Origin of the sequence: Acinetobacter sp. WA-87, from assembly GCF_039938935.1 — a bacterium.
Classification (GTDB): domain Bacteria; phylum Pseudomonadota; class Gammaproteobacteria; order Pseudomonadales; family Moraxellaceae; genus Acinetobacter; species Acinetobacter seifertii.
Window position 1 is genome coordinate 1 of record NZ_JBDUVF010000005.1, and the last position, 57,671, is coordinate 57,671.

54 protein-coding genes and 1 tRNA gene (1 of these 55 running past the window's edge) are annotated in these 57,671 nt (G+C 38.1%); 25 read left to right on the forward strand and 30 right to left on the reverse strand.

Translation table 11 applies throughout. The features are described 5' to 3' along the window. Window positions 1–265: 265 nt before the first annotated feature. Entirely contained in the window at window positions 266–1,639 is a 1,374-nt protein-coding gene (locus ABFY81_RS14205) for a dihydrolipoyl dehydrogenase (protein WP_347914017.1), read from the reverse strand. 147 nt (window positions 1,640–1,786) lie between these two features. Between ABFY81_RS14205 and ABFY81_RS14210 the strand changes: the two genes are divergently transcribed. Continuing rightward, window positions 1,787–3,268, forward strand: a complete 1,482-nt coding sequence (locus tag ABFY81_RS14210) for an Ig-like domain-containing protein (RefSeq protein WP_347914018.1) — start codon at window positions 1,787–1,789, stop codon at window positions 3,266–3,268. A gap of 291 nt (window positions 3,269–3,559) precedes the next feature. Here the strand turns inward: ABFY81_RS14210 and ABFY81_RS14215 are convergent, their stop codons facing one another. Further along, window positions 3,560–3,895, reverse strand: coding sequence for a TIGR01244 family sulfur transferase (locus ABFY81_RS14215; protein ID WP_049063451.1), 336 nt, complete (start codon window positions 3,893–3,895; stop codon window positions 3,560–3,562). A gap of 192 nt (window positions 3,896–4,087) precedes the next feature. Between ABFY81_RS14215 and ABFY81_RS14220 the strand changes: the two genes are divergently transcribed. Genes ABFY81_RS14220 through ABFY81_RS14230 form a run of 3 tightly spaced genes read left to right on the forward strand, consistent with a single transcriptional unit; the run spans window position 4,088 to window position 5,840 of the window. Continuing rightward, window positions 4,088–4,984 carry an alpha/beta hydrolase gene (locus ABFY81_RS14220; protein WP_039253040.1) on the forward strand — a complete coding sequence of 299 codons (897 nt, stop codon included), beginning with the start codon at window positions 4,088–4,090 and terminating at the stop codon, window positions 4,982–4,984. Further along, a complete protein-coding gene (gene trxC / locus ABFY81_RS14225) occupies window positions 4,985–5,422 on the forward strand; it encodes a thioredoxin TrxC (protein WP_002051446.1) in 438 nt (145 codons plus the stop codon). It abuts the gene before it with no gap. Between the two features lies 1 nt (window position 5,423). After that, window positions 5,424–5,840 (forward strand): acyl-CoA thioesterase, encoded by a 417-nt coding sequence (locus ABFY81_RS14230; protein WP_002051216.1) that lies wholly within the window; start codon window positions 5,424–5,426, stop codon window positions 5,838–5,840. Between the two features lie 49 nt (window positions 5,841–5,889). On the opposite strand, the gene ABFY81_RS14235 is transcribed toward ABFY81_RS14230, so the two are convergent. From ABFY81_RS14235 to ABFY81_RS14245, 3 genes are all read right to left on the reverse strand, one after another. Then, window positions 5,890–6,396 carry an ester cyclase gene (locus tag ABFY81_RS14235; protein ID WP_004705646.1) on the reverse strand — a complete coding sequence of 169 codons (507 nt, stop codon included), beginning with the start codon at window positions 6,394–6,396 and terminating at the stop codon, window positions 5,890–5,892. A gap of 75 nt (window positions 6,397–6,471) precedes the next feature. Beyond that, on the reverse strand, window positions 6,472–6,966 hold the full coding sequence (locus ABFY81_RS14240) for a DUF4442 domain-containing protein (protein WP_019457453.1): 495 nt from the start codon (window positions 6,964–6,966) through the stop codon (window positions 6,472–6,474). Between the two features lie 35 nt (window positions 6,967–7,001). Further along, complete coding sequence (locus ABFY81_RS14245; RefSeq protein ID WP_002051423.1) at window positions 7,002–7,490, reverse strand: YajQ family cyclic di-GMP-binding protein; 489 nt, start codon at window positions 7,488–7,490, stop codon at window positions 7,002–7,004. A gap of 91 nt (window positions 7,491–7,581) precedes the next feature. Here ABFY81_RS14245 and ABFY81_RS14250 point away from each other — a divergent pair, with 91 nt between their 5' ends. Next, a complete protein-coding gene (locus ABFY81_RS14250; protein WP_191016529.1) occupies window positions 7,582–7,896 on the forward strand; it encodes a rhodanese-like domain-containing protein in 315 nt (104 codons plus the stop codon). Window positions 7,897–7,947: 51 nt separating this feature from the next. On the opposite strand, the gene mnmC is transcribed toward ABFY81_RS14250, so the two are convergent. Genes mnmC through ABFY81_RS14270 form a run of 4 tightly spaced genes read right to left on the reverse strand, consistent with a single transcriptional unit; the run spans window position 7,948 to window position 11,278 of the window. Then, window positions 7,948–9,819: an FAD-dependent 5-carboxymethylaminomethyl-2-thiouridine(34) oxidoreductase MnmC gene (gene mnmC / locus ABFY81_RS14255; protein WP_347914019.1), complete on the reverse strand. Its 1,872-nt coding sequence runs from the start codon at window positions 9,817–9,819 to the stop codon at window positions 7,948–7,950. A gap of 23 nt (window positions 9,820–9,842) precedes the next feature. Next, complete coding sequence (locus ABFY81_RS14260; protein WP_347914020.1) at window positions 9,843–10,322, reverse strand: hypothetical protein; 480 nt, start codon at window positions 10,320–10,322, stop codon at window positions 9,843–9,845. A gap of 4 nt (window positions 10,323–10,326) precedes the next feature. Beyond that, a complete protein-coding gene (locus ABFY81_RS14265) occupies window positions 10,327–10,629 on the reverse strand; it encodes a YciI family protein (RefSeq protein ID WP_002051453.1) in 303 nt (100 codons plus the stop codon). Window positions 10,630–10,663: 34 nt separating this feature from the next. Further along, on the reverse strand, window positions 10,664–11,278 hold the full coding sequence (locus tag ABFY81_RS14270) for a septation protein IspZ (RefSeq protein ID WP_004705653.1): 615 nt from the start codon (window positions 11,276–11,278) through the stop codon (window positions 10,664–10,666). Between the two features lie 44 nt (window positions 11,279–11,322). Here ABFY81_RS14270 and ABFY81_RS14275 point away from each other — a divergent pair, with 44 nt between their 5' ends. Continuing rightward, the gene (locus ABFY81_RS14275) at window positions 11,323–12,174 is read left to right on the forward strand and encodes a PHP domain-containing protein (protein WP_107972480.1); all 852 of its coding nucleotides are present in this window, start codon (window positions 11,323–11,325) and stop codon (window positions 12,172–12,174) included. A gap of 7 nt (window positions 12,175–12,181) precedes the next feature. On the opposite strand, the gene ABFY81_RS14280 is transcribed toward ABFY81_RS14275, so the two are convergent. After that, window positions 12,182–13,093, reverse strand: a complete 912-nt coding sequence (locus ABFY81_RS14280; RefSeq protein WP_100290914.1) for a bestrophin family protein — start codon at window positions 13,091–13,093, stop codon at window positions 12,182–12,184. Between the two features lie 62 nt (window positions 13,094–13,155). Then, on the reverse strand, window positions 13,156–13,875 hold the full coding sequence (gene radC, locus ABFY81_RS14285) for a DNA repair protein RadC (RefSeq protein WP_081400323.1): 720 nt from the start codon (window positions 13,873–13,875) through the stop codon (window positions 13,156–13,158). A gap of 100 nt (window positions 13,876–13,975) precedes the next feature. Between radC and coaBC the strand changes: the two genes are divergently transcribed. Continuing rightward, window positions 13,976–15,229: a bifunctional phosphopantothenoylcysteine decarboxylase/phosphopantothenate--cysteine ligase CoaBC gene (gene coaBC, locus ABFY81_RS14290; RefSeq protein ID WP_347914021.1), complete on the forward strand. Its 1,254-nt coding sequence runs from the start codon at window positions 13,976–13,978 to the stop codon at window positions 15,227–15,229. Between the two features lie 63 nt (window positions 15,230–15,292). Here the strand turns inward: coaBC and secF are convergent, their stop codons facing one another. The 7 genes from secF to queA form a co-directional block, all read right to left on the reverse strand. Beyond that, window positions 15,293–16,258 (reverse strand): protein translocase subunit SecF, encoded by a 966-nt coding sequence (gene secF / locus ABFY81_RS14295; protein ID WP_077162371.1) that lies wholly within the window; start codon window positions 16,256–16,258, stop codon window positions 15,293–15,295. Between the two features lie 8 nt (window positions 16,259–16,266). Then, window positions 16,267–18,168 (reverse strand): protein translocase subunit SecD, encoded by a 1,902-nt coding sequence (secD, locus tag ABFY81_RS14300; RefSeq protein ID WP_087606366.1) that lies wholly within the window; start codon window positions 18,166–18,168, stop codon window positions 16,267–16,269. 51 nt (window positions 18,169–18,219) lie between these two features. Next, window positions 18,220–18,549 carry a preprotein translocase subunit YajC gene (gene yajC / locus ABFY81_RS14305; RefSeq protein ID WP_000051669.1) on the reverse strand — a complete coding sequence of 110 codons (330 nt, stop codon included), beginning with the start codon at window positions 18,547–18,549 and terminating at the stop codon, window positions 18,220–18,222. Between the two features lie 98 nt (window positions 18,550–18,647). Beyond that, the gene (gene tgt / locus ABFY81_RS14310) at window positions 18,648–19,781 is read right to left on the reverse strand and encodes a tRNA guanosine(34) transglycosylase Tgt (RefSeq protein ID WP_004705660.1); all 1,134 of its coding nucleotides are present in this window, start codon (window positions 19,779–19,781) and stop codon (window positions 18,648–18,650) included. 243 nt (window positions 19,782–20,024) lie between these two features. Beyond that, window positions 20,025–20,594, reverse strand: a complete 570-nt coding sequence (locus ABFY81_RS14315) for a LemA family protein (RefSeq protein ID WP_086497531.1) — start codon at window positions 20,592–20,594, stop codon at window positions 20,025–20,027. 86 nt (window positions 20,595–20,680) lie between these two features. After that, the gene (locus tag ABFY81_RS14320; protein ID WP_347914022.1) at window positions 20,681–21,709 is read right to left on the reverse strand and encodes a hypothetical protein; all 1,029 of its coding nucleotides are present in this window, start codon (window positions 21,707–21,709) and stop codon (window positions 20,681–20,683) included. Between the two features lie 230 nt (window positions 21,710–21,939). After that, complete coding sequence (gene queA, locus ABFY81_RS14325) at window positions 21,940–22,977, reverse strand: tRNA preQ1(34) S-adenosylmethionine ribosyltransferase-isomerase QueA (protein WP_347914023.1); 1,038 nt, start codon at window positions 22,975–22,977, stop codon at window positions 21,940–21,942. Between the two features lie 182 nt (window positions 22,978–23,159). Here queA and ABFY81_RS14330 point away from each other — a divergent pair. From ABFY81_RS14330 to ABFY81_RS14355, 6 genes are all read left to right on the forward strand, one after another. After that, window positions 23,160–23,246 (forward strand) — tRNA-Leu (locus ABFY81_RS14330). A 328-nt stretch (window positions 23,247–23,574) separates the two neighbouring features. Next, the gene (locus ABFY81_RS14335) at window positions 23,575–24,591 is read left to right on the forward strand and encodes a DUF2939 domain-containing protein (protein ID WP_347914024.1); all 1,017 of its coding nucleotides are present in this window, start codon (window positions 23,575–23,577) and stop codon (window positions 24,589–24,591) included. A 322-nt stretch (window positions 24,592–24,913) separates the two neighbouring features. Then, a complete protein-coding gene (locus ABFY81_RS14340; RefSeq protein ID WP_216984529.1) occupies window positions 24,914–26,185 on the forward strand; it encodes a HAMP domain-containing sensor histidine kinase in 1,272 nt (423 codons plus the stop codon). Window positions 26,186–26,252: 67 nt separating this feature from the next. Next, a complete protein-coding gene (gene glnE / locus ABFY81_RS14345) occupies window positions 26,253–29,003 on the forward strand; it encodes a bifunctional [glutamate--ammonia ligase]-adenylyl-L-tyrosine phosphorylase/[glutamate--ammonia-ligase] adenylyltransferase (RefSeq protein ID WP_347914025.1) in 2,751 nt (916 codons plus the stop codon). Window positions 29,004–29,027: 24 nt separating this feature from the next. Next, complete coding sequence (locus tag ABFY81_RS14350; RefSeq protein ID WP_004705670.1) at window positions 29,028–29,954, forward strand: branched-chain amino acid transaminase; 927 nt, start codon at window positions 29,028–29,030, stop codon at window positions 29,952–29,954. A gap of 67 nt (window positions 29,955–30,021) precedes the next feature. Next, window positions 30,022–30,906: an ELM1/GtrOC1 family putative glycosyltransferase gene (locus tag ABFY81_RS14355; protein ID WP_347914026.1), complete on the forward strand. Its 885-nt coding sequence runs from the start codon at window positions 30,022–30,024 to the stop codon at window positions 30,904–30,906. On the opposite strand, the gene ABFY81_RS14360 is transcribed toward ABFY81_RS14355, so the two are convergent. Then, on the reverse strand, window positions 30,891–32,465 hold the full coding sequence (locus ABFY81_RS14360; protein ID WP_347914027.1) for a sulfatase-like hydrolase/transferase: 1,575 nt from the start codon (window positions 32,463–32,465) through the stop codon (window positions 30,891–30,893). The genes ABFY81_RS14355 and ABFY81_RS14360 overlap by 16 nt on opposite strands. Before the next feature lie 125 nt (window positions 32,466–32,590). On the opposite strand from ABFY81_RS14360, the gene ABFY81_RS14365 reads away from it, so the two are divergent. From ABFY81_RS14365 to ABFY81_RS14380, 4 genes are read left to right on the forward strand one after another with little or no spacing between them, the layout of a single operon-like run. Continuing rightward, complete coding sequence (locus tag ABFY81_RS14365; RefSeq protein WP_068936704.1) at window positions 32,591–33,619, forward strand: glycosyltransferase; 1,029 nt, start codon at window positions 32,591–32,593, stop codon at window positions 33,617–33,619. Continuing rightward, a complete protein-coding gene (locus tag ABFY81_RS14370; protein ID WP_347914028.1) occupies window positions 33,616–34,371 on the forward strand; it encodes a polysaccharide deacetylase family protein in 756 nt (251 codons plus the stop codon). Before ABFY81_RS14365 ends, ABFY81_RS14370 begins: the two co-directional genes overlap by 4 nt. Beyond that, a complete protein-coding gene (locus tag ABFY81_RS14375) occupies window positions 34,368–35,132 on the forward strand; it encodes a glycosyltransferase family 2 protein (protein ID WP_347914029.1) in 765 nt (254 codons plus the stop codon). Before ABFY81_RS14370 ends, ABFY81_RS14375 begins: the two co-directional genes overlap by 4 nt. An 11-nt stretch (window positions 35,133–35,143) precedes the next feature. Continuing rightward, complete coding sequence (locus ABFY81_RS14380; protein ID WP_347914030.1) at window positions 35,144–36,157, forward strand: glycosyltransferase; 1,014 nt, start codon at window positions 35,144–35,146, stop codon at window positions 36,155–36,157. Here the strand turns inward: ABFY81_RS14380 and ABFY81_RS14385 are convergent. Beyond that, window positions 36,154–37,044: a hypothetical protein gene (locus ABFY81_RS14385; protein ID WP_174724064.1), complete on the reverse strand. Its 891-nt coding sequence runs from the start codon at window positions 37,042–37,044 to the stop codon at window positions 36,154–36,156. The genes ABFY81_RS14380 and ABFY81_RS14385 overlap by 4 nt on opposite strands. A gap of 68 nt (window positions 37,045–37,112) precedes the next feature. Here ABFY81_RS14385 and ABFY81_RS14390 point away from each other — a divergent pair, with 68 nt between their 5' ends. Beyond that, window positions 37,113–37,868, forward strand: a complete 756-nt coding sequence (locus ABFY81_RS14390) for a glycosyltransferase family 25 protein (RefSeq protein ID WP_019457480.1) — start codon at window positions 37,113–37,115, stop codon at window positions 37,866–37,868. An 8-nt stretch (window positions 37,869–37,876) separates the two neighbouring features. Further along, a complete protein-coding gene (locus tag ABFY81_RS14395) occupies window positions 37,877–38,827 on the forward strand; it encodes a lipooligosaccharide outer core biosynthesis glycosyltransferase GtrOC6 (protein WP_347914031.1) in 951 nt (316 codons plus the stop codon). A gap of 38 nt (window positions 38,828–38,865) precedes the next feature. On the opposite strand, the gene ABFY81_RS14400 is transcribed toward ABFY81_RS14395, so the two are convergent. Further along, window positions 38,866–39,084, reverse strand: a complete 219-nt coding sequence (locus ABFY81_RS14400; RefSeq protein ID WP_019457482.1) for a hypothetical protein — start codon at window positions 39,082–39,084, stop codon at window positions 38,866–38,868. Window positions 39,085–39,287: 203 nt separating this feature from the next. On the opposite strand from ABFY81_RS14400, the gene ABFY81_RS14405 reads away from it, so the two are divergent. Beyond that, entirely contained in the window at window positions 39,288–40,316 is a 1,029-nt protein-coding gene (locus tag ABFY81_RS14405) for a stealth conserved region 3 domain-containing protein (protein ID WP_347914032.1), read from the forward strand. Between the two features lie 55 nt (window positions 40,317–40,371). Here ABFY81_RS14405 and aspS read toward each other — a convergent pair whose 3' ends face one another. Both aspS and ABFY81_RS14415 read right to left on the reverse strand, forming a co-directional pair. Further along, window positions 40,372–42,156, reverse strand: coding sequence for an aspartate--tRNA ligase (gene aspS / locus ABFY81_RS14410; RefSeq protein ID WP_004705679.1), 1,785 nt, complete (start codon window positions 42,154–42,156; stop codon window positions 40,372–40,374). 170 nt (window positions 42,157–42,326) lie between these two features. Further along, window positions 42,327–43,091 carry a DUF4184 family protein gene (locus tag ABFY81_RS14415; RefSeq protein ID WP_347914033.1) on the reverse strand — a complete coding sequence of 255 codons (765 nt, stop codon included), beginning with the start codon at window positions 43,089–43,091 and terminating at the stop codon, window positions 42,327–42,329. A 124-nt stretch (window positions 43,092–43,215) separates the two neighbouring features. Here ABFY81_RS14415 and znuD point away from each other — a divergent pair, with 124 nt between their 5' ends. Together znuD and ABFY81_RS14425 are read left to right on the forward strand one after the other, a co-directional pair. Then, on the forward strand, window positions 43,216–45,216 hold the full coding sequence (gene znuD, locus ABFY81_RS14420) for a zinc piracy TonB-dependent receptor ZnuD (protein ID WP_347914034.1): 2,001 nt from the start codon (window positions 43,216–43,218) through the stop codon (window positions 45,214–45,216). A 74-nt stretch (window positions 45,217–45,290) separates the two neighbouring features. Beyond that, window positions 45,291–46,754, forward strand: a complete 1,464-nt coding sequence (locus ABFY81_RS14425; protein ID WP_347914035.1) for a phospholipase D family protein — start codon at window positions 45,291–45,293, stop codon at window positions 46,752–46,754. 272 nt (window positions 46,755–47,026) lie between these two features. On the opposite strand, the gene ABFY81_RS14430 is transcribed toward ABFY81_RS14425, so the two are convergent. Next, complete coding sequence (locus ABFY81_RS14430) at window positions 47,027–47,473, reverse strand: hypothetical protein (RefSeq protein WP_004705683.1); 447 nt, start codon at window positions 47,471–47,473, stop codon at window positions 47,027–47,029. A 163-nt stretch (window positions 47,474–47,636) separates the two neighbouring features. Between ABFY81_RS14430 and ABFY81_RS14435 the strand changes: the two genes are divergently transcribed. Beyond that, window positions 47,637–47,999 (forward strand): RcnB family protein, encoded by a 363-nt coding sequence (locus ABFY81_RS14435; RefSeq protein WP_019457489.1) that lies wholly within the window; start codon window positions 47,637–47,639, stop codon window positions 47,997–47,999. A gap of 47 nt (window positions 48,000–48,046) precedes the next feature. Here the strand turns inward: ABFY81_RS14435 and ABFY81_RS14440 are convergent, their stop codons facing one another. The 4 genes from ABFY81_RS14440 to ABFY81_RS14455 form a co-directional block, all read right to left on the reverse strand. Beyond that, window positions 48,047–48,529 carry a phosphate-starvation-inducible PsiE family protein gene (locus ABFY81_RS14440; RefSeq protein ID WP_004705685.1) on the reverse strand — a complete coding sequence of 161 codons (483 nt, stop codon included), beginning with the start codon at window positions 48,527–48,529 and terminating at the stop codon, window positions 48,047–48,049. Between the two features lie 120 nt (window positions 48,530–48,649). Further along, complete coding sequence (locus ABFY81_RS14445) at window positions 48,650–50,431, reverse strand: acyl-CoA dehydrogenase C-terminal domain-containing protein (protein ID WP_347914036.1); 1,782 nt, start codon at window positions 50,429–50,431, stop codon at window positions 48,650–48,652. A 167-nt stretch (window positions 50,432–50,598) separates the two neighbouring features. Beyond that, window positions 50,599–52,401 (reverse strand): acyl-CoA dehydrogenase C-terminal domain-containing protein, encoded by a 1,803-nt coding sequence (locus tag ABFY81_RS14450; protein WP_347914037.1) that lies wholly within the window; start codon window positions 52,399–52,401, stop codon window positions 50,599–50,601. 292 nt (window positions 52,402–52,693) lie between these two features. Next, window positions 52,694–53,071, reverse strand: a complete 378-nt coding sequence (locus ABFY81_RS14455) for a hypothetical protein (RefSeq protein WP_347914038.1) — start codon at window positions 53,069–53,071, stop codon at window positions 52,694–52,696. Between the two features lie 132 nt (window positions 53,072–53,203). On the opposite strand from ABFY81_RS14455, the gene baeS reads away from it, so the two are divergent. Next, window positions 53,204–54,865 (forward strand): sensor histidine kinase efflux regulator BaeS, encoded by a 1,662-nt coding sequence (gene baeS, locus ABFY81_RS14460; protein ID WP_049063284.1) that lies wholly within the window; start codon window positions 53,204–53,206, stop codon window positions 54,863–54,865. A 19-nt stretch (window positions 54,866–54,884) separates the two neighbouring features. Beyond that, window positions 54,885–55,571 carry a response regulator gene (locus tag ABFY81_RS14465; protein WP_019457495.1) on the forward strand — a complete coding sequence of 229 codons (687 nt, stop codon included), beginning with the start codon at window positions 54,885–54,887 and terminating at the stop codon, window positions 55,569–55,571. A 70-nt stretch (window positions 55,572–55,641) separates the two neighbouring features. On the opposite strand, the gene ABFY81_RS14470 is transcribed toward ABFY81_RS14465, so the two are convergent. Together ABFY81_RS14470 and ABFY81_RS14475 are read right to left on the reverse strand one after the other, a co-directional pair. Continuing rightward, window positions 55,642–56,223, reverse strand: coding sequence for a L,D-transpeptidase family protein (locus ABFY81_RS14470; protein ID WP_347914039.1), 582 nt, complete (start codon window positions 56,221–56,223; stop codon window positions 55,642–55,644). Between the two features lie 64 nt (window positions 56,224–56,287). Next, window positions 56,288–57,671 carry the 3' portion of a protein adenylyltransferase SelO family protein gene (locus ABFY81_RS14475; RefSeq protein ID WP_347914040.1) on the reverse strand. Its footprint extends 59 nt past the window's final position, so the window shows 1,384 of its 1,443 coding nt (coding positions 60–1,443); the start codon falls outside the window, past its right edge; its stop codon occupies window positions 56,288–56,290.

Below are 57,671 nucleotides of genomic sequence, written 5' to 3' on the forward strand. Positions count from 1 at the left end.
CAGAAGTGAAACCTCTTAGCGCTGATGGTAGTGTGGGGTTACCCATGTGAGAGTAAGTCATCGCCAGCTCATTATTCCAAACACCCCGGTCTCGAAAGAAACCGGGGTGTTGCTTATTGCGCGGAATAAAAGTGGAAAGTTAATTACTGATCTTTCAGATATTCAATTTAATTCAATTTATAAAGAAATTACTGATTTTATTCAAATGTTTAATGAGAAATGAATAAGAGCTAACTTTAAAATTAAGAAAGCTCTTCTAAAAGTATTATTTTAACTGTCTACGTGCATGTTTTAGAGCAGTGCGGAGACCTTCTTCTAAAGTAGGGTGATAGAAAGGCTTCTCTAGAATATCATTTAAAGTTAATCCTTCACCAATAATCCAGCTTAACAAATGCGCCATATGTTCTGTTGCTTCTGTAAATAATTCAGCACCAAGAAGTTTTTGGCTTTCTCTTTCTATATAAACCTCAATAGCACCTCTATTTTTTCCAAGAACTATAGCTCTTCCTTGTCTTTCATAAGAAACTTCGCCCGTAACAAACCCTACTCCATTATCTTTTAGCTGTTTATAACTTTGCCCTACAATTGCCATTTCTGGATGACTGAACACTATTCCTAATGGAGTGAGTGTCTTAACTGGATTAACTTGTGGGTAATTCAAACAGTTATAAACTATTTTTCTACCTTCATGGGCTGCTTCATGTTGTAGTGGCGTTGAAGTATAAGCATCCCCAGCAATGAAAATTGAATAACTATCCAACTGCTTTGTTTTTGCATTTATAGGCAATAATTTAATGTCTTTAAAAGATTTATCAATATTCTCTAATTGTAAGGTCTCTAGTAAGCTTGAACGGCCTGTTGCAGATAACACATACTCAGCTTGAATAGATTTTTCTTTTTCATCAATTTTATAATTTAATATAACGCCATTAGAACCTGACTTAACTTCAGTAGGTAAGGTCTCAAATAAAAAATTTAACTCTTTATTTAACTCTTGTTGAGCAAGTTGCTGTAACTTAGAGCTAGTAAATATTCCAATTCTTTTACTACGAGCAAATATAGTTGTTTCTACACCCAAGCGATGCATGGCTTGGGCAATCTCTAGGGCAATTACTCCACTTCCAATAACGGCAATAGATTTAGGTAGAGTGTCTAATTCAAATATTTGGTCTGTGGTAATAAGGCGATCACCTAATTTTTGTTTCCATGATTGATCATAATTAGGAGTGGAACCAACTGCCAAGATAAAGCTTTTTGATTGATATTGTTTACCATTCACTTCAATAGTTTTCGAATCAACAAAACGTGCTTTACCTGAAATTTTATGTTCAGTTGGCCATTGCTCTACATCTTTAAGGGTCGCCTTCGTAAAGCGATCACGTAAGGTTCTTACATGTTCCATAACCTGATCAGTATTAATATCCACTAAAGCATTCAACCCAACTTGTTGAGCATTTTGTATGTCATACATACGATTTGCTGTAGAGATGAGAACTTTACTTGGCATACACCCTACACGTGCGCAAGTGGTATCCCATGGTCCATCATTTATAATTAAAATATTATTGGTATGTTTAACGGCTTCTTTATATGCGCTAATACCAGCAGTACCTGCGCCAATGATAATGATATCGAACATTATAAATCCTAATATCTATAAGTTTTTCATTTAATAAGATACATAATAAAACACAATGTAATTTATGTTTACAGAGTGTGGTGAATATGATTACACTAATAATATAAATAATTAAAAAATCTTATACCTTTAGGAAAGATTGGGGAAATGAAAAGTATGTATAAAAAACAACTTACCTTGAAGTTGTCGGCTATTGCTGTATCAATTATGTTAGCAAGTTGTGGCGGGGGAGGTGGCGATGGTTATTACCAGAGTGGTTCATCAAATAGTAGTAATTCCTCATCTGGAAGTAATAATTCTGGATCTCAACAAGCGACTGCTACAGCATTAAAGATAGAGCTAGATAAATTATCAGTTGCGGCGACGAATGATACTTTAACGGTTACTGTTAGAGCTTTAGATATAAATAAAGGTGGCGTTGCTGGTACTAAAGTTAGTTTGGCATTAGTTGATCCAACAAATAATGTATCTATAGAAGGAGTATCAACTCAAACTACAGATGCTGCAGGTAATGCTGTATACATTATAAAAACACCAAAAACATCGAGCTCAATAAATGATTTGGTAAAAAATGGTTTTAAATTAATTGCGTCTACAAATAATGGTACGCTTACTCAAGAACAGACTGTGACAGTCACAGGGAGTAATAGTACTGCTGAAGCTGATACTACGAGTATTGTATTGTTTGATGCTACAAAAACTTCTTTAAATGTTAGAGGTGATCAAACAACAGTTACATTAACAGCTGTAGATGCAAATGGGGCAACTTTAGCAAATCAAGCAATTACGCTTAAAGTTAAAGATTCGGTCTTAAATGGTGTTAAATTTACACCAAATGCAACTCAAACTGATGCAAATGGGCAGATCAGTTATACTTTATCTTTTAGTGAAAATCAAAGAGCCTCATCATATAGCGCTGCTCAATTTGTGACAGATGATCTTGTTTTAGAAGCTAATTTTGGTCAATCAACAAAAATTTATACGTATAAACTCGATGTTGTTAATTCTGATGTACCAGTAGCAGTAGGCGCTATTTCTGTAGCATATAATCCGACAACAATGGAGGACTCGAGTGATGGAGTTTACTACTATAAGAATATATCAGTACAAGTAACTGATGTTGACGGTAAGCCAATACCAAATCAAGATGTAACAATGGGCGTTAATGCACTTGCTTATTATAAGGGGCAATTTGCTTTTGTTGACACGTCTACTCCTGCAGATGGTAAGCCAGATGAATATTTACCAGTTTCTAGAGTTGCTTGTACTTCACCAGTTCAAGCTGTAAATGTTAACGGTGAGGTTATTAATCAATTAAAGCCGCTTAAAGAAAATTCTACAGTTCAGGTTGTATCGTATATTAATAGTGCGGGTACTGCTGCAACCAATAATAAATACACAACAGATGGAAATGGTCGTTTTGATCTTAAGATTCAATACCCTAAAATTTATGCATCTTGGTTAACTGTTCAGTTAACTGCTAAATCTACAGTTTCGGGAAGTTTGCTTAAAGGATCTACATCTTTGACTTTAGGTTATTTAAATAAAGATGTTACTGTAAGTGATCTTATTGCTCCGAATATATTAAGCCCATATGGAATAGATCTAAACTGTTCAAATGGTAATTAATATAAAAAGAAGCAGCATTTAAGCTGCTTCTTTTTTTAAAGGTGTGTACCCATACTTACACCGACTGTGGGTCGAACCTGCATAGATGAGCATGCACTAAGAATGAGGCAACTTACCAGTAAGAATATAAGTTTATTCATAATAAAACTGAAAAATTTAAAATGATTTAAATACTTTAGCTGAAGACCGTTTTTATATCTGTTGAATTGATGCAGTTATATATATTCTTTTATTAAAAAAAGGCTCTATTTCTACTCGAAAATAGAGCCTTTAATAATTGTATTCAAAGAATTAATCGTCTAACAAATCCATTTGTTTGGCTAATTGATAAAGATTGTTTGAACGGTTTCCTGTACGGCAGAACATAAGTACAGGTTTTGGAAGTTCATTATAGTGATTTGCAAAAGTACGGACATCAAGCTCAGTAATTTGACCTGCAACTACAGGTTGGTAAACGTAATCTAGACCTGCTTGACGTGCTGCTTCTTCAATTTGAGCACTTGTTGGTTGCTCTGGACCGCCTTCCATGTCAGGACGGTTATTTATAATAGATTTAAATCCTTTTTCTACAACTTGTCCCACATGTTCTGGACCAATTTGACCTGCGAAACCAACATTATCTGACATTTCGTCACTCCAAAATTTAATAAAACCTCTTATGCTGTATCATAGCATTAAGCTTAACCTGAGATACAAGACACTAAAACGTTGTTCCTACATAGATAAAAATTATGTAAAAGAACAGCTATAGATTTTTAAAAGGCGATCAGGATGTTTTTTGTAAATTCATTACTTCGACCATAATGCCACGGAGCACATATGCACGCTTATACGGTTGAGCCTTTATATGTTCCATGTGATCAGGAAATGATCGCAGCTGACTTTTATATTCCAAAAACAAATAATAAATCTGCGGTAATTATCATGGCACATGGTTTTGCCGGATTACGTCAATTCAAGCTTATCCAATATGCCCAGCGTTTTGCTCAGGCAGGCTATGCCGTTATTTTATTTGATTATCGATATTGGGGAGGGAGTACAGGTAAGCCACGAGAGATGATTTCTATCAATTCTCAACTTGAAGACTGGAAGACCATTATTCAATACGCGTCTACCTGTAAATTAATAGATAATCGAAGAATTGTTTTGTGGGGCACATCTTTAAGTGGAGGATATGCTTTAAGTCTAGCTTCTGAACTGAAAAATATTCAGGCCATTATGGTACAAATTCCATATGTAGATGGTGCAGAAACTGCAAAACTATATCCGTTACAGCGTTACCCCCAAGCTTTGAAGTTATCGAGCCAAGATTATATGGGTTCAAAAATGGGCCTTAATCCAAAGAGATTACCTGTTGTTGATCAACTTAAATTATGTTTTATGCCAACAGCAGATAGTTACTATGGGTATTTGTCGATTGTGAATCCAGATTATTATTGGAGTGGTGAAGTACCAGCACGTGTCTTTTTTAATTTGATGCGTTACCGTCCAATTCAACTCGTACGTCAGATTAATATTCCCGTTTTATTTATTGCTGCTCAACATGATTCTTTGATCCCGATTGAGTCTAGTCGTGAAGCTGCGACTAATATTGCACCTTTTGTGAGTTATCATGAATGGGATATGAAACATTTTGATATTTATCATGGCTCATGGTTTGAAAAAGCAGTGACGACCCAATTAGAATTTTTACATCAGCATATAGGAGTGATGTAAATGATTATTGTATGTGCATCGTGTGGTGCAAAAAATAGAGTGCCAGAGGAAAAACTTAGCGCGCAACCGAGTTGTGGCCAATGCCATCAGCCATTACTTCCGCTTGCACCGATTGAGTTAAATGAACAAAACTTTAGCAACTATATCACGAATAGTGATCTGCCTATTTTGATAGATTTATGGGCAGAATGGTGTGGACCTTGTAAAATGATGGCACCACATTTTGCACAAGTTGCAAAACAGAATCCACGTGTCATTTTTGCCAAGATTAATACCGAAGAGTCTCCTCGCTTAAGCCAAGCATTTAATGTGAGAAGTATTCCTACCCTTGTATTAATGAATAAAACCACAGAAGTTGCTCGAATGAGCGGTGCATTACGCGCGCCTGAATTGCAACAGTGGCTAGATCAACAACTTCAAACGAATTTCGGGAGCTAAGGTGTCAGAAGCTTATACCAAACCAGAAGGAATTTTATCCTTACAAACGATTGCCATGCCAGCAGATACAAACTGGAGTGGTGATGTGTTTGGTGGGTGGATCGTGTCACAAATGGACTTGGCTGGAGCAATTCACGCGGAGCGTTTTAGTCGTGGACGTTGTGCTACGATTTCCATTAATCAGATGACCTTTTTGGTTCCGGTAAAAGTAGGCTTTGTGATTAGCTGCTATACCAAAATCTTAAAAGTGGGTAATACCTCTATTCAAATGCAAATTGAAGTTTGGGATAGTCATGATGATTCTCGTGCTCCAATTCGTATTACCGAAGGGGTCTTCACTTTTGTCGCTGTTGATGTAAAAGGTAACAAGCGCCAAATTCCAGAAGAGGCGAAACAAAAGTTTTTAGAAACTCAATAAAACGTATTATAAAGCCTGAATATCAGTATTCAGGCTTTAATTTTTGTCACTAAAACATTGTATTAGAGTTTTTACTTTGCTCTGGAATGTTTTGTATCACATCCCAATGCTCTACGATTTTTCCATTTTCTACCCGGAAAATATCAACAATTGCTCTGCCTCGATCTTTTTCGTTTTCAGTAGAATGGACATGTAAAACAACCAAGTTGCCTTCTGCGATTGCACGCTTAATTTCATTTTTTGCTTGTGGATTTTTCTGGAATTTCTCAGTAAAGAAATTAACGAATGGTGCTTTCCCATCAGGAACATTAGGGTTATGTTGTATATATTCATGACCAATATAACGGTCGGCATATTCTTTAACTTGATGTTTTAAAAAGACACCTTCATAGAAATCGGTTACGATTTTTTTATTCTGGGCGCTTATTTTATCTGCTGCTTCAGTTTTAGTTTGAATAATTTTACTGGTTTTGTTTGTAGGTTCGGCAGCTTGAGTAGCCACTGCTGTAAATATAAAACTGGTAAATAACGAGGATAGAATCAGTGTTCTTTTCATTGTGACCTCAAGATATAAATTTGTAGTTTTATATCTTGAGGTAAATAACAATCTAAAAATATTTTAAATTAGTTATCATTTCTTACGTTTAGGTAACCATGCCCAGAGCATTTGGCATTGGATTGGTTCGTTGCCTGCATCATCAATGACAGTAACAGGAATGACAAGTTCGCCTTTTTCATGATCAGCAATATATTTTTGCTGTTCGATAGAGAGCGTAGCCGTTGCTGTTAAACCACCTTCAACCACTTTTAAATAATCAACATGTAATGATTTGATTAATAAAATACGGTTATCAGGAATATGTAAACCCGTTAAAAAACCTGTTGCAGTCTCTGCTAAAAGTGCCATTGCAGCAGCATGAACACCTTTAATATGGTTCTGCATGTTTTTATGGTTTTCTAAGCGAACAGTCACATGGTTTACATCTACTTCTAGATAGCGAATATTGGCTGTACCCACCATTGGCACAATACGGCCAAATGCCTTGCTCCAAAGCGTACTTCGAACACCTTTAGGAAATTTTGAAGTTGCTTTTACCAGTTTTAATAGTCGATTGGATTGAGACATGGGATTACCTTAAATTTGAATGTCACTAAAAGATATTAATCTTTAAAGTTATTAAACTGTAATGGCACACCAAATTGTTGTTCACGTAAAAAAGTCATGACTTGTTGTAAAGTGTCACGTTTTTTATCGGTTACACGGATTTTGTCGCCTTGAATAGAAGATTGCACTTTAACGCCGCTTTCTTTAATGGCTTTATTAATTTTTTTTGCTGTATCAGAGTCAAGGCCGTCTTTAAGTTTAATGACTTGTACAAAATTTTTACCTGAAGCAGCAGCTTTTTGCGGATCTAGTGCTTGCACATCAATTTTACGTTTATAAAAATGATTTTCTAACATGTTATAAACTTGTTCACACTGGAAATCGCTTTCAGTGCTGATTTTTATCTCTTTATTTTTTTCGTTTAGTTCGATAGAAACATCGTGACCACGGAAGTCAAAGCGTGTTGCAATCTCTTTTTGTGTGTTTTGAACCGCATGATTAACTTCAAATAACTCTAATTCAGAAACAATATCGAAAGAAGGCATGGTTTAGACCTTTACAAAGTGAAAGAATATTTGAGATGCTAAGAGGGTTTTCTTCATTTGCCAAGTGTTGTTTACATCAAAGGAGTGCACAATGATCCGTAAACAAGAAATTACAACATTTGAGTTCCCAGAAAATGCTGTTATCTGGGATGTCCGTGATTCAAATGCTTATGCAGAAGGGCATGTTAAAGGTGCGATAAGTCGCCCGATTAATGATTTAAATGCTGATATTTTGAGCCAAGTCGCTGCGGATCAGCCGATTTATATTTTATGTGGTGGTGGTAGCAAAGCTCCTCGTGCAGCTGAGAAACTTGAAGACTTAGATGCCTCGCGTGAATATGTCGTGCTGATGGGGGGGACGCGTGCAGCTCGTGATGCAGGTTTACCTCTAGAGCAGGGCGCATAAAAAAAGCACCTTCGGGTGCTTTTTTATTGGAACTAAATTTTCTCAAGTGCACTATTGAGATTTAAAATAAGGTTTCTTTGGTTTAACTTTCTTTTGAAAGCGTCGAGTACTTAATTTCTGTAATAGACTTTCCGGGACAGGACAAGTCTCTCCTAAAATTTGGGCGACAAGTACTTCACTGCAAAGCGGTGCAAATAGAAAACCTTTTGATCCTAACCCTGCAAAAGTTGAAATACGACTTTCACTCTGCATTTTACCTATCACAGGGAAATAATCTGGGCTTTGGGCCCGAACCGCTGCTCGACCTTGCCATTGTTCTACAGGTGGCAATTGTTTTGCATAAGTAGGGAAGATGCTGTGGATTAATTCAAAGTTATGCACATGGTCGTCGCTAAGTACATCTTGATCTTCTCGGTTCGGATAGAAAGATGCCCCTAAAATGAGTTGAGATGAGTCAAGCTGCATGCAGTAGCCACCATAGCTATATGCTTCATGCAAAGGTAGAGGTGCAAAAGAGTTATTAACCCAGCTTACTTGTCCACGTATTGGCTTTAAAGGGGGATAGTTCTCAAATAAAGCGGCACTTTCTCGGGCACAGCACACCACAACATGATCTGCCTCTGCAATAACATCATTATTAGTCTTTAATTGAACTGTATTGTCAAAAGATGTGAGTGCCGTGATATTAGCAATTTTTAATTCAATACCTGAATGCTGCAAAATTTCATCACGTAACTGGTGTGGAGAAACTGCTCCAGCCTCATTTAATACAATATGGGGATAGTCCGATTCAAGTGAGCTTGTTTGATGCGTAACAATATCAGCAGGATATTGATCAGCAAGATCGAGAAGATCTTGGGCATTTTTTAATACCATTTGCTGTATTTGAATTGGGCGAAATGCTTGAAATTTTTTATAGAAATTCAGCGCATGTTGCCAGCTTAAAGTCATTAGATGCTCATGACTTTGTTCAATTGGGCAGAGCTTTGGGTTGAGCAATGCTAGAGGGTTACCAGAAGCTCCTGATAAAGGCGCTGTACGCTCGAATAGGGTAACTTGGTGCCCACGCTCAGCAAAAGCCCATGCTGTGCTTAAACCAGCAATTCCTGCGCCAATAACGGCAATATGCTGCTGTTTAAAATTGAAAGTATGATTATCTGGTTCTAGTGCAGTGTCTTCACTTAACGGTGCTTTCCACACTGCTTTAAGCATTTCACGTTTATGCCCGAAGCCGCGTGGACGTGAAATATCAATATCATGAGCTTTTAGTCCACGTTTGAGAACACCCGCTACACTAAATGAGGCAAAGGTAGTGCCATAGTCAGAAAGACGAACAAGATTGTTTAAAACGGTTTGTTCCCACATGTCTGGATTGCACGCAGGTGCAAAACCATCTAGGAACCAAGCATTCACTGCTTTCGTTTTTACCATACTTGGAAAAATATCTTGTGCATCTCCTAACCATAGGTCGATGCTAAAACGTTCCTCGGGAAAACTTAAACGATGGCAGCCAGCCAGAGGTAAGGGATATTGTTCAATAAGTTGTTTAGCGAGCGGTTTAAGTTCATCCCATACATTGAGAGCACGAATGAGGTCTGTTTTACTTAATGGAAATTTTTCTACACTAATTGCATGTAAATGGCTGTGATTATTAGGACGGACCTGTTGCCAAAGTTGCCAGAGTGCAAGAATATTTAAACCAGTACCAAACCCGGTTTCTCCTACACTAAAATATTCAAAGTCTTGTAAATTGGCTAATCTTTCTGATAGGTCATTGCCATTTAAAAATACATGTCTTGTTTCAAGTAGACCATTATCTTTAGAAAAATAGACATCACCAAATTGTTTGGAAATGGGCACCTCAATACCATCAATAGATACCCAATCCAGCTCAGCAGTTTGTATACGATTTGATTTGTTCATTCGGTTTAATAAGTCACTCAGGTTTACCACTGACGACGACGTTTTGTATGGATATAACTAGCGATAAAGAAACCAAGGAGTACGCCACCCGCTAGGGTTGCCGCACCATATAAAAACATTTGTGCGCTACGTTCGCTCTGTAAAACTTGTACCTGAACAGACAAGTTATCGTTTTTTAGCTGTAGCTCTTGGTTTTGTGCAAGTGCTTCAAGGTTTGCATGTTCAAGCTGTTTAAGGCGAGATGCTTGATCTTGAACTAAAGCTTTGATTTTTGCATCTTGCTGCTGTTTATTCTTTGCGATTTGTTCTGCTGTAAGCGGCTGTGTTGTGGCTGCCGTCGTGGTAGCCGCAGGTTTAGCTACAGTTGCAGAAGTAGGTGCTGGTTTGGCCGTCTGAGTTGAAGGTGCAGTTGTTGGTGTTGCTGGTGTTGCAGCAGGTTCAACTGCGCCAGCAGTTGAACATATCAAACACAAGCCAAGAAAGCTTTTGGTTGCAAGCTGCATGCGTTTACCCTTTTGGAAATGCTTTATTAAACGGTTTGACATCAATATGGCTATAGATACCTTCTTTCAGGAATGGTTCTTCTTTTAACCATTCATCTAAAGCTTCACGGCTATCAAACTCTACGATCATGGTACTACCATAAAAACCAGCCTGAGGATCATTCGGGTCTTTAGGCATAGCTCCAGCGGCAACAAGACGACCTTCATCATCAAGCTTTTGTAAACGTTCGATGTGTTGAGGGCGAACTGCTAAACGTTTCTCTAGAGTTCCTTCGTTATCGGTACAGCTTAGAACAAAAAAAGGCATGTCATCGTATCTCTATAATCAAACCGAAATAACATTAAGCTTCTGGTGACTTAAAATGTTTACGTAAAATAATGAACTGAATAATGATAAATGAAAACATGACGATCATGTCACCAAATGCGGTAAATTCGCCCCAATATTTTCCGCCGTGAAATAAAAACGCGAAGAAAATATGTAAACCAGACATGACGACAAACATTGCAGCCCAAGCAAAGTTTAAGTTTTTCCAAGCTTTTTCGCTTAGGTCTAAAATCGGGTCAAATAATCGTTTAATAAGAGGCTTACGTTCTTTACCAAACCAAGGTGAAACCAAGAAAGCACCAGCAAATACCAAGTTCAAAATTGCAGCTTTTAAACGAATATAAAAATCATCGCTTAACATGAGCGTAATACCACCAAAAATAACGGTCATAAACAATACAAACCATTGTTGTTTATCTAGACGGAATTTTTGGAAAATAAATAAGGCGCCATATACCACAAGCATTGAAATAATTAAGCCTGTTGTTGCGACAAGAATATTATTGTTATTTACACCGCCAGCGGAACCGATCAGTTTAAGCAACGGGTGATGAGCATTTGCAGGATCAACAGTTTTATATAAATAGAAGAAAATAATTAATGGAACAAAGTCCAGAAGTGCTTTCATGTTAGAGTATCTGATCAGGTTTGGTGAATGGCATAGTATAAAAGATGCAAGGCATAGATTTACATACACATAGCAATATTTCTGATGGAACTTTGTCTCCGGAATTGTTGGTGCAAGCTGCTGTGGATGTGAAGTTGAATACTTTAGCACTCACGGATCACGACACAATGGATGGCTTGCAACGTGCGAGAAATGCTGCACAAGCTCATGATTTACAAATTATTTCTGGTGTGGAAATTTCAAGCCAATGGTCTAGACCAAGCACAAAAAAAAGCTATGGTGTACATATTGTGGCTTTGAACATGCAGGATGAAGCACCAATTTTGGAAGCATTAGAACAACAAAAAAGAATTAGAGCACAAAGGGCTGAAGTTATTTGCGAACTATTAAAAAAGTGTATTGGCTTTGATATTTATCAGGATGTGCTTGATAAAGTTGAAAATCAACCAGACCGTATTACCAGAACACACATTGCCAAAACCTTAGTTGAAAAGAATGTAGTGAGTCGTCCTCAACAAGCTTTTGACCGCTTTTTAAAAGAAGGTAAGCGTGCCTTTGTAAAGTTTGAAGGATTGGGTTTAAAAGAAACGATAGAGGTTATTCATAACAGTAAAGGCTTGGCAGTTTTAGCTCATCCAACTCGTTATGATTTATCTGCAACTAATACACGCTATTTGATTGAGTTATTTGCGAGTTGTGGTGGTGACGCAGTAGAGTTGCCGCCTCCTGTAGATCCGTTATCTACTCGCCAAATGATTGATCGTATGATTGATCAGCATCATTTGGCTGTTTCAATTGGCAGTGATTTTCATGGTGAAAATATGCCATGGATTAAATTAGGTAATACCCCTAAACCAAAAAGTGACCAGCAGGGGATTTGGGAGCGTTTTCTCTAATACAGCTCTAGAGCAAGTTGTTATCTTGAGCTTGAATTGGAGGAGGTGTTGGTTTCCCCAGCGTTCCTAAGAGTTCAATTTCGATATTACGTACCATTGAATCTAAAGGTAAATCATTACTTTGAGTACCAAAAGGCTCTTCAATTTCAGAGCTTAGAGCATCTAAACCTAAGAATGTATATGCCAAAATTCCAACCAGTAAAGGTGTAGCTAATCCAAGCAAAGAACCCAAACTAAATGGCAGCATAAAACAGAAAAAGTAAACAGTGCGGTTGAGCAAGACTGAATAAGCAAAAGGAATAGGAGTATTTGCAATACGGTCACAGCCAGTCTGTACCACACTTAAATCTGCAACATTTTTATTCATTTGAGCATAAATAATATCTGAGATTTCACCTTCTTTAAGCGCTTGTAATAATTCCCATTGAATAAGACTAAGCGTATATTGCGGCGCGTTATTTTGTTGGTATAGCTGGGTCAATGCCTGTTGACTCATACCACTGGTTTGTATTAACTCGGTTGGGTTGGCCGTTTGGCGACGTAAACGGTCACGTAACACATTTGCAAACACAATAACGTGATGAATGACTCGTTCGCGGCGAGCCTGAGTTAAAATACGGCAGTCTCGATCAAAATGACGTGAAGTTGCGATCAGGACACCCCATAGTTTGCGTGCTTCCCACCAACGGTCATAACATGCAGTATTTTTAAAACCTAAAAAAATAGAAATGACCACGCCAATTAGGGTAAAACTAACTAAAGGAATTTCTGGAAAACGGTAGAGATTGATATATTCAACTCCACCAATGATTGACGAGATCAACATGAGTACCCCTAAAGAGGGTAGAATTTTTGGTAATATCGTCCCTCGCCAAGAGAATAAAACTTTAAAAATACCAGGCTGTTCACGAACAATCATTTTATTTTAAACGTCGCTATTTTTGTTTTTGATATTCTAAGCTTAGTGAAGCTTTGTCAATATCATTGAACGGCTATTGGGATGGGGTTGAGCAGTTGTTGTTCAGCAAATGAAAAGCTACCCTCTGGTGAGATAATAAAATGGTCCAGTAAAGGTATTTCAACCAACTGACAAGCCTGTTGAAGTTGCTGTGTAAGTTTAATATCTTCAGGAGATGGCTGAGCGGAACCAAAAGGATGGTTATGTGCTATTACCAGTTGGCAAGCATGTTGTTGTAAGGCATAACGTAAGGTTTGATTCACTGAGACTGCACAGTGCTGAATTGATCCAAAAAATAATTTTTTAAAATGCAGTTTTCTTAATTCAGCATCTAAGCAAAGTACTGCGAAGACTTCTTGTTTTTCACCTTTTAATTCATAGCGCAAATAATCCAAAACTAAATCAGAAGAGTGAAGACTAAGATTATTTTTCTGAAAGTGATGATCGAGATAACGCCGTCCAAGTTCTTTTACGGCCAGTAATTGCGAATACTTGGTGGCTCCAATACCATTAAATTGAGTCAATTCATTGAAAGATGCATCAAAAACGGCATTAAGACTTCCAAATTGTTGAATCAGTAAGCGTGCGAGTTCAACTGCTGAATGTTGGCGTGAACCTGAGCGAAGAAAGATCGCAAGTAATTCAGAGTCAGAGAGGCTTTGTGGACCTTGTTGTAATAACCGTTCTCTTGGCCGTTCTTGTTCTGGCCAATTTTTAATAGAAGTATTCATATTCCCCAGCAATATTCTGCTTAAAATTTTATTTTGTTTGCCCAATCAATCTTGGGTCTGCGCGTATTTAATGCTATTGTGAGCGCCACTGCAACAGAAAGGTATCCTGTTCGTGAGCTTTGATTTAAGTGTTATTCCTCATAAAAACATTGTTTTAGCTGTTACAGGTGGGATTGCTGCCTATAAGAGTGCCATTTTGGTCCGTCGTCTTAAAGATTATGGCTTTGACGTTCGGGTTGTGATGACACACGGAGCTCAAGCATTTATTACCCCTCTAACGTTTCAGGCTCTTTCTGGAAATCCTGTACATACCGAACTCTTAGACCCTGAGGCTGAAGCTGGAATGGGCCATATTGAGTTGGCTCGTTGGGCTGATTTATTACTGGTTGCGCCTGCAAGCTGTGACACTCTGGCTAAGTTTGCTAATGGTTTAGCAGATGACTTACTCAGTACTCTATTTTTAGCGACTAAAGCACCTGTGTGGGTTGCTCCAGCGATGAACCAGCAAATGTGGGCTGCAAAAGCAACACAACGTAATTTGCAAACGCTAGTTGAAGATGGCGTGCATGTGATTATGCCGGATTCAGGTGAACAGGCTTGTGGTGATGTCGGTTTAGGCCGTATGCCAGAACCTGAAGAAATAGCCCGTCAAGTGGCTGGTTATTTCCATCAAGCCCAACGCGCCATTGCTGAAAAATTTGGTTTGTTGGCTGGTAAGCGAGTTGTGATTACTGCTGGACCAACACGTGAATCGATTGACCCAGTTCGTTATATCTCAAACCATAGTACTGGAAAAATGGGCTTTGCTTTAGCGGCTGCATGTTATGCGGCAGGGGCAAAAGTCACTTTAATTGCTGGTCCTGTAAGTTTAGATACACCAAACGGTGTTCAACGTGTCAACGTTGCATCTGCACGACAAATGTTAGATGTCAGCATGAACTCACTTGAGACTGGTTGCGACATTTTCATTGCGACAGCAGCAGTAGCTGATTATCGCGTTGCGGAAGTCGCTGAGCACAAGATTAAGAAAGCAGGGGATGAGCTGAATGTTTCCCTTGTGAAAAATCCGGATATTGTGGCAACCATTGCAGCTCAGGAAAAACGTCCATTTATGGTGGGCTTTGCTGCCGAAACGCAGAATGTTGAAGAATATGCAGCAGGTAAACTGGTTGCTAAAAAACTAGACATGATTGCGTGTAACGATGTTTCTCGTGCTGATATTGGTTTTGCTTCGGATGAAAATGCGATGACTGTTTTCTTTGCTGAAAGTTACCATATGAAAAAGCGTGAGTTAGAGAAAGCATCTAAGCAAGAAATTTCTCAACAATTGGTTGAAGCTATTTCGGATGCATTACGCCGTAAATAAATTTTGAGCTTAATAAAAAAAACCGCGAATAAATCGCGGTTTTTTATAGTCTTATTTAGACAATCAAGGAATTTCATCTTCAAATTCAGGTTTAACCTGAACGATGAAGTCTTGACGGTTAAGACCACGCCATAACGCAAATGCTGTACCGATATAAATCGAAGAGTAAGTACCGACAAAGACACCCACAAACATTGCTACAGAGAACCAGTGTAAGCCATCACCGCCCAAGAACATCATTGCGAGTACAACAAGCAATAAGGTCATTGATGTATGAACTGTACGACGTAAAGTCTCAGTTAAAGCAATATCCACGATTTCACGTGGAGTCGCGCCGCGAATCTTACGGAAGTTTTCACGGATACGGTCTGAAACAACGATGTTATCGTTAAGCGAGAAACCAATCACCGCGAGTACCGCAGCTAATACGGTAAGATCAAATGGCCATTGGAATAATGCAAATGCACCAATAATGATGATGATGTCATGGAATAAAGACATCACGGCACCCATCGCGAGTTTAAACTCAAAGCGAATGGTCACGTAGATCAACATTAAGATAAGCGCAAGAGCAACCGCTCCAGCCGAACGAACATAAAGCTCATTACCAACCTGACCGCCGACAGAGTCCACTTTATGAACTTCAGCAGCGTTATTTGGTAATTGCACAGCTTTGGTAATCGCGTTATTAAGATCTTCAACCTTAACTTCTTGTACCGGCATACGCACGAGTAAGTCTTTATTACTACCTAGCGTTTGTACTACCGCATCTTTAAAACCAGCTTTGTCGAGAGCCTGAATAACTTCAGTCTGATTTGCTGGTTGCGCATAGTTAAGCTCGGCAGAAACACCACCTGTAAAGTCCAAACCTAAGTTAAGACCTTTAGTCGCGATAAAGAAAATACTCGCTAGAGTAATAAGGATCGAGAAGATTGCTGCTGGTTTAGCAATCTTCATGAACGGGATGATTTTTGCATCATCCGGACGACCATATTGTTTTGAAGGCTGTTGAGTCACTTTAGTCATCATAGATCTCCTTAAATGCTCAACTTTTTCAAATTACGGCGTTTGCCATAAATGATTTGTACAATTGCGCGTGTTACTGTAATTGCAGTAAACATCGAACATACGATACCAATCATTAATGTTACGGCGAAACCTTTAATCGGACCTGTACCAATTGCAAACAGAATGAATGCAACGAGGAACGTAGTTAAGTTCGAGTCAAAGATCGTGTTATAGGCTCGATCATAACCTGCCACAATGGCCTGTTTGGGTGAGGCACCCCAGAGCATTTCTTCTCGAATACGCTCACATATTAGTACGTTGGCATCGACCGCCATACCAATGGTAATAACGATACCGGCAATACCTGGTAAGGTGAGTGAAGCCCCTATCCAAGACATAACGGTTAAAATCATTGCCAAGTTAAATACAAGTGCAAAGTTCGCAATCAAGCCGAATACGCGGAAGAAAACGACCATCCAGATTGCAACAAGTAAGAAACCGATTTGAGTTGAGAGTACACCTTTATCGATGTTTTCTTGACCAAGGCTTGGACCAACCACACGTTCTTCAACGAAGTACATTGGCGCAGCTAAAGCACCAGCACGTAGCATCAATGCAAGTTCAGATGCTTCTTGAGGTGAACTTAAACCGGTAATACGGAAAGTTGAACCTAAAACAGCTTGAACTGTTGCAGCATTAATGACGACAGATTCGGTATATGGTGTACGAACTTCTGTTTGAGCACCAGTTTTTGGATCTGTAACATAGCTAATCTTTTGCTTGTTTTCGATGAACAATACCGCCATGCGTTTACCAACAGCATTACGGGTTGCATCTGACATGAGCTTACCACCGGCACTGTCGAGCGTAATATTTACTTCGGCACCGCCAGAGTCTTGGCTAAAGCCAGAACTTGCATTTTGAACACGTTCACCAGTCAAGATACGGTTACGTTGCAACAGAAGTTGACGACCGCTATCTAAAGATTGATAAGCGAAAACTTCTGTACCCGGAGGTAAAGGTTGACCGTTATATTTACCCGTATATGGGTCAATATATTGATCATTTAAGTCAGATACCAAACGGAATTCGAGGTTAGCAGTACGGCCTAAAACACGTTTAGCTTCTGCTGTATCTTGAACACCCGGTAATTCAACGACAATACGGTTGCTACCCTGACTTTGTACTAATGCTTCTGCAACACCAAGTTCGTTAATACGGTTACGTAGTGTTGTTAAGTTCTGATTGACTGCATATGCTTGAATTTCTTGACGACGTACATCGGTATAAGAGAGTTTTAAGGTAGAACCTGTCGTGCTCGCTAATGCCTGTTGGGTATATTCATTACCATTACGGCGTAAAAAATCCATTGCTGCATCACGATCAGCGTTGTCAGCAAATTGAACAGTGATCACATTATTATTTAACGCAAGGTTGTTAAATTTAATTTTGTTTTCACGGAACTGACGACGCAAATCAGTGGCAGAGGTTTCCATACGTTGGGAAATGGCTTTGTCCATATCTACTTCTAGCAAGAAGTGGACACCACCACGTAAGTCCAAACCAAGTTTCATTGGTTTAGCCCCAATTTTTTGCAACCATTCTGGTGTAGTTGGTGCAAGGTTTAGGGCAACAACATATTGATCACCTAAGTCACGGCGTAATACTTCTTTTGCTTTTAACTGCGCTTCAGAAGAGCTGACACGCAAGAGAGCAGCATTATTTGTAAAAGTATTATCGTGGCTCGCAATATTTGCTGTTTTTAAAATTTGCTCTGCTTTTTGCACCACACTTTGATCAATTTGGGTACCAGCTTTGGCACCGGAAATTTGAACTGCGGGCTCATCCGGATATAGACTAGGCAGTGCGTATAATGTACTGACTACCAGAACAACCAGAATCAGTAAATATTTCCATGCAGGGTAACGCATTCGCTTTCTTCTTAAATGAAAAAGCCGTGCTAAAGCACGACTGTTTTATGATTAAAGGTTATTTAGAGTGCCTTCAGGTAATACAGAAATTACGCTGGCACGCTGAATTTTTACTTCTACACCACGGTTAAGTTCAACAACCGCATAGTCACCTTCAAGTTTGGTTACTTTGCCCATTAAACCACCAGCAAAAACAACTTCGCTACCTACACCTAAGCTTTCGATTAAAGAACGGTGTTCTTTTGCACGTTTTGCTTGAGGGCGCCAGATTAAGAAATAGAAGATTGCAACGAATACAACAATCATCAAAATGTTTGGCAAAAGACCCGGGCTTTGGGCTGCTGCTGGAGCTGCATGTGCAGTAGAAATGAACAAGCTCATTTTAATTTCCTAAAGTTAAAAAATATGAGTCAGATACCTGACATAATCCTAATTCGTTTTGCAATTTACCTTGTCTTGCGGTTGAGCGCAAATCTCGCTTATTCATCGACAGGGCAAGGTGGAACTTCTAATCCGCGGCGGGCATAAAAGTCCTGAACAAATTCATCAAAAGTGCCATTATCTAATGCATCACGCATACCTTCAGTTAAACGTTGGTAATAACGTAAGTTATGAATGGTACCGAGCATAGACGCTAACATCTCTCCACATTTTTCAAGATGGAACAGATAAGCACGGGTAAAGTTCTTACATGTGTAGCAATCGCAGTGTGGGTCAAGAGGACCTTGGTCATGGCGATATTTACTATTACGAATACGTACCAGACCATCAGTGACAAAATAATGACCATTACGTGCATTACGAGTCGGCATTACGCAGTCAAACATATCGACACCACGGCGCACCGCTTCAACGATGTCTTCAGGTTTACCTACGCCCATTAAGTAACGAGGTTTGTCCGCTGGCATTTTGTTTGGAAGATAATCTAAAACTTTGATCATCTCTTCTTTTGGTTCACCTACAGATAAACCACCAATTGCATAACCATCGAAACCAACTTCAAGTAAGCCATTTAAAGACTCATCACGTAAGTCTTCATACATGCCGCCTTGAATAATGCCAAATAAGGCATTTTTATTTTTAAGCTCATCATGGTGATGCGTTTTACAACGTTTTGCCCAGCGCAAAGAAAGCTGTAATGATTTTTGTGCTTCTTCATGTGTAGCAGGATAAGGCGTACATTCATCAAAAATCATGACGATGTCAGAGTTCAATACATGCTGAATTTCCATTGAAATTTCAGGCGATAAAAACACTTTTGAACCATCAATCGGTGAGCGGAAAGTAACACCTTCTTCCTTAATTTTACGCATAGCGCCAAGACTAAATACTTGGAAGCCGCCAGAGTCAGTCAAAATTGGCTTATTCCATTTAATAAAGTCGTGCAATCCGCCGTGTTGCTTGATTACTTCAAGGCCCGGACGCAAATATAAATGGAAGGTATTACCTAAAATAATTTGTGCCTGAATATCTTCGATATCACGCGGCAACATGCCTTTGACTGTACCGTAAGTCCCCACTGGCATAAAAACAGGTGTTTCAACAACACCATGTTCTAAAGTTAAACGACCACGACGGGCACGACCCGACTGACCTAATTTTTCAAACTTCATCTAAAAATCCTGAACAATAGCAAGCAATACCGTAGGGCAGTGCAAGGGCGAAAAAACAGTTCGCTGCTAAATAAGGGCTATAACATGATGAGTTTTTAAACAGGAAGACCAATTTAAAAACACAAATAGCCCTAAAAATAAGAGGGCTATTTTCCTTGATTCTGCCAAGTAGTTCTACTACTAAATGTAGCTGGCTATAAAATAGGTCAATTTTCCGATTGAATGAACACTTATTTATTTAGACTAAAAGTTAGGTTTGTAGTCAAAATTGTCTGTAGCCAAATTATCGCGAAAAGGGCGAATTGCTTTTTTAGATAAAGTCATCGTATTAATCAGATTATTTGGAAACACTTCAATCTGGTTATTAAATACTTCGACGTTGCGGTTAAAAATGCTGATGGCAGCGCCAACATTTTCGTTTTGTTCCTGAATATCATCCATCATTTTGCTATAGAGCGTATCTGCTTTTAATTCAGGATAATTTTCAACCACGACATTTAGGCTGCGGATCAGCTCTTTGCTCATTTTTTCAATCTGCTGTAATTGAGCAATATCAGTATGGTCGACATTTAAACTTAGAATTTGCTGACGTAAAGCAGTTACTTTTTCTAAGGTCGATTTCTCGAACTGAGTATATTGATTGAGAGTAGTTTCTAATGCTTCAAGTGTTTTTACTTTTTGGCGTTCGAAATTTGCAACTTCTGCCCAAGCACGTTTGGTCGCGTTAAAATAACGCACAATGTTGTTACGAATGTGGATGCCCCACGCAATCAGTACGACGAAAATCCCCAAGAAAATGAATAAGCCTTTCATTTTCACTCCTCTTATTTTTATTCCCTCGTTGAGCCTTTTAACTTCTTATTTTTTTAATAAGTTGCTAGTTCGGTACTACGAGAGATTTATTTAATTAAATTAAGCATGAATTGTTGAAATTTTTCATATTGCGGCATGGTCATGGTACGTAAATGTCCACGTAATGCTGGAATATCATGAATTTCACTACGTTTACTGGTGGTTTGAAAAAGATCTTGCTCACCGAGATAACATAATATTTGCTCTTCATGATGATAAATTAAATCACCGGTAAAATGTTGAAAAAAATCATGAAGTTTTAAAGTTAGACTTGGGCTAATTTCTTTAGCTAACTGGTGTTGGTCAGTACCGAAAATATTGAGCTCTTGGTTAATCAGAATGTCAGTACTTTGCCATTCGCTTAAGTAGGGTGCAAAAAAGCGAGAACGTTGATTACTTACGGCAATACCTAAGGCTGGTATTTGAAAAATAAAAGCGCCCCACAAATCTTTATGAATCTCTTTTACTATTTTTTTATCGCTGTTTTGATCTTGAAAAATAGGTAAATTATTTACATAGTGATATTTAAATAGCAGGACTTGATGATTTGTAATGCCATCATTCCATGTCACTGAAGCAAACTTTGTAATTTCATTTGCTTCATTGCCTCGATTAAACAATGGGAAATATTGTTTTAGTCGGCTCAAGACTAAAATGGGTTGGGCTTGAATTGGAAGATAAGCTGGTAAGTGTTGAAACTGTAAGCCATAACGTAAAGCAGTCATACGCTGCTCTAAATATTGAATGACTTCGCTTAGAGGTTTTTGCGGTTCATAGAGCAAATAGGCCAGAAAACCAGTTAGAAATGCCCATAAAAGACTCAAAATATATTGAATATGAGGATGAAAAAAGTATCCAAATAATAAAGTCGTAATACTGCAAATAGCTAACAAATACGGCAGTACATTTACAAAATGAAGGTTATGATCTTCACGCCATGGATGTAAAGCATCTAAAAGATCTTGGGCTGAATGAGATTTTTGTCCAGCATCCCAAAGTCGAGCGATATTGCGAAAAACCTGTGTATTTTTTTTACGCCTTATATGAAGAGCTTCTTGTACAGTATCGATTGGCATGGAAGTAATGAGTTCATTATCATAAAGAGCTATTTCTAGATTATCTTTTAAATTGAAAGAGATAAATACTAAATATTTCTAAATTGAGAATTTTTCTTTAAAAGTTGATGCCTGATTTCATTGCTAAATTTCTGCAACTCACAGAGCTAAAGTCATTATTTTTTATTGTGAGTATTTGGGCTGGGTTAAACCTTTCCATTAACCGATATGGTTTAACCCAGCCTTAGTCTTTAAACGTCTAATTTATCAACCAACATTGCATCGCCATAACTAAAGAAACGATAGCGGCTTTTAACTGCATGTTCATAGGCAGCCAAAATATTATCTCGATTTGAAAGCGCTGACACCAACATCAGCAGAGTAGACTCTGGCAAATGGAAGTTGGTAATTAAACGATCTACGATGCAGAACTCATAGCCCGGATAGATAAAGATTTGCGTGTCACCAGTCCAAGCCGCGATTTTTCCGCCGTGTGCTTGAGCTGCACTTTCTAAGGCACGTGTTGCGGTTGTACCGATAGCAATTACTTTATTGCCGCGCGCTTTAGTCGCCAAAATTAAATCAATGGTTTCTTGAGGAACGTCGCACCATTCACTATGCATGACATGATTGGTAATGTCATCAGTGCGTACAGGCATAAATGTGCCAGCACCCACGTGTAAAGTCACAAAAGATTTTTGAACATTTTTTTGCTCTAACTTTGCTAGTAACTCTTCATCAAAGTGCAGGCTCGCAGTTGGCGCAGCCACACTGGCAATTTTCTCAGGGTTATGGAAAACCGTTTGATAGCGCTCAGTGTCAATTTCTTCTGCTTCACGGTTAAAGTAAGGCGGAATAGGTAACTGACCATATTGCTCAAGTACAGGTAAAATTGGCCGTGAAAACTCAACCACAAATAAGTTTTCGTGACGGCCACGCACAATCACAGGAATATTATCTGCACCTACATAAAGCTCGGCACCAGCTTTAGGCGAGTTACTCGATTTGATATGACAATACGCAGTGGTGTGGTTCAACATACGCTCAACCAAAATCTCAATCGCACCGCCTGTCGAGCGTTTTCCTTTAAGTCGAGCTTTCATGACTTTGGTGTCATTCAGCACCAATAAATCACCTTCTTCAAACAGATCGATAATGTCTGTGAACATGTGATCGTGATATTGACCTTTTGAATCTAGGTGCAATAACCGTGAAGCACTACGTGATTCAAGAGGATAACGGGCAATAAGTTCATCGGGTAATTCAAAGGAAAAGTCAGACAGTTGCATATTTGAGAAAAAACACCGCAAAAATTGGGCCTAGTATAAACTTTTTCGCTTTTTTATGGCTGTGGTTCTGGCCTAAATCATGAAAAATGTTTAAATGATCTAAAAGTGAACGATAATATTCACTTAGGGTTTGACAAGTTTTACAAACGCGCTAATATACGCAACACAAACATACTTCCTCTCCCGAGGTGGTGAAATTGGTAGACGCGGCGGACTCAAAATCCGCTGTCAGAGATGACGTGTCGGTTCGAGTCCGACCCTCGGGACCATATTCAGAATCGTAAGATTCTACGAAAACCCCTAAGCTAATGGCTTAGGGGTTTTTTGTTGGGTTAAAATAACTGCCTATCAATTATAATTTTATCTTTTATTATTAATTCTTAATTTATAGAAAGTTTAGATCTCTTATGAAATTTCATTTGGGAGCCGATTTGTGAAAATAAGTGATGATCAATAATTTTGGTGGAATAAATAGATCTGTCCTTCATTCAAAGTCTTGAGCTGTAAATTTTGATTAAAATATAAAAGACAAGATAATGTATATGATTTAGGTAGGATTATTTTTCTACTTATTATTTTACAATTAGAGAGTAAATTATGAATAAAAAAATGATAGGGGTAATCTTCGGATTAATCATTTTGATTTTTGGATATTTATACGCTTCGCCTTATATCATCTTAAATAGTATTAAGAATGCATTGAAAGATAATGATAGTGAAAAGGTTTCTGCTTATATTGACTATACAAGCGTACGCCAAAGTCTGAAAGATCAGATGAATGCTTATATGTTAAAAGAGATCACAACTAAAGAAGCAAATGGTTGGGAAGCTTTAGGTGCAATGATGGTTTCAACTTTGGCCGAAAAGATGGTCGATGCGGCAGTAACACCTGAAGGTATGACCTTGATGCTACAAGGGAAGGATCTTAAAAAAAGTTTATCTGGTAATAGAGAGGATACGCCTAAAGAACGAACAGATATCTCAAAGATAGAATACAGAACTCGGTATTTATCAATAAGTATGTTTGAGGTAACTTTTAAAAATAAAGAGAATGGTTCGGATGTAAAAATCATTATGGAGCGTGATGGTTTAAGCTGGAAAATAAAAAAGATTGTTTTGCCGATGGATGAGATAAAGTCTAAACAAAAACTAGAGCCAACAACAATTCCCACAGTAGAAAAAATACCAGAATCTGAAACTCCACAAATGATAGAACCATCGACAACATTTAATTTCTCTGGTGTACAGAAGGGGGCAAAACTTGAATCTTGTTATCATGATCCATGTTCAATTATGCGGGTTATGGAGTTCAAGTTAATAAAGCAAACACCTACTGAATCAAATATTGAGTTAACAGTTGTAGGTGGTAGTCGAGGCTGGGATGCTAAAAAAATAGAATGGAACCATGAAGCTCATAAAATCCAGATTCAATGCTCTATCACTAAGCCAACATTACAGATTGAAGACGAGGTAACAATAATACCTTTAAATGATTCTGTGGTGCCCGGAGTATTATGGTCAGATGCCGAAACTTATATGCAAGCATGCCATAACTACACTGGAGACATGGGAGCTGGCATTCAACAGTATGGTTATAATGTACAAGATAGTTAAATTAATAATATAAATAGTAATCTGAAAAAGGCCAGTTTATTGGCCTTTTTTTAAACAATACTTTTAATCAGCTTTTAAAAATTCTGAACTCGCATTTCTAACATCTTACAACTCTCTAGCTTCAAACATTTGTTGTATTTTTCTCAAGCATACCCACTTTATGTATCTGAAAACCTTTAATTGAAACTTCACATTTCTATTTTGAAAAGAACGTTGCTCTTTTTATGTACTGTGTTAAAGTTTGTATTAGATCATAATGATTATAAGTACATTTCTTGAAAGCGGTTCCGACCAACAACGACAAAATCTGTGAGGCGGGCAAATGACATTCCAGCGTTTAGAACTACATCAGATCGAGCAGTTAAGTGCTTGTAGAATATCACTATTACTTGGATTAAATGCCGAGCAGAACTATATCGAGCAATTTTTCCGATTTAGTCTTCGTCTGTTGAAGTGTCAAAAAGCCTTATTAACTTTTAATCAGGAACCTTACTTTTGGCACCGTTGCCCTGAAGGTATAACTGCAATTTCGTTTAAGCCTTCGAAACATTTGAAACAGTGCTTTGCTAAACAACAGATCATTAATCATCTGCATCCTTCCTATCAAAACTTAACCAACTATTTAAAAGAACTAAACATCGAGTGCAGTAGAGCATTGGCTGTACATCTTTTACATCCCGATAAGACTTCGATGGGCTTTGCTGTCTTTTTTGATGATGATGCAGCTACCTTTGAAGATGATGATATTCAACTGCTGCTCGATTATTGCTCTACGTTTATGCAACAGGTTGAGTTGAAGTTTAACTATGAAGAGTTAAACGAACTTTACGAACAACAGGTGGCAATTAATTCAAGTAAAACAAAATTTTTCTCGATTATTTCGCATGACTTACGTGCGCCGTTTCATGGGTTACTTGGGTTTTCCGAGGTACTTGCCAAAGAGCGCGAGACTTTAGATGAATCTAGTATTCAAAATATTGCAGATTATTTATATGAAACCTCACAATCGACCTATAACTTGCTTGAAAGTTTACTGACATGGGCCATGGCAGAGGGTGGACGTTTTGTATATCACCCAATTAACTTTAAGCTGAGACAAGTGAGTAATATTGTTTGTGATGTACTGCGTACCTTAGCGATAAAGAAAAATATTGAACTGGTAAATGATGTTCCAGAAGATTTAAAAATCTATGCTGATATTAATATGATGACTTCTGTGATTCAAAACTTGGTATCAAACGCGTTGAAATTTACCGATATTGATGGCTCAGGCAAAGTTTTTATAGAAGCTAGACAAGCTGATAAAAATATAGAAATAACAGTTCGAGACACTGGTTTGGGTATGACAGAACAACAAATCAAAAATTTGTTCCATCCACGTATTACAGCCAGCTTTAAAGGTACGGCAGGCGAGAAAGGCGCTGGTCTAGGTTTAAGCCTTTGTAAGCGTTTTATTGAAATTAACCAAGGGCAAATTAATGTTGGTTCCAAAGAGGGCGTAGGAACAACATTTAAGGTTTTACTACCTTCTGCTCAAGAAAGTCATGATGCACTAACCGACCATCATTCTTCACCAGAAGCAAAATTAGTCTAATCCCTTTTCCTACCACTACTCGAACTGCTATAACTAAAAAGAGAGTACGAGGAAAAGAGCTTTTTATATGAATGCGGAGCAGTTACAAAAAACATTGCGTGCTAGTCAGTACGCTGAACAAGTTTTAGGTTTGCATCAAGCTGTTTTAGAAAAAGATTATCAAATAGATCAATTTGCTGCACCGCTCTCGACCGAACAGATTTATCAATTTGTCCAAACTACATTAAATGGAATTGCTGACGAAATATCTTGGATGCGTGGATTACGCATTTTACGTAGTCGTTTAATGTTTCGTTGGATTTGGCAGGATGCCAATCAGCTTACCGATGTTGTGACACTCACTCGTGAACTTTCTGACTTTGCCGATGCTAGTATTTGTGCAGCAAAAGACTTTGCACGTGTTGCACTTGTGGCGAAACATGGTGAACCTGTGGGCTACTCTGGCAAAGTTCAAGATTTAATTGTGGTTGCCATGGGGAAACTTGGGGCGCAAGAGCTTAACTTATCGAGTGATATTGACCTGATTTTTGCCTTTGATGAACAAGGTGAAACCAATGGCCGAAAATGCATAGATGTACAGCAATTCTGTATTTTGTGGGGACAAAAACTTATTTATTTGCTTGAGCATATTACTGCCGAAGGTTTTGTATTTCGAGTAGACATGCGTCTACGCCCTTGGGGCGATGGCTCTGCCTTAGCGATTAGTCATGCCGCTTTAGAAAAATATTTAAGTCAGCATGGTCGTGAGTGGGAACGCTATGCGTGGATTAAAGCCCGTGTTGTGACTGGTGGCAAAGAAGGGCAAGACTTGTTAGAAATGACACGTCCTTTTGTGTTCCGTCGTTATGTTGATTACACCGCTTTTGCCGCTATGCGTGATATGAAAGCCATGATTGAGCGTGAAGTCCTGCGCCGACATATTGAGGATGACATTAAACTCGGGGCGGGGGGGATTCGCGAAATTGAGTTTATTGTTCAGGTCTTCCAGCTTATTTACGGCGGATCTAAACGTGAGCTGCAAGATCGTCAGTGTTTAGTTAGTTTAGAGCACATTGGCGAAGCGGGCTTGTTAGAAAAGCAGGCGGTATTCGAGCTTAAAGATGCTTACTTGTTTTTACGCCGTGTTGAACATGCGATTCAAGCGCTCAATGACCAGCAAACTCAGCTATTGCCAGAAGAAGTTGATCTAAGACAACGCATTATAGATACATTGGGTTTTGTTAGCTGGAATGAATTTATTAATGTTCTTGACGAGAAACGTCAAAAAGTTAAAGTTCAATTTAAACAACTGATTGAGGATACAAGTTCTAATGCTGCAACTGAAAATTTTGGTCAGTTAGAACAACAACTAGATGAAGTGCTAGATGATAATGCGAAAAATTTGATTCATGAATTTTGGCATGGACATGCACTTAAAAAACTTCCTTCAAATGCGGTGCAGCGTTTAAAAACGTTCTGGCCTCACTTGATTGAAGCGATCTTGCAGTCAGATCAACCGCAAACTGCACTGTTACGTTTAATGCCGCTCATTGAATCGGTCATGCGTCGAACCGTATATTTGGTAATGCTGATTGAAAGTAAAGGGGCATTGCAACGCTTAGTGAAAATGGCGACGGTAAGCCCGTGGATTTGTGAAGAACTAACGCAATATCCGGTGCTGCTGGATGAGTTTTTATCGATGGATTTTGAGTTACCAAAACGTAAGGACTTGGAAGACTCATTACGCCAGCAGTTACTTCGTATTGAAATTGATCAAGTCGAAGACCAAATGCGAGTACTTCGCCTATTTAAAAAGAGCAACGTGCTCACAGTTGCTGCAAGTGATGTATTAGCTGAAAGCCCTCTTATGAAGGTATCTGATGCACTAACCGATATTGCTGAAGTGAGTGTTAATGCAACCCTACATTTAGCTTATCAAACTGTGGCGAAGCGCCATGGTTACCCAAAGGATGTTGAAGGAAAGCGCTGCTCACTCGACTACAAAGCCTTTGCTGTCATTGGTTATGGCAAAGTGGGTGGCATTGAACTGGGCTATGGTTCTGACTTAGACCTTGTCTTTATCCATTATCTAGATGAACAAGCTGACACCGATGGAACGAAGTCAATTAGTGGCTTTGAGTTTGCTATGCGTGTTGCTCAAAAGTTCATGTCCCTCATGACCACTCAAACGCTTGATGGTCGTGTCTATGAAATTGATACACGCTTAAGACCTTCTGGTGAGGCTGGTTTATTAGTGACCAGTCTGAAAGCCTATGAACATTATCAGTTGAAAAGTGCATGGCTTTGGGAGCACCAAGCACTCGTTCGAGCACGCTCTATCGCTGGTGATGAAACGCTTTGCCAAAAATTTGAAATATTTCGCCGCGAGATATTGACTCAATCTAGAGATGAGGCTTATGTTCGTGAGGAAGTGTTGAAAATGCGTCAGAAAATGAAAGACCACCTAGGTTCGTCTTCTGAACAAAAAAAACATGGTATTTTTCATTTAAAACAGGACGCAGGTGGTATCGTAGATATCGAATTTATGGCACAGTATGCTGTACTTGCATGGAGCGGGACGAAACCCGATCTCGCCCATTATTCTGATAATGTAAGAATATTAGAAGATGCTGCTAAAGCAGACTGCTTATCCAGTGAAGATGCCACAGCATTAATTCGAGCCTATCTTAGTGAACGTGCCGAAAGCCACCGCTTAGCCCTTGCAAATCAATCCATGCAAGTCAGCGCAGCGGACTGGCGTAGTACCCGTGCGGTCGTTTGCAATTTATGGCAAAGATTAATAGACCCAACCGCCTCGGTTGAGTTGGATAGTGAATGATTTTATAACAATTTGGAGTGTTCCATGAATTTGGCTGATCGTGATGGTTTTATTTGGCAAGATGGAAAATTAATTGATTGGCGTGATGCAAAGATTCACGTTTTAACCCATACATTACACTACAGTATGGGCGTATTTGAGGGTGTTCGTGCTTATGAAACGCCTAAAGGTACCGCCATTTTCCGTCTTCAAGACCACACAAAACGTTTGTTAAATTCAGCAAAAATTTATCAAATGAAAGTGCCGTATGATCAAGCAACGCTTGAACAAGCACAAATTGATGTTGTTCGTGAAAATAAATTAGCTTCTTGCTATTTACGCCCATTAATCTGGATCGGTTCAGAGAAACTAGGTATTGCAGCAACAAATAACACCATTCATGCCGCTGTTGCTGCATGGGCGTGGGGTGCATACCTTGGTGATGAAGCGATGGCTAAAGGTATTCGCGTTAAAACTTCATCATTTACTCACCATCATCCAAACGTGACTATGTGTAAAGCAAAAGCATCTGGTAACTACACGTTGTCAATTCTTGCTCACCAAGAAGTTGCACACTCTGGTTACGATGAAGCAATGCTCATGGACCCACAAGGTTATGTATGCCAAGGTTCTGGTGAAAACGTATTCTTGATTAAAGATGGCGTTTTACACACTCCAGATATCGCTGGCGGTGCACTTGACGGTATCACACGTCAAACTGTAATGACAATCGCTAGAGATCTTGGTTATCAAGTTGTTGAGCGCCGTATTACACGTGACGAATTCTATATCGCAGACGAAGCATTCTTCACAGGTACTGCTGCTGAAGTAACACCAATTCGTGAATATGATGACCGTCCAATCGGTTCGGGTACCCGTGGCCCAATTACCACTGAAATCCAAAAAACTTACTTTGATGCAGTTCAAGGTAGAAATCCGAAATATGAACACTGGTTAACTTACGTAAAATAAGTTAATCCGTTAACATAAAAAGGCGAACTTTAGTTTCGCCTTTTTATTTTTGGGTTAGGGAGCTTTTATGCATATTGTCTATGTCTCTGATGGTAAAGCAGGGCATCGCTCACAGGCTTTAGGTTTATTTCAGGCGATGCAAAGACAGCAGGCAAATGCAACATTTGAAGAAGTTTCCATTCATGATTTGCCTATTTTTTCTTTAATTAATACATTTTTCTCTTCAAAAAAAACTTTGTTTAAACAAGTGCCCGATTTTATATTTGGGGTCGGGAGCCATACGCACTTTCGTGTCTGGTTGTTAGGCAAAATTTTCAAAAAGGCCAAGACCGTTATCTTAATGAAGCCGAATTTGCCGATAGCTTGGTTTGACTATGCCGTAATTCCCGAGCACGATGGTATTCCAGCAAATAGCCGCGTTATTGTTACTCGTGGTGCACTCAATCCAATTTGTAATGAAAACCGCCATCAAAAAGCCAGAATTTTAATTGCATTGGGTGGTTCATCTAAACGACATCAATGGAACCAAGAAAAAGTATTATTGAGTGTTCAACAAATAGTTGAGCATAATCCAAACGCTGAAATTATTTTAACGACCTCACGTCGTACCCCTGCAGAATTTATCGATATTTTAAGACAGCAAAGCTTCGCCAAGTATTTACAGATATGTCCAGTTGAGCAAACCCCTCAGGGCTGGATTTTTGAGGAAATGCAAAAAGCAGAAGCGGTGTGGGTAACAGAAGATAGTGTTTCTATGATTTATGAGGCACTTACTGCGGGTTGCCGAGTCGCTGTGATTGCAATGGATAGAATCAAACAAGACCGTATTACCAATTCGGTTGATGTGCTGCTAGAGAAAAAATTTATAGCGAATGTATCTGACATAAACTTGCTTCCTGAAGGACAGCTCCTACAGGAAGCGGATCGGGTCGTGCATCAGCTCACTAAATGACATTGGCTATCGTCATGACCTTTATCATAGTTGACCGTTTCTGATGTTGCTAAAATTTCTCTTGGATATGTTTTGAACTTTGCATTAAATAATGATCTGTCTTGAGAAATATTTTTACAGTGAATTCCTCGCATATCTAAAACTGTAGGTAATATATTAATTGAACTTATAGGATTGCTTTGTTCTTTGGAAAGAGTACTCGCCATTTCTGGATGATGTTGCTTCCATGAGTTCGAACTCCACATAATTAAAGGGACATCAAAATTATTTTTCATGTCTAAATGCAGTGAGCTATTTTCTTTACATTCTCCAAGGTTTAATCCATGGTCAGATGTATAAATTAAGTTGGCATCTAGATTAGTTGCTTTTAATTTTTGAATGACTTCGTTGAGCAAGTAATCTGTATAAAGTACCGTATTGTCATAGGTATCTTTAAATTTATTAAATTGCGGTGGATAGCGTTTTGTAAAATCTGCATGTGAGCCGTAAAGGTGTAAAACAATGAATTTATGATGTTTTTTTTCTGCTAAAGCTCGGTCAAATGATTTGAGTAGCTCTTCATCGTAATGCGTTTCAAGTGATGCTGAATATGAATGTTGCGTCAAAAATTGGGTTTCTTGAGCAGAAGATGCATATGCTGAGACAAGAGAATCATATTCTCCATATTGAGCTTGTGCGCTAAACCAATAAGTTTTGTAGCCTGCTGCATTGAACGCATTTACAATAGAAGGACTTAAATTATCAGTTCCGTTGAGCTTTCCTGTTAGTAAGGTTGGTACGGACTTACTGGTCATATAAGAACCTGAAATCGTATTATTAAATAACCATAAATCTTTCTTATATTTTGCTAGATATGGTGTTGTATTATTTTTGGTATAGCCAAATAAACTTAAACGATCGCGTCGAGCACTTTCCCCAATAACCAATACTGTAATGGTAGGTCGAGTTTCTTTAACTTGTGTGCACTCAATTTCGTTTTGTGTGGCTATGAAGTCTTTTACACGATTTACTTCAAGGCTCGCTGCTGGTAAACCGAGCACTAAATTTAAAGGATAAGATTGTTTAAAATGACGATATACATTTAGGAAACCTTGCTGATGATCAGGTGCTTTAAGGTAGCGTTGAATTGGCGAAAAAATAAGACATAAAGCTAAAATACGTACCCATATTGGAGTGTTTAGTCTTTGATTTGGAATAAAATGATAAAAGAAAGCCAAAGGAGTGATATAGGCAATAATCAAACCAATTGCTAAAGGAATATCTAATGTCGATAAATAGACTCTGCCTTCAGTTGTGGAACTTCCCAAAATTGTAAGCCATACTGAAATTTCAGTTGGGGCGTTATAGGTAATTTCGTAATAAAGTGCAAAAGGAGTTAGAAGGTAAATAGGTAAGCTAAGCCAGAAAAAACGGCGGTAATGATAAATTAAAAAAACGAAAAAAATAAGCGGATATAATGCTTTGAAAAAACCATCACTGGAAATAATGAATGATGGAACAAGCAGCATAAAGCAATAAATAAAGAACCATAACTTTCCTGTTTTGAATCGAAAAATCACGCTAAGCTGTTCCAAGTGTAAAAGCGCGATATCATCCTATATTTCGCTAACAGGGTCTACATAAATTCAGGCATGATATAATATTTTAGTTCATCTCCAGAATTGATGGAATTATAGAGTTTAGAATGAAAATATTGCATATCGCAAATTTTGGCTTTAATAAACAAGGCGCACATTTTTACTGTACAGACCGTAAAATTTCTGCTGGATTAATTGAAAATGGCCATTTTGTTTATGATTTTAGCTTTCGTGATATGGCACGAATGGGCACCATTTTTAAAACAAAAAAATTGGGTGCTAATTGGGCCAATAAAGAAGTATTAAAAGTCGTCAATAACATTGAGCCTGATTTGGTACTTATAGGTCATAGTGACTTGATGAGTCCAGATGTCCTCAGACAAATTAAAGAATCTTATCCAAATACTAAAATAGCATTTTGGTATGTTGACCCGCTTTATTTAGAGAGCAAACTTGGTTTTGTCAAAGCATTCTCTCCATATTTAGATGCTATCTTCTGTACAACTGGTGGTGAGTATCTACAGAAGTTAAAGCAGCCACATTTAAGCGTAGCTTATTTACCTAATGTTGGTCATCGTAATGTAGAAATTCTGCAACAGTTTTCAAACTCTAAGACTGACAAGACATTTATCTTCTGCGGTGTGGTTTATAAAGAACCCGAGCGTGAAAAGTTCTTAAAAGATTTGGCAGATGCTCTGCAAAAAGGTCATGTAAACTATCAATATTATGGTTGTTTTGAACAACCAGGTGTTTACGGTAAAGCTTATTATAAGGTTTTGTCTGAAACAAAAATGGGACTTAATTACTCACGCCGTAATGATGTAACCTTGTATAGTTCTGACCGTATTGTACAGCTGACTGGTAATGGTTTACTCACCTTTAGCCCAAGAATTCCAGGTTTTGAGAAACTTTATACTGAGCAGGAAGTAGTTTACTTTGATGATCAATTTGATTTGGCTAAGAAGATCCAATTCTTTGATCAAAACCCAGATCAGGCTGAAAAAATAGCGAAAGAGGGCTGGGAGAAAACACGTAGATCTTTCAATGCTAAACGCATCACCCAATATATGGTTGAAGTGACATTTAAGCAGCCCCTTTCAGAAGATTATGAATGGTCACATGAGGTTTATGCATGATGTGGTTTTTGTACGTTGCCGTAGGCCTACTAGCACTTGCTGCACTGTTATATGTGCTGGGTAATTATACTTTCTGGCTTCCGTTTCGTTCGAACAAACTACCACGCATTGTGATGTTGCATCAGGTTACTCCTAAAGATGCAGCCTCTGGTATGAATATGCCTCCTGAAAAGTTTGAACAACTTTTACAGTTGTTGACGCGTAAAGGCACTACTTTTTGCTTTGTCTCTGAACTTGAACAATACCGTAATCAAAAAAATGTCGTTGCTTTAAGTTTTGATGATGGCTTTATGGATAATTATCTTTATGCCTATCCATTACTTCAAAAATATAATGCGAAAGCAACTATTTATTTGGCGACGCAAATTGAAGGAATCGAAAAGCTAACTCCTGAGCAAATTCATGAAATGGCCAACTCTGGTTTAATTGAGTTCGGTGCGCATACTCAACATCATGTGAACTTGCTTAAGCTTGATGATCAAACTGCTTATGATGAGATGCTTCAGTCTAAACGTGACGTTGAAGCATTAGTTGGAAAGTGCCCGAGCTTTGCTTATCCATTTGGTCGTTTTAATGAAAAGCACCAGAAAATGGCTCAAGAGATTGGCTTTAAAAACGCAGTATCGACTCGTAAAAAAATCGAAGCTTACGAAGCAGTTAATCAATTTAATATTCCACGTGTCAGCACGCATGGTGCCATGAATGCTTTACAGATGCGTATCGCCCTTGCTAAAGGACGTTATAAGTTATGAATAAAATTCCATGTAGTGTTTATATTGTCACTTTAAACTGTGGTGCTTGGTTAGAGCGAACTTTGCAAAGTGTCAGTGAGTTTGATGAAGTTATTATTTTAGACTCAGGTAGTACTGATAATACTTATGAAATTGCAAAGCGCTTTGAAAATACCCAAATTTCTCATCAAGACTGGCAGGGGTATGCTGGGCAAAAAAGTTTGGCCTTAGCAAAATGCCGAAATGATTGGGTACTCAATTTAGATGGCGACGAAGTCTTATCTAAAGAGTTAAAACAAGAAATTGTTGAGACCATTCAACAGAACAAGCTTGATGCATTAATCACTCCAATTAATGATGTGTTTTTAGGTGTCCCTAATAGTAAACATACTAAAAAACATGCGAAGGTGCGTTTTTTTCGCAAGTCTAAAGGACACTATGATCTAGCCAATAAAGTTCATGAAAACGTGATCGTAGATGGTGAATCTCAGCGTGCTCAACATGATATTTACCATTATGGCGAGTCGAGCATTTTCGTTAAAGTCGAAAAAAATAACCAATATTCCAACCTCAAAGCATTAGAGAAATACCAAAAGGGTAAGTCTCCAAGTGTTGCTAAATTAGTTCTGGTAATGCCAGTGACTTTTCTGAAGTCTTATTTTATTCGCCGTAGTTTCTTAAATGGTTGGCGTGGTTTCGTAAATAGTATGATTAATGCGTTTTATGCTTTTCTAAAAGAAGCCAAACTATTTGAACAGACTATGAATAAAGATAAAAAATAAGTAGGCAAGTTATGAAAATTGTTCAGATTATGGCAACAGATGGTGGAAAAATCGGTGGATTAGAAAAGCATACTTTTCAACTCTGCGCAGAATTATCACAAAAGCAAGAAGTCCATTTATTTTTAGACTTAAACTATCGAAATGTAATACCTCAATTAGAACATCTTCATTGTCATTATTTTGATTTTTCTAAAGGAAGAATGAATATCAGTCTTCTTTATTCACTTTTTAAAGAAATTAAAAAAATTGCACCTGATATTATTCATGCTCAAGGCGGAAAAGCATCAAAAATGTTGAGTTTTCTTCTGCCCTTTTTAAAAGTACCAAGTGTGGCAACCATTCATGGTATGAAAAATAACATGCGTAGTTATCATCATTTTAATGAGGTCATTACTGTAAGTCAGGCTGTTGCAGATAAAGTTAGTGAATATCGATCAGTTCATGTTGTTTATAATGGTGTTGCTCAGGAAAAAAGATTGAGTGCTGATATACCTAGAACAACTCTAAAAAAAGCTATCGCAATTGGCCGATTAGATCCAGTAAAAGGCTTCGATCGACTTATAGAAGCATGGCAAGGTTTGGAGATTCGCCTAGAAATATTAGGTGAGGGACCCGAGCATGAACGTTTAAGTCAGTTAATTCAAGATCTGCATTTGCGTGATAAAATTAAATTAGTGGGTTATCAGCAAGACATTTATCCGTATTTGGCAGCAAGTGATTTAGTGGTGGTATCTTCCTCGAGAGAAGGAGGTCCATTAATTGTTGCGGAAGGATTATTGGTACATAAACCTGTAATTGCCACTGATGTGGGGATGGTAAGAGAATTTATTCCAGAAAAATATATTGCAAAAGATAATACTGCATTGGAACTTAAAAAGTTAATTGAAATTGCTAGTGAAAATTTTGAGCATATTCATTATGAGTTTAAGCCTGCGTTTGATAAAGCAGAAGCTGAATTATCTTTAAATGCAATGGTTAATAAAACACTAGATATTTATAAATTAGCGTTGCGACAACAACGCTAATTATCTTTTGGGGTCAAACGGATTGCATCCACAACAACGAAATTGGAATGTACATCAATAGTGTGACATCCATCATCTTCTTTGTTCCATTCAGGATATATTGTTTCGTACAGTCTTTCCTCATATTCTTTCGGACTTAATTTTATGATTTCTTTAAGCTCAATATGTCCACCATAACGCTTTAAAGAGTCTTGACTTGGACGAACCAGTTTATTCCGATAGAAAAAAGGTTTTCCAGCCATCCTATATTGAATTTTTCCTTTACATACTGGGTTCATTGGGTGTTCTTGCCAGTTTGGATTTAAGATATCTTCAGTAAAGAATAGATCTAAACGGTCACCAAATTTCTTACAATCGCGACGTGTTGAGGTAAAAAGGTACCATAAACCTTCGTGGTAAAAAGGTGTGCTGTCAACTGCTTCAATATTTTCTAGAAGATTAGAATGTTTTTCCCATTTCAGTGGAAATTCAGTACATTTCCAAAGTTCAACTGTTTTGTTGCTAAAAGTCTCTGGCACCATGTACCAAGTATTATCTATTTTAAATACACAAGGATAGGATAGGTGATAGTCGAGCTTTAAAATAGCTTTAGGTGCTGTGTATGTACCATCTTTAAAAACTTCTAAGACAGAAAGAAAGCCTACAGGATGTTCATCATCAACTTCTTCAAAGAAAATGAAATGACGATCATTTTCATAAGCATAAAAGCTATCTGCAAATGTAAATTTTCTAGGTGAATGGATTTCAAAGAGTGAATCTAATTGTTCAAGTGCTGTAAAAGGTTGTTCTAGCCAGCCAAAACGTATATACCAATGAGAATTATAAGATTTTGCTTTTTTTGCTTGCTGGTATTTGTACCATTTTTTTTGGATTAGGCGATTTAGCATTAAATTTTACACTCGATATAACTATAATTAGATAGACTATCCCTGACTCATTTTAACATTTGAATGAAATGAAAAAATATTTAATCAGTATTGAATCTACGAATAGTGAACGTTTAAAAAAGCTGTACTCTCAGCCAACATTTTACAAATATCGCGATGAATTTAAGCAATTTGGGGTTATAGGGAAAAATTTAAGTGTTAGTGAGTATTTTCAGCAGGGTGTAGCAGGTAAGAAGAAACCGATGACACCAGGTGAGCTTGGTTGCGCCATGTCACATATAGCTGCATTAAAAGATTTTTTAAGCTCTGATGAAGAATATGCCGTTATTTTTGAAGATGATGTGATTGAACGTTTTGAAATTGATTTCCAAGACTTAGAAAAACATATTCATTCTTTAAACTTGGGTCCCTGCTTTTTCCTAAGCTTGGGCGGTATCCAAATGAAAATATGCAATCGCGTTCGTGGAAAGTTTTTACCTGAAGAGTTGTATGGCCAAAAAATTCTAAAAGTTGATTATGATTATCTTGAAAAACTAGCGTATGCGTATGCTTATGTTGTAGATCGTAAAATGGCGCAGATGTTAGTGGATTATCATCAGCCGATCAAAATTTACGACCATTGGCAAGATCTTGTTGGTCGAGGTGACTTTAGCTTCTACGTCAGTTTTTTATTTGATCATCCGATTATTGAAAATAATGATGCGTTAAGTTACTTGGAAAAGGAAAGAAGTCTAGTTACACATGTTTCACAAGATGATAGTGATTTATTACGGTACTTAAGAGTTAAACTAAAGAAATATATACTTAATAAATATATAATTTAGTCATTTTCTTGGGGTTTATTATTAATTTTATGATTAAGCAAAAAAATATTATTATCGGGTCAGCAACTGGATACAATGCTGACCTTATCTCTTCTTTTGTATATTCTTTGGAAAAAGCAAACTTTGATGGCATATTGGCTTTAATTATATATAAAGAGCAAATGACAGAATTTGTAAATGCATTTTCAGATATCAAAAATTTTAAAATTGAATTTAAAGTTTCAGCAATTGGAAAGTTTAAATCAAAGTCAAAATATTCAGGTGTTTATAAATTTAAGTTTGTAAAAAATATTCTTAAGAAAATTATTGGCTTAACAGTAAATGAGACTATTCCTGAATCAAAAATTAGGGGTCTTAAAATTACAGGTTATCCGCATGTGAGCCGTTTCTTTGAATACAAAGAAATTGTAGACAGCCATCCTGATGCTTCACATGTATTACTTAGCGATGTTCGAGATGTTTTTTTCCAAAGTAATCCTTTCAAAAATCTTGGCAAGGGTCTATTTGTTGGGATGGAAAATCCGGATTTCACCATAGGTACTGAGCAATATAACCAAAAATGGATTTTGGATGCATATGGAGAGAGTTTTTATAACATTGCAAAAGATGAACAAGTTTCTTGTTCAGGGGTCACTATTGGTGATCATGAATCAATTAGAGTCTATATCAATAAAATGATTGAAGAATTCTGCAAGCAGCCATATCAGAAAATGTCTGAAAGAATTTATGATCAAGCTATGCATAATAAATTATTAATTACTAATAGTTTAAGTGATATAACTCGCTGTCAGCCATTTGAATCAATTATTGTAACTTTAGGGTTATATCCAATAGAGCAAATTGCAGTTAATGATCAGGGATTTATTATTAATCGCAATCAAGAAATTATTCCGATTGTCCATCAGCATGATAGACATCCGGAACTACTTAAGTTATGTGAGAACTATATTGGAAAGTAGGCTTAGAATTATCTAAAGCTTACAAAGGGAGGCGGATATTAATTTTTATCCGCATTTCCTTTAAGCACCATATAAATGAGTGCAACAAAAATAAGTAATGCGCCTACTAGGCTACTTACGCAGAAATAAAGAATACGTTGGTTCGTTGTTAAATTGAATAATTCATGAGAAAGGATATAGCGCATAAAAAACCACTGCGCAAGAGAGAATACAATCACGACTAAAGCATGTCGACGAACTTCAGGACGCATTGCCATAATCAAATACCACGGGGAGAAAAGAGCAGTTATTATGCCATTTGCCTACTCTCATCTCAATAGAGCCTAAATTGAGTCAATTGTGTAGAAAAATTAAAATTATGAACAAATTATGAATTTTTATTAACATTAATAAACATTGAATTCCATTTTTTATCTGAGATTTTTTAGTAAATTTCTGTACTTATTTGGATATGTGTTTAATGCAGCCTATTGATTTCGTAATGATTTGGGTAGACTCAACTGATACTAGATGGCAGCAAGATTACTCATATTATAAATTAAAAGAAGTAAATAAACAGGTTACAGAACTCAGTGATGAGTGCCGTTATCGCGATTGGAACAATCTTCATTTCTGGTTTAGATCTGTTGAAAAATTTTGTCCGTGGGTCAGAAAAATTCATCTTGTGACATGTGGTCATTTCCCTGAATTCTTAGTCAAAAGTCATCCTAAGTTAAATTTAGTTACCCATAATCAAATTATAGAATCAAACTGTTTACCTACATTTAACTCTCATGCTATAGAAATTAATATTCATAAAATAGAAGGGCTTGCAGAGCAATTTGTCTACTTTAATGATGATACTTTTATTAATAGACCTTTAGAGCCAGAATTTTTCTTTCAGAATGGACTACCTTGTGATGGTATTCGGCTACAGCCGTTGATGGTAGTAGGGGAGGAAAATTTTTTAGGCGCTGTTGCTTTGACTGATGTTGCAATTATCAATAAATATTTTGATAAGAGAAAACTATTTCGAAAAAATCCGTATGCGCTTTTTAATCCTCGATATTCCATAAGCAACAATTGGGATAATTTTTTAAGTTTATATAACCGAAAATTCTCAAGCTTTTATAGTACTCATTTACCTCAGCCATTCTTGAAGTCGGTTTTTGAAGAGGTTTGGGAAAAAGAAGAAAACTATTTGAGAGAAGTATCAAGTCATCGCTTTAGACAACCTTTAGATGTTAACCAATATTTGTTTAGGCTTTGGCAGTTATGTTCTAATCGTTTTTGTCCTGTAAATATCTTTGAGCGCGGACAAAACTTTAATTTAAGATTGCAAAATCTCTCTGAAATTAATTATGTGATTAAGAATGAACAATTTCCACAAATTTGTCTAAATGATGATGAGCATGTGGTTGATTTTGAAAAATTAAAATTAGAAATTATTAAAATTTTTGAACAAAAATTTAATACAGTCTCAAGTTTTGAAAAAGAAATATCCCATTGAAACTACTTAATAAAAAACCCTGCTTAAGCAGGGTTTTTTATTTAAAATCTAAAAATTATTTAGATTCTTCAGCTTTTGGCTTTTCACGTAAACGAATGCCTAAGTCACGAAGCTGGTTAGCTTCAACTGGAGCAGGTGCTTGAGTAAGTGGACATTCAGCAGTTTTCGTTTTAGGGAATGCAATAACGTCACGAATAGAAGTCGCGCCAGTCATTAACATTACTAAACGGTCAAGACCAAATGCCAGACCACCGTGAGGAGGAGCACCGTAACGAAGTGCATTAAGCAAGAAGCTGAATTTCTCTTCCGCTTCTTCATCAGAAATACCAAGCGCTTCAAAAATCGCTTTTTGCATTTCTAATGTATAAATACGTAGAGAACCACCACCAACTTCAGTACCGTTCAATACCATGTCATAAGCAACAGAAAGTGCTTCACCTGGATTGTTCTTCACTTCTTCTACGCTTGATTTTGGTAGAGTGAATGGATGGTGAACAGAAGTCCATTTGCCATCGTCAGTTTCTTCAAACATTGGGAAGTCAACAACCCAAAGTGGAGCCCACTCACAAGTTGCAAGATTCAAGTCGTGACCAATCTTGACACGAAGTGCACCCATTGCATCATTTACAACTTTAGCTTTATCAGCACCGAAGAATACGATATCGCCATCTTGAGCACCAACACGTTCCAACAATTCAAGTACGATTGGTTCAATGAATTTCACGATTGGAGATTGAAGACCTTCAATTCCTTTCGCGAGCTCATTAACTTTGATGTAAGCCAAACCTTTTGCACCATAGATGCCAACGAATTTGGTGTATTCATCAATTGCGCTACGTGGCAATGATGCTGCACCAGGAACGCGTAAAGCAACAATACGACCTTTAGGATCTTTTGCAGGTCCAGCAAATACTTTGAACTCTACTTCTTGCATTAAGTCTGCAACATCAACGAGTTTCAACGGAATACGCATATCAGGTTTATCTGATGCATAGTCACGCATTGCATCTGCGTAAGTCATACGTTGGAATTTATCGAATTTAACGCCAAGAAGTTCATCGAACATCTTCACAGTAAGGACTTCCATTAAGTCCATGATCTCATCGTCACTCATGAACGATGTTTCAACGTCGATTTGAGTAAATTCTGGCTGACGGTCAGCACGCAAGTCTTCATCACGGAAACATTTCGCGATTTGGTAGTAACGATCAATACCACCCACCATCAACAATTGTTTGAATAATTGTGGTGATTGTGGAAGTGCATAGAAACTACCATTTTGTACTCGACTTGGTACTAAGTAGTCACGTGCACCTTCAGGAGTTGCACGTGTCAAAATAGGTGTTTCAACGTCTAAGAAACCATTATCTTCGAAATAGTTGCGAATAAGGTTGGTCAATTTAGAACGGAAGCGTAAACGATCCAACATTTCAGGACGACGAATATCCAAGAAACGATATTTCAAACGAATTTCTTCAGAAATATTGGTATTTTCATCATTTAAAGGGAATGGAGGTGTTTCTGAAGTGGCAAGAACTTCGATGTCTTTACCCAAAACTTCAATTTGACCACTCACCATGTTGGCATTTTCAGTACCTTCATAACGGCGACGAACACGACCTGTAATTTTTAATACATATTCAGAACGTGCTTTATCTGCTGTTGCAAATGCTTCTGGAGTATCTGGGTCAATAACCACTTGAACGAGACCATCACGGTCACGCATATCAAGGAAAATAACACCGCCATGGTCACGGCGACGATGTACCCAACCGCATAATGTAACGGTTTGGTCGATTTGGGCTTCAGTTAAAGAGCCGCAGTAATGAGTTCGCATCATGATGAAGATTATCCAAACTATATTGGCTGAAAAGACGGATGCGTAAACCGCGCACCGTCAAAAAAGTAAGTTTTCGATTATGCCCTTTTGAGTGGCATGCGACAAGAACTAGATCAAAAAACAGCTATAATTTAGCTAAAAATGAGCAATTTGGCAGCAAGTTTACCTATTCATCCCATTCTTTGTTGTCTATCTAAAAACAAGAATAATAAGCATCCTAAACTAAAGGTACTTAACCAACCCTGCATGAACTCATTGATGGATCGACCCGTGAAATAATAGGTATCGGTATGCCAAACCTCGTGAGGAATGTAACGGGCATAATCCCAAAGAGAAAATAAACCTAAAAGTGTAGATAAAGTAAACAGGAACCAAGCAAAAATTTTAACTTTACGGCTTATTTTCCAGTGCTGTTTATATTTGTGATAGTAATGAATACTCATCCAACCTAAAAAAGGTAGTGCCAGTGCAGAAGAACCGAGCTGAAGAAGGCGATGCAAAGGATACGGGCGGCCAAAGAAGTGAACCGTTTGGGATAAAAAATCTTGAAAGATAAACGTTCTAAAGTCAGAGTGGGTAAGGCCATCCCAAATGAGATGAGTGGCAATACCGATAATGAGCGCGAATATAACTCCAATAAAAAAGTATATAAAACGTTTAATAGAGTCTAATTTCAAATCATGTTGAATGCCAAAAAAACGGTAAACCGCAGGCCTATATAGAACATACCAAACTGCACAAAAGACAAGACCTAATGCAAGGTTGGGATAGAGTAAACCTTTCCATTGGTGCGTTAGCATGCTGGACTGAACTGTAAATAAGCGATAAAGATCAGGTGTCATACTGCCAATCGCTAAGGCGGCAATAGGTAGAGTATTTCTGCTTAATTTGGCAATTGGTGGTGCAATAACAGCATGAGAGATTGTAAAAGGCATTGGAAACGGACGCTTCTCACATCATCAAAAACAACGAGTCTAACGAAACATACCTTGGGTTAATGTTTTTTATTGCAAAACGTTTGGAATGTTATAATATAACAAAAAATACGGGTCATTCATTATGCAGCTCAAAACACAGATTTTTGTTCTTTCATTATTATCATTTTCCATTCAGCAAGTGATGGCAGCGGATGATACAAATACTAAGGATGAGAAACCTGCCGAATTGGCAACAATTAAGGTTAAGGCAGAACCAGTTAACAACACGTCTTTGGCGGAAGGGGCAACAAGTATTGGTAATGCCTTAAATGGTCAGGCCGGAGTTTATGCGGCTCAATATACAGGTGGGGTGAGCCGTCCAGTCATTCGTGGTCAAGATGGTACACGCGTCAAAATTGTACAAAATGGTGGCGATGTAATGGATGTTTCATCTGTATCGCCAGACCATGCTGTTACTGTCGATCCAAACTCTGCCCAAGATATTCAGATATTAAATGGTGCTGAAGCCTTACTATATGGTGCAGGTTCAGTTGGGGGACTGGTAAATGTTGTTGATGAAAAAATTCCAACAGCTATGCCAGATAAGGGTTACCAAGGTAAAGCCGGTGTTCGCTATAACTCGGGTAGTGACGAGTTGCTTTATTCGGGGCAAACAACAGTCGGTTTAGGTGACCATGTTGCGCTACGTGTTGGTGGTTTAAAGCGCGATGCGAATGACTATATCTTGCCTAAAGATTTGCAAACAGACGAGCGTCGTCAAGATAGCACTTTTGCCGATTCTAAAAATTATAATGCTGGACTGTCTTGGATTGGAGACCGTGGATTTATCGGTGCATCATTTAGTCAACGTCATGATCAATATGGCATTCCTGCTGAGAATGAGCTTTTTGGTTCATGTGAGCGTGATGGCTTGCATCTTGTGTGCGGTTCAGGTGATCCAACCGATCATGGGCATGACCACGAACATGATGCTTCATGGATTAATCTCAAAGAAAAGCGTTATGACTTAAAAGGTGAGTTAAAAGATCCATTTGCAGGTTTTGCTAAAGTTGCAGCGCAAGCAAGCTATACAGATTATCAACATGAAGAAATGCATAATACTGATGTCGGGACAACCTTTAAAAGCAAAGGTATAGATAGCCGAGTTACGTTAGAAAATAATGCTTGGGCTGGTTGGACAGGACAAATTGGCGCGCAATATACCCAACAAAAACTAAATATTGTTGGTGATGAATCCATTATGGACCCAAGCAAAACCCAGCGTTATAGCGTGTTTGGTTTACAACAAAAACAAATCAATAACGTCAATCTTGCAGTTTCTTCTCGTGTTGACCATCAAACTATCGACATTGAGTCAGATCAAAAGAATTACACGGGTACAGGATATTCGGTTGCTGGTACAGCAAGCTGGGAATTTATTCCGCAATACAAATTGTCCCTCACAACATCACATCAAGAGCGTTTACCATTTGCCCAAGAGTTGTATTCAGACGGTGTACATATGGCGACCAATACCTATGAGTTGGGTAATGATGACCTGAAGAAAGAACGCTCAAATAATGTCGAGTTGGGTTTACACTTTGATAATGACCTTTTGAAATACAATGTAAGCGTTTTCCACAACCGTTTTGATAATTTTATTTATGCCAATACCTTAGATGAGTTCCAAGGATTCCGCCTCATTGAATATAGTCAAGATGCAGCAAAATTTTATGGTGTCGATGCTGACCTAAGCTACCAAATTTCACCTGTATATAATTTAGGATTATTTGGCGATTATGTTCGCGGCAAAATTGATAATGAAAATGCACCACGTATTCCTGGTGGACGTTTAGGTACTAAAGTCAAAGCAGATTTTGGTGATGGCTGGGATGGTTCTGCCGAGTATTATCATGTGTTTAAACAAGATGATATTGCTAATTATGAAACTAGAGGGCAGAGCTATAACATGCTGAATTTAGGCGTTGGTTATAACGGGAAATATAGCAATATTGGCGATTATCGAGTGTTCTTGAATGCCAATAACTTGTTAGATAGCCGTATTTATCAGCATGAGTCTTTCCTCGCAAATGTTCCACAAGTCGGACGTAATTTTACTGTAGGTGTAAACTTTAGTTTCTAAGGCATAACACGAAACTAAACTTGAAAAATCAAGCTAAAAGACCTAATTTGAAATGATCAAGTTAGGTCTTTTTTATGCGTATTTTTCAGCGAATTCATCAAAAAATAAATTGGTCAGGGCGTCGTTATATGGCGGTATTACTTTGCGTTGTTGCTATAGCATATGTTGCATCGGCAATTTACCACACAGTAAAACCATTACCACAGGGCATTAACTTTAGTGGCAAGCTTAGACATGCCGATGTCAAATTTTTAGCAGATAAAACCTATCTGGATGCCAATGGTCAACAGAAGCTTGATCAGCATATTTTCGATGAAATCTTGAAAATGATTGATGAGGCAAAGTCTACTATTGTGGTCGATATGTTCTTATTCAATTCAGAGGTGGGGGATTCAAAAATAAAGCAAAGACCATTGATGCAAGAATTAACTGATGCATTAGTGAGTAAGAAAAGACAAAACCGTCAAATTCAAATTGTACTAATTACTGACCCGATTAACTCGGTTTATGGCGGTTTAAGCCCTGAGCATTATCGTCAGTTACGTCAAGCTGGGGTTGATGTTATCGAAACGAATCTGATCCCTTTACGTGCATCTAATCCACTTTGGTCAGGGTTTTGGTATATCTGTTGTCAGAGTGTTGGAAATAACCCTGAAAAGGGCTGGTTACCTAACCCATTTGGTAATGAAAAAATTACGTTACGAAGTTATCTGAACTTATTTAATTTTAAAGCCAATCACCGTAAAACATTAGTTGTTGATACTGATGCTGGCTGGAAATCATTGGTTACGTCAGCAAATCCACACGATGGTAGTTCGAGACACTCTAATGTGGCGTTGGTTGTAACAGGAGCCACGGCTTCTGATGTTCTCCAAACAGAGGCTGCTGTTGCACAAATGTCTGGAAGTAGTTCACCCTCACTGATTTTAGGTGACTTTGAAAAAGATATAACCAAACCTCAAGTTCAAGTGTTAACGGAAGGTGCGATCTATGAATCTGTGCTGAAATTAATTAACTCGGCTAAAACCAAAGAGCATATTGATTTAAGTATGTTTTATTTGTCTGAACGTAAGATTATTCAAGCTCTAAAAAATGCTCAAGCACGAGGTGTGATTGTTCGTGTTTTACTTGATCCAAATAAAGATGCATTTGGAAGACAAAAGAATGGTATTCCAAACCGTCAGGTTGCTTCAGAGTTACATGCTGCGGGCATTCCAATCCGTTGGTGTGACACGCATGGTGAGCAGAACCATAGCAAAATGATTGTGAAATATAACGACCAGCAAGCTGAGTTGATTGTAGGTTCTGCCAATTTCACTGCTCGTAATTTAAAAAATTACAACCTTGAAACGGATATGCTGGTTATCGGCAAAGTTCAAGATCAAGTTTTTAAAGATGCTCAGGATTACTTCAATACTTCATGGTCAAACTTGCAGGGGAAACAGATGAGTGTCGATTACGCGAAGTATGCCGACGAGTCTAAAGTGAAATATTGGATTTATCGCTTTATGGAATGGTCAGGATTATCGACTTTCTAATTCTATTTTTTATATAAATGTTGAGGTGATATGTTCACTACGGAGTCTTGCTTAGTTTGGTTCTAAACTTGGAACTTATTCGTTGCCGTGATTTTGTACAAAATTGGCAAGGTGATTGGCGACATGGATGTCGCCGTTCCACTGTGTTGCAGGGAAGCAACATCAGTGAAACAAAGGTTTTTGTCACTTTTGACCTTTCAAAAGTGAGGCATTAGCCTATACAAAAGATATTAGAACATCACTGTAAGTAAAGGCTGTGCCATAAGTCCGATTTAAGGCGCTGGCGGAATCAATTGATCCAAAGCTTTATCATCAAGTTTTTCTATTTCACTCAAATCAGTCTTAATTTTCCACTGAGATTCATCATCTACCGGATTTGGTAAACGCGCTTCAAGCCAATCACAAACCACATCAGGATTAAACTCAGGGTGATTACACTGAATAATCCACGATAAAAAATCTTTGGCTTCCCCATTCATATAAGGTGGTGGTGAAACAGGAAAGAATAAGGTTGGTAGACGTTCATTTGTCGAGAGATAATTTAAAACATGGCCGAGTTCTTGCACGGTTTGCCATGCAAGTGGGTGTTCTACATCAATACTGAACTTAAACCACCAAGCGTGTTCGCCATCTGCTCCATGAGCCATAATACGGGCTTCTTGTACACTTGGAACTTTGCAGAAAAATTGATGAAGACGTTCAAAACTGATTTCAGACACAGCAATTGACCTAGCTTGGAAAATGCTAATGGTAGCATAGATACAGATTCTTCATATTTTCTTTATAGTCATTACAAACAATATCAATCAAGCCTGTTTTATTCATGGTTTCTCCTTGACTCTCTTTTAATCTAGCTCTATATCAAGACAAAAGGGATGCACCATGAAAAAGCCAATCGTTCTTGTACTTTCAACTTTAATGTTGGGTATATCTGCTACTGCGATGGCGGATTCAAATAATCGCTGGGATAATTATCACGGCAACGATAATCGACATTATGATCAGCGTTACGACCATCGCGATGAACATAGAGGACCGGGTTGGGTCAAAGCAAACCGTGGTGGCGAATATGTCGTAGTTAAGCGAGGGGAGCGTATTCCTGTAGAATACCGTGATCACCGTTACTTTGTTTCAGACTGGCGCGCACATCGTTTATATGAGCCACCACGTGGGTATCACTGGGTGAAAACACCGAATCAATATTTATTAGTTGATTCACATCACCAAGTTTATCGTGTGCGTTAAGTGTAAAATATAGAATATTAAAAAGGCCTCAATATCGAGGCCTTTTTTTATGCTAACTCATCATCTTGTGGCTGAGGAGTTTTGAGTGATACTGGGGTTTTTGAATGCTTTTCTTTCATGACCGATGGATAGTTCCATGAAGCAAAACGAACCACTAAAATTGAAATCGCTAAAATTAAAATTGAACCAGTAATAATGACTTGATCGATATCCGCTTTATGGTCATGTTGAATATCGGAAATGAGTAGGCGGGTTAAGGCTGTAATTGCGACATAAATAAGAAAGCGTACAGGCATGTGATTGGTTTTAAAGTAAATCCCAACCATTGCGCCAAGTTCTAGGTAGATAAATAATAGTAAAATATCATCAATTGATGCATATTTTTTGATAGTTAAAATTTCAAAAACAGTATGTGCCGCTGACCATGCCACCATACAGCCGATAATGAATAAAGCCAAATAATGAAAAGCTTCAACAGCATAGTGTCCAAATCGGTCGAGTGTTCTTTCAAACTTTTTAGGATCAGGCATAGTAAAATCTTTTTTGATATGAGTATGCCTAGAAAATAAACAAATTTTATGCCAATAGAAATAGTAAATACAAAATAAAAAAACGCCTGAGTAATCAGGCGTTTTTTATGAAAAATTTAATTATGCTTGGTTGGTAAAGTAGTCTTCACTAAAGCCCATAATTAAGTCAGCACCCGCTTTAATTTTAGCAATACGTGCATCAATATCTGGCAAGATACGTTCAACAAAGTATTGAGCTAAAGCAAGTTTGTTTTGGTAGAAATCACCAGACTTATCTTTAGCTGCAGCAGAAATTTTTGCAAACATATAAGCGAAGCTGAGTAAGCCCACTGCATGTAAATAATCAACAGCAGCAGCATTTGGGAAGTCTACGTTTTCAGCAGCTTGCTCAATAATAAACTGAGTAATCGCTTCAATTTCAGTTGCAGCATCTAATGTTGCATCTTTAATGAAGTTCAAATCTGTGTCTAGGTCATTTGCAAAGTCACGAATCTCAGTGATGTATTCAGCAATGAATGCGCCGCCACATTTAATAGTTTTACGACCAATTAAATCTTGAGACTGAACGCCATTGGTACCTTCGTAGATTTGAGCAATACGAAGATCACGAATACATTGTTCCATACCCCATTCACGAATATAACCGTGACCACCAAATACCATCTGAGCATCTAAAGTTGCTTGGAATGCTGTATCTGTGAGGTAAGCTTTTGCAATTGGTGTTAAAAGCGCAACGCGATTATTGGCTTTTTTCACCGCTTCTGTATCAGTTGAGAACTTAGTGATATCGAGTTGTTGACCTACATAAACAGCAAATGCACGAGAAGCTTCGTTGTTGGCACGTACGTTAAGTAGCATACGACGTACATCACCATGAACTAAAATACTGTCAGCAGGTTTATTTGGTGATTGAACGCCCGCAGCACTACGACCTTGTAAACGGTCAGTCGCATATTGAGCAGCATTTTGATAAGCAAACTCAGAAGCGCCTAAGCCTTGAATACCCATTGATAAACGTTCGTAGTTCATCATCACGAACATTGCAGCAAGCCCTTCGTTTTCTTTACCAACGAGGTAACCTTTTGCGCCGTCAAAGTTCATCACACAAGTTGCAGATGCTTTGATCCCCATTTTATGTTCAATAGAACCTGGGCCAACATGGTTACGGTCGCCTAACGAGCCATCTCCATTTACTAGGTATTTCGGAACAATAAATAGTGAGATACCACGTGAACCCGCAGGAGCATCTGGAGTTTTAGCAAGTACCAAGTGAATGATATTTTCTGCTAAATCGTTGTCACCGCCTGTAATGAAGATTTTAGTACCAGTAATGTTATAAGTACCGTCTTCATTACGTTCTGCTTTAGTTTTAATAATACCTAAATCAGTACCTGCATGAGGTTCAGTCAAGCACATGGTACCTGACCATTCACCTGAATAAATCTTAGGTAAATACGTTTCTTTTTGTTCTTGAGATGCATAGCTACTTAAAGCCATACCAGCACCCACTGAAAGAAGCGGGTAGAGCATGAAAGATGGGTTTGTCGCAAATAACATTTCATCGGCAAGAACGGTCAGCATTTTTGGCATGCCTTGACCGCCCCATTCTTCATCTGCGCCTAAGCCAATCCAGCCACCTTCTGCATATTGACGAAATGCATCTTTAAAGCCAGCAGGAGTAAAGACTTCGCCGTTTTCGTAGCGAGCGCCTTCTTCATCACCAGTACGGTTTAATGGATGAGTCACGTTCTGAGCAAATTTAGCCATTTCTTCTAAAATTGCTTCAGCAGTTGCAGCATCTACATGAGCGAGTTTCTCATTAGACTGCCAAAATTGTTCTGCTTTAAATACATCATTTAAGATGAATTTCATATCAGCTAAAGGAGCATTGTAAATTGGCATAATCGTTCACCTTTTTTATGCACATCGACCTGTGCTAGATATCCTGTAAAACGAAATGGATATTGAATTTAAAGTCTAAATTTATCACTGATTTTATAAAAAAAGGACCGTCAAAACTGAGCAGTCCTTTTTTAGTTTTTAACATTGCATATCGCAACTAACTATGGTTAGAAAACGAAATGTTCAGCATCTAATGACATCAATGGGTCTAGACCACCAGCAATCACGTCTACATGAGAACGTACGCGTGGCAAGATTTTCTTGAAGTAGAAGCGAGCAGTGGTAACTTTCGCGTTGTAGAAATCAACGTCAGTTGTACCTTCTGCCAATTTCTCTTGTGCTACAAGCGCCATACGAGCCCATAGATAACCTAAAGTCACGTAACCAGCGAAGTATAGGTAATCTACAGCCGCAGCACCCACTTCATCCGGATTTTGCATTGCACGCATACCGATTTGCATAGTGAGATCGCCCCATTCTTTGTTTAGCGCAGCAAGTGGCTCAACAAATTCTTTCATGGCAGCATTGTCTTTATTTGCTTCTACAAACTTATGAACAATCTTAGTGAAATCACGAAGCATTGCACCTTGAGTTTGTAAAACTTTACGGCCTAACAAGTCTAGTGCTTGAATTTCAGTTGTACCTTCATACAAGCAAGCAATGCGTGTATCACGTACGATTTGCTCCATGCCATGCTCAGAAATAAAGCCATGACCACCGAAGACTTGAACACCATGCTTAGCAGACTCAGAACCTGTTTCAGTTAAGAAAGCTTTTGCAATTGGAGTCAATAAAGACAAGATGTTGTCAGCAAACTTACGCTCTTCCTCAGTTTCGCCTTTTTCAACGATATCTGCATATTGAGCGAGTAAGTAAACAAGTGCACGACCGCCTTCAGCAAATGCTTTTTGAGTTAAAAGCATGTTGCGAACAGCAGGGTGAACAATAATTGGATCTGCTTCTTTTTCTGGAGCTTTAGGACCAGAAAGTGAACGCATTGCTAAACGATCTTTCGCGTAAGTTAAAGCACCTTGGAAAGATGACTCAGATGCTGCTAAACCTTGAACAGCAGTACCAATACGTGCTGTGTTCATGAAAGTGAACATACAGTTCAAACCACGGTTTTCAGGTCCAATCAAGTAACCTTTAGCTTGGTCGAAGTTAATCACACAAGTTGCGTTACCATGAATACCCATTTTGTGTTCGATAGAACCACAACGCACTGCGTTACGCTCGCCTACAGTTCCATCTGCATTTACATGGAATTTAGGAACGATGAATAACGAAATACCTTTAGTACCTTTTGGTGCACCTGGAAGGCGAGCAAGAACAATATGGATGATGTTGTCAGCCATGTCATGTTCACCAGCAGAGATAAAGATTTTCTCGCCAGAAATTGCATAGCTACCATCTGCATTTGGTTCTGCTTTAGTACGGATAATACCTAAGTCTGAACCTGCATGAGATTCAGTTAAGCACATCGTACCTGTCCAAACACCAGAAACAAGGTTAGGCAAGTAAGTATTTTTTTGTTCATCAGAACCATGATGTTCTAATGTACGTACTGCTCCGTGAGATAAGCCTGGGTACATACCCCATGCCCAGTTAGAGCTGCCAACCATTTCTGAAATTGCGATACCTAAAGAGTTAGGTAAGCCTTGACCGCCGTATTGTTCTTCTGCTGATAAAGACGGGAAGCCAAGTTCAATATATTTTTGATAAGCTTCTTTAAAGCCTGTTGGAGTAGTGACTACACCATCATTCCAAGTACAACCTTCGCGGTCGCCAACTTGGTTTAAAGGAGAAAGTTCATTTTCACAGAAGTCTGCCGCAGCTTCTAAATATTGATCAACCAATTCACGGCTTACGTTACCTTGGAAATCAGGTAATTTTGCATAGTGCTCTTCTGCATTTAATAATTCATGCAAAACGAATTGCATATCACGTAAGGGCGCTTTGTATTGTGGCATATCGGGTTCCTCAATACTGGTGAAACCAGAGTTATAATCCTAATCTACGATAATGTGCCATAAGAGGCACCTTGAACCATTACATCGTGCAACAACTTGCATAACTGTACAAGCACCTCGGGGCCTTTACTTTGTGACTGCAAAGTCAAGAAAAAAATACTTGAACTATGTAAGTGCTTTGAGTGTAAATACTTTTAGTGAAGTTTAGATGATACAAATAGTCAAAATCGTAAATAGTTATGTACATAAAAAAAGGCGCTTAAAAGCGCCTTTTACTTTATTGCTTTAAGCTTTATTTTGCTTGAACTGCTGCTGGAGCAGGGGCATTAACTGGTAGTTGAGGGCGTTTTGGTTCAAAACGTAAGTTACACGTACCTTCAAGTGTTCTATCTCCAACTTGAACGTTTACAGCTTGACCATTTGCTTTGCCTTCACATGCTTTTTGAATCTGTTCAAAACGAGCTTGACGCTCTGCGCGGTGCTGCTCCCACGCTGCTTTTTGTTCAGGGGTAAATTCACGGTGCTTCATACGGTGATGGCCATCTCGTGGACCATCTTGCATCATGCCATGTTCTGGTTTAGGAGGTTGATTCATTGATTGACACGCAGCCAAACTACCCATAGTTACAATTGCTGCACTGAATAATGCGATTTTAGCAGTCATTTTCATATCTAAAGCCCTTTTAATGTTTGTTTCCACATACCTTAAAGATTAGATAATAAAGATGAAGAAACAATGGAGAGTTTTTCTTTTGGTTGTTAGTTACAATGAAAAATATAGGGTAAAAATGAGAGAGTACTTTTGAACGTACTACGTGTTCCAATTGCATTGCGGCTATTTTTAACAGTCTTGCTGACTACATTGTTAATTGCAACCGCAAGTTTGAGTGTTCTACACTGGACGATGCAAAAGAACTTTGCCAAATATGTGGCCGATGTTGAAATGCAAAAGCTAGATCGGCTCATGACCAATCTTGGAAATGTGTATAGCGTTTATCATGATTGGGGAAATGCAATTCAAGCGCAAATCTTACAAATTGAAGGAACGGCAGCGCCAGACGATTATGACCGTCTTTCACAATGGTGGTTAAGACGTCAATATGATATTGCGATTCAGCAGCATTCGTTCGATGAACACACGCTCATTAATGTTTCTCCAGATGGAGCGACAGCAAATAAAAATTCTATTTTTAGTGATGAAGAGCTACGTACACTTGAAAAGAATTTACCTTCAGAATATCAACCATTTGAAGGCTTAAAATTTCCATTAAGCGCAAACCAATTCCGTCCGCGTGATGATAAAAAAGGTAATTCAAAAAAAGGAAGTCTTAAAGATATTGAGACACAAAATGGCAAAAAGCGCTTTATTGCTTTGCCAGACCGTTTGGGCTTAAGTTCTCGTTTATCTTTATATGATGCCAAACATCAATTTGTAGTTGGTGAACCTCCATCTTCAGATCAAATGTCTTACCGTCCTATTATGGTAAATGATCAGGTGGTAGGGTACTTAGGACTAAAACCAGTTCTAGATAAAGAAGATGCTTTAAGTATTAATTTCTTTAGTAATCAAAAGCGTTATTTACTTTTAATTTATGCTTTAACTTTACTATCGAGTTTAGTTGCAGCACTTTTAATGGCAACTTATTTTAAAAAGCCAATTCAACGTTTATTAAATGCAACAAAGGAGTTAACGAAAGGTAATTACCAACATCAAGTAGTGATTAAACGAAATGATGAACTTGGTGATTTATCAACTCAATTGAACCATTTAGCCGAGATTTTACATCAACATGAAGAATCACGCCGTCAATGGGTTGCAGATACGTCTCACGAGTTGAAAACACCGTTGGCTGTATTGCAAGCACAAATCGAAGCAATGCAAGATGGTATTCGAAAGGCAACTCCTGAACATCTCGATGCCATGATGAGACAAGTTTCAAGCTTAAAGAAACTTACTCAAGACCTAGCAGATCTAGCACAGGCTGATGCTCAGCAACTTAAATGTTACTTAGGTTCAGTGAATCCGTGGGATGTTGTATTACAAGAAGTTGAAAACTTTAGACCTAAACTTGAGCAAGCAAATCTGGAAATTAAGGTTGAAGGTGAAGGGGTATCTTTACTGTTAGATCGTGATCGCTTTAAACAAATTATTGTTAATTTAATTAGTAATAGTATTCGTTACACAGAAACAGGTGGCAAAATTCATATTCATACAAGTCAAACTGCTCAAGAGTGGACTTTGTATGTTGATGATAGCCCGTTTGGTCTAAGTGATGAGCAACTATTACGTTTAGGTGAGCGTTTTTATCGAGTAGATGATTCGCGTACGCGTAGTACAGGTGGAACAGGATTAGGCTTGGCTTTATCTTGTAAAATTGCGCAAGCGCTTGGTGGTACACTAAGTTTTGAACACTCTCCGTTGGGTGGTTTACGTTGTGTACTTACCTTTAAAAAGCAGAGTTAAATAAAAGGAAAAATGGCCCATGAAGCATGTAATGTTGGTTGAGGATGAAGTTGAGTTAGCGCATCTGGTACGTGATTATCTTGAAGCTGCTGGTTTTGAAGTAAGTATGTTTCATGATGGTCAAGATGCTTATACGAGCTTTCAGCAACGGAAACCTAATTTAATGATTCTGGACTTAATGGTTCCAAGAATGGATGGTTTAACGATTTGCCGTAAAGTACGTGAACAGTCAGATTTACCGATTATTATGGTGACTGCACGTACTGAAGAAATTGATCGAGTTTTAGGTCTCAATATGGGTGCTGATGATTACGTTTGTAAGCCATTTAGTCCAAAAGAGTTAGTTGCACGTGTACAGGCCGTTTTACGTCGTTTAGAGCGTAAGGCAGAGCCAGAGCAAAATGACTCCTTCCGTATTGATAAAGCTCAGCAAAGAATTTGGTATCAACAAAAGTCGTTAAGTTTAACGCCGACAGAATTTCGCCTACTTGAGCTATTTTTAGAACATGTCGGACAAGTTTATTCACGTGCGCAATTATTAGACCATATTAATCCAGACAGCTTTGATGTTGCTGACCGAGTTATTGACAGCCATATCAAAAACTTGCGCCGAAAAATTAGTGAAGCAGCTGAAACTGGTAACCGTCATGAATGGATTCAAGCTGTTTATGGCGTTGGTTACCGCTTCGAGTATCCAGAAGAGTAAACTGTTCAGAAAAGTTATTCTGTGGATAACCACAATGTTATCCACAGAAAATGTGGATAGTTTTCAAAGATTATGGATAAATTATAATCTTGGTATGATTAGGGACTAATTGCCAAATTTCATCTATATCTAGATTTCTAACTGCGATACATCCTAAAGTCCAATCTTTGTGTGGCATATAACTTGAACTAAAAGGTATCCATAAAAAGGACTTTGGGGCAGATCCATGGATCATGATATTCCCACCTGCCGGCTGATTATGCTGTTTAGCATAGGCAACATCTTGTGTATTAGGATAGGAAATATGCAATGATTTATAGAAAGCGCTTTGTGAGTTGCGCCAATCTATAGAATAAACACCTTCAGGTGTTTTACCGTCATTTTCAAAATTTTTATGCCCTTCAGGGTTGAAGCCTAAACGAATAGGGTAACGACGAATTACTTCCTGATCACTTTTAAGTAGAAGTATGCGTTGATTTTTAAACACTTCAATTGAGGTTATAGGTTTTGTCTTTATAAGGTGAGATATCTCATTACTTGTGAGTTCTTTATGAGAAGAGACAAAAGTAGGTAAATATTTTTCATACTTATAAAAAGCAATTCCAAGGGGAATGAATAGAAGTGTACAAATAATGATAGGTCTAATTTTCATATATTATTCTTTGATGTTTAAGAAACTCTCTTAAGCGACTTAAGAGAGTTTTAGTTTTTTAATATTAAGACGAACAACTTACCGCTACATCAGGCACATCACTTGGTAAAGGGCCTAAATCTTCTGGTTTTTCCAAATCTGGCTGTCTTGTATAAGGATGATTGAGTAGCTTAAACAAACGGTCTACCTCACTAAAATCATCTCGCTCCGCTGCTTCAATCGCTCGCTGTGCCATATGATTACGTAAAATATAAATCGGATTTGCTTCTTGCATATTTGCATCAAGTTCATCTGTATCTTGATGTTCACGAATACTTTCATATTGGCTAAGGAACTCATCAAACTGTCGAATATCGAGGCAGTCATCACGTAGAGCCTTATACTCTTTATTTTGCAGTCTAATAAAACTTTGAGTGTAATCTAGCTGCTCGGTTTGTAAGATTCTTAAAAAAGCAAAACAACAATCAAGGCTATCTTTATGGAAATGAGGAAGTCCCATTTTTTGACACAATCCAGTGGTGTAGTGCTCAATAAAGGTAGGCTCAAACCCTTCTAAGCAAGCAGCTAACTCTTCTTTGAATTGCTCTTTTTGTTCAGGTTCAGCAAGTGGAACTAGATTATTTAACCAAGTCCATAAATTCCAGTGTGCAATACTTGGCTGGTTTTGATAGGTATAGCGCCCTTGATAATCGGAATGGTTGTTAATCCAATTTGGGCGGAAACGTTCCATAAAACCATATGGACCAAAATCGAGTGTAGAGCCCGTAATATTTAAGTTGTCAGTATTCATTACGCCATGAGCAAAACCGACCAATTGCCATTTGGCAATCATAATGGCTGTATTTCTAATCACAGCTTTAGCAAAGGCTAAAATAGGCTGAGCTTCTTGCTGGCATTCTGGATAATGCCATTCAATACATTTTTGAGTGAACTCTGTTAATAACTCAGGTGCATATTGATTGATCCATTCAAAGTGTCCTAAACGAATATGACATTCAGATGTTCTGAGCAGCATTGCACCCGGTTCTAATTTTTCACGCTGTACCCCTTGAGCAGAGCTTGTAAAACCCACTGCGTGACTTGAAGCGACTCCCAGAGCATTTAAGGCATGACCTGCTAAATATTCGCGAATAACTGAACGTAAAACTGCTCGACCATCTCCCATACGTGAATAAGGGGTAGGGCCAGCACCCTTCAAATGCAAATCGATAGTTTGGCCATTTTTATTCAGAATTTGTCCAATGAGTAGACCACGTCCGTCGCCTAGCTGACCTGCCCATTGCCCAAATTGATGCCCTGCATAAACCATTGCTAAAGATGGAAACTCTGAGAAAGTCCGCTGACCACTGCAAATTTCTACCCATGCCTCTTTTTCTTCATCCGTCCATTGTAGTTCTTCGGCTAAAGCCAAATTGAAATGCCCAGCTTTCGCACCACGAAGAGGAGTG

Coding starts and splice junctions, on each gene's coding strand:
- ABFY81_RS14375 (WP_347914029.1), top strand. CDS start 34,368: ATGAATAAAATTCCATGTAGTGTTTATATTGTCACTTTAAACTGTGGT.
- ABFY81_RS14455 (WP_347914038.1), bottom strand. CDS start 53,071: ATGAAAATGACTGCTAAAATCGCATTATTCAGTGCAGCAATTGTAACT.
- ABFY81_RS14380 (WP_347914030.1), top strand. CDS start 35,144: ATGAAAATTGTTCAGATTATGGCAACAGATGGTGGAAAAATCGGTGGA.
- ABFY81_RS14425 (WP_347914035.1), top strand. CDS start 45,291: ATGCGTATTTTTCAGCGAATTCATCAAAAAATAAATTGGTCAGGGCGT.
- ABFY81_RS14250 (WP_191016529.1), top strand. CDS start 7,582: ATGATCCGTAAACAAGAAATTACAACATTTGAGTTCCCAGAAAATGCT.
- ABFY81_RS14390 (WP_019457480.1), top strand. CDS start 37,113: ATGAAAAAATATTTAATCAGTATTGAATCTACGAATAGTGAACGTTTA.
- ABFY81_RS14265 (WP_002051453.1), bottom strand. CDS start 10,629: ATGCCTTTTTTTGTTCTAAGCTGTACCGATAACGAAGGAACTCTAGAG.
- ABFY81_RS14280 (WP_100290914.1), bottom strand. CDS start 13,093: ATGATTGTTCGTGAACAGCCTGGTATTTTTAAAGTTTTATTCTCTTGG.
- tgt (WP_004705660.1), bottom strand. CDS start 19,781: ATGAAGTTTGAAAAATTAGGTCAGTCGGGTCGTGCCCGTCGTGGTCGT.
- ABFY81_RS14235 (WP_004705646.1), bottom strand. CDS start 6,396: ATGAAAAGAACACTGATTCTATCCTCGTTATTTACCAGTTTTATATTT.
- ABFY81_RS14340 (WP_216984529.1), top strand. CDS start 24,914: ATGACATTCCAGCGTTTAGAACTACATCAGATCGAGCAGTTAAGTGCT.
- ABFY81_RS14385 (WP_174724064.1), bottom strand. CDS start 37,044: ATGCTAAATCGCCTAATCCAAAAAAAATGGTACAAATACCAGCAAGCA.
- yajC (WP_000051669.1), bottom strand. CDS start 18,549: ATGAGCTTGTTCATTTCTACTGCACATGCAGCTCCAGCAGCAGCCCAA.
- aspS (WP_004705679.1), bottom strand. CDS start 42,156: ATGATGCGAACTCATTACTGCGGCTCTTTAACTGAAGCCCAAATCGAC.
- ABFY81_RS14320 (WP_347914022.1), bottom strand. CDS start 21,709: ATGCCAATCGATACTGTACAAGAAGCTCTTCATATAAGGCGTAAAAAA.
- queA (WP_347914023.1), bottom strand. CDS start 22,977: ATGCAACTGTCTGACTTTTCCTTTGAATTACCCGATGAACTTATTGCC.
- ABFY81_RS14275 (WP_107972480.1), top strand. CDS start 11,323: ATGCAAGGCATAGATTTACATACACATAGCAATATTTCTGATGGAACT.
- ABFY81_RS14405 (WP_347914032.1), top strand. CDS start 39,288: ATGCAGCCTATTGATTTCGTAATGATTTGGGTAGACTCAACTGATACT.
- ABFY81_RS14205 (WP_347914017.1), bottom strand. CDS start 1,639: ATGTTCGATATCATTATCATTGGCGCAGGTACTGCTGGTATTAGCGCA.
- secD (WP_087606366.1), bottom strand. CDS start 18,168: ATGCGTTACCCTGCATGGAAATATTTACTGATTCTGGTTGTTCTGGTA.
- ABFY81_RS14245 (WP_002051423.1), bottom strand. CDS start 7,490: ATGCCTTCTTTCGATATTGTTTCTGAATTAGAGTTATTTGAAGTTAAT.
- ABFY81_RS14370 (WP_347914028.1), top strand. CDS start 33,616: ATGATGTGGTTTTTGTACGTTGCCGTAGGCCTACTAGCACTTGCTGCA.
- ABFY81_RS14315 (WP_086497531.1), bottom strand. CDS start 20,594: ATGAAAGGCTTATTCATTTTCTTGGGGATTTTCGTCGTACTGATTGCG.
- ABFY81_RS14415 (WP_347914033.1), bottom strand. CDS start 43,091: ATGCCTTTTACAATCTCTCATGCTGTTATTGCACCACCAATTGCCAAA.
- glnE (WP_347914025.1), top strand. CDS start 26,253: ATGAATGCGGAGCAGTTACAAAAAACATTGCGTGCTAGTCAGTACGCT.
- ABFY81_RS14445 (WP_347914036.1), bottom strand. CDS start 50,431: ATGCCAATTTACAATGCTCCTTTAGCTGATATGAAATTCATCTTAAAT.
- ABFY81_RS14350 (WP_004705670.1), top strand. CDS start 29,028: ATGAATTTGGCTGATCGTGATGGTTTTATTTGGCAAGATGGAAAATTA.
- secF (WP_077162371.1), bottom strand. CDS start 16,258: ATGATGACTAAAGTGACTCAACAGCCTTCAAAACAATATGGTCGTCCG.
- ABFY81_RS14435 (WP_019457489.1), top strand. CDS start 47,637: ATGAAAAAGCCAATCGTTCTTGTACTTTCAACTTTAATGTTGGGTATA.
- znuD (WP_347914034.1), top strand. CDS start 43,216: ATGCAGCTCAAAACACAGATTTTTGTTCTTTCATTATTATCATTTTCC.
- ABFY81_RS14400 (WP_019457482.1), bottom strand. CDS start 39,084: ATGGCAATGCGTCCTGAAGTTCGTCGACATGCTTTAGTCGTGATTGTA.
- ABFY81_RS14365 (WP_068936704.1), top strand. CDS start 32,591: ATGAAAATATTGCATATCGCAAATTTTGGCTTTAATAAACAAGGCGCA.
- ABFY81_RS14220 (WP_039253040.1), top strand. CDS start 4,088: ATGCACGCTTATACGGTTGAGCCTTTATATGTTCCATGTGATCAGGAA.
- ABFY81_RS14355 (WP_347914026.1), top strand. CDS start 30,022: ATGCATATTGTCTATGTCTCTGATGGTAAAGCAGGGCATCGCTCACAG.
- ABFY81_RS14465 (WP_019457495.1), top strand. CDS start 54,885: ATGAAGCATGTAATGTTGGTTGAGGATGAAGTTGAGTTAGCGCATCTG.
- mnmC (WP_347914019.1), bottom strand. CDS start 9,819: ATGAACAAATCAAATCGTATACAAACTGCTGAGCTGGATTGGGTATCT.
- ABFY81_RS14335 (WP_347914024.1), top strand. CDS start 23,575: ATGAATAAAAAAATGATAGGGGTAATCTTCGGATTAATCATTTTGATT.
- ABFY81_RS14260 (WP_347914020.1), bottom strand. CDS start 10,322: ATGCAGCTTGCAACCAAAAGCTTTCTTGGCTTGTGTTTGATATGTTCA.
- ABFY81_RS14215 (WP_049063451.1), bottom strand. CDS start 3,895: ATGTCAGATAATGTTGGTTTCGCAGGTCAAATTGGTCCAGAACATGTG.
- ABFY81_RS14470 (WP_347914039.1), bottom strand. CDS start 56,223: ATGAAAATTAGACCTATCATTATTTGTACACTTCTATTCATTCCCCTT.
- ABFY81_RS14240 (WP_019457453.1), bottom strand. CDS start 6,966: ATGTCTCAATCCAATCGACTATTAAAACTGGTAAAAGCAACTTCAAAA.
- ABFY81_RS14210 (WP_347914018.1), top strand. CDS start 1,787: ATGAAAAGTATGTATAAAAAACAACTTACCTTGAAGTTGTCGGCTATT.
- ABFY81_RS14450 (WP_347914037.1), bottom strand. CDS start 52,401: ATGCCACAATACAAAGCGCCCTTACGTGATATGCAATTCGTTTTGCAT.
- trxC (WP_002051446.1), top strand. CDS start 4,985: ATGATTATTGTATGTGCATCGTGTGGTGCAAAAAATAGAGTGCCAGAG.
- ABFY81_RS14440 (WP_004705685.1), bottom strand. CDS start 48,529: ATGCCTGATCCTAAAAAGTTTGAAAGAACACTCGACCGATTTGGACAC.
- ABFY81_RS14270 (WP_004705653.1), bottom strand. CDS start 11,278: ATGAAAGCACTTCTGGACTTTGTTCCATTAATTATTTTCTTCTATTTA.